Consider the following 56,326-nt stretch of genomic DNA (forward strand, 5'->3'; position numbering starts at 1 on the left):
AACAGCAACTGTCCTCCCGAGCGTGCGAACGGCAGATATCCAAGCTCGTCGAGCACCACCAGGTCGAGCCGCGACAGCTGCGCCGCCAGGGTCCCGCCCTTGCCGATCCGGGTCTCCTCTTCGAGGCGTGTCACCAGGCTGAAGGCCGTCCGGCAGCACTGCTTTGAGTTTCTTACCGGCGATCCAGATCGGCGTGGTTACCGAAAGCCGCTGCCTGTCGACGGATTCTATCCTGCTCTTGGCCTCGTCGTGGAATATCATGAGCGCCAACACCGCGAACGTGTCGGATTCTTCGACGATAAGCCAACGGTTTCCGGGGTACCTCGGGGCGAACAGCGCCGACGATATGATGAGCGCCGCGCCGACTTGCTGCCGAGGCATGGCTACAGTTTAGTCGTTCTCAATGTGGATGAATTCGCGCACGATAGGGCCAAGCGCCTGCTCAGGACCCATCAAGATCAGGCCATTGTCAGCCGCCGCCTTGCAAGTTTTATCGGCTGATTAATGGATATCAAGGCAATGGTGCAAAATGGCTAATGAACCTCGCACCCCACGGCTTGCTGTCTTGATTGACGCAGATAATGCATCCTCCCGGATCGCACCGCGCCTTTTTGAAGAGATTGCCAAGATCGGTGAGGCAAGTGTTCGCCGCATTTACGGCGATTTCTCCGGGACTAGGCTTAAATCATGGGCCGACGTTCTCGCCACGCATGCGATCAAGGCGCACCAGAACTTTGCGTACACCAGCGGCAAGAATGCTTCGGATATCGCTTTGGTCATCGACGCGATGGATCTTTTGCATACCGGTCGGTTCGACGGGTTTTGCCTTGTCTCTTCCGACAGTGATTTTACCGGGCTGGCCTCGCGTATCCGTGAGCAGGGGATCGATGTCTACGGCTTCGGAGAGCAGAAAACTCCCGAGAGCTTCCGGCAAGCCTGTCGCCGTTTCATCTACACCGAGAACCTACTGCCGGAGGCGCAAACGTCAGATGAACTTGGCCGACTGGATACCCGTCCGGCTAGCGTAAAGAAGTCGCCCACTGCTGCCGCACCCTTGATCCGAACTGCCATCTCACAGCTCGATGATGAAGGGGGCTGGGTGCCTCTAGGGCGGGTGGGCCAACGCCTCGCAGCGCTCGCCTCAGACTTTGACCCCCGAACTTATGGTGAAAGCAAGCTGAGCGACCTGGTCGAGAAGGCCGGCGGCTTTGACTCACGCAGAACGGAGACCGGGCATTTGCAAATCCGGGTCTCTCCGTCTGGGAAGACGGGCCAACCTAAACCCCAAAAGGCAACAGCCGGATGAAAGCCCGGCTGCCTCCTTGCGCTAACCAATACCTTTTCTGACGCCTTTGGGGCATGCGACCGATAATGTCGTACATGGGTCATATCAAAGCGCGATGAGCAGAAATATTCGAACAAGCACCACTGATCCGATCCAGATCCCTACACTTCCGGCCGCATCAGGACGCATCGGCATATCCTTCTGTCCAGGAAAACAAGGGCCTGCGCTCGCTGGCTTTACCTGGAAGCGTGATCTTGCGACCGATCTAGACGCGGTGCGTGGGTGGGGGGCTGCCGCTGTCGTCTCTCTGATTGAGAAGCACGAGATGGAGCTGCTGGGGGTCGCAGACCTGGAGACTGCGGTTGCTGCGCGTGGGATGGAATGGTTTCATCTCCCAATCCCCGACGTCACCGCTCCTGGCGAGGAATTCGAGCAACGATGGCACACGGCCGGAGCCCGGCTGCGCAGTCTACTCACCGACGGGAAAAGCGTCTTTATCCATTGCCGGGGAGGGCTGGGCCGAGCCGGCACAGTGGCGGCGAGACTGCTCATCGAACTTGGCCTTGCTGACGCTAGTGGTGCAATCGCTCACGTTCGTGGCGTCAGGCCTGGCGCCATTGAGACGAAGGCACAAGAAGATCACTTGCGAGAGATCGAGCGTATCTATGATTGCTCATATGGCTGTTTGGTTGGACTGGCGGTCGGAGATGCTGTGGGGGCGACGCTCGAGTTCAAGCCGCGCGACAGCTATGCCCACATCACGGACATGGTCGGGGGAGGGCCATTCGGCTTGGATGCCGGGACCTGGACCGATGACACCTCCATGGCCCTTGCGCTGGGAGAAGCTCTGCTCGCCAGCGCGGCCAAGGGCTCGGCGTTTGAGCCGGGAGAAGCACAACGGCGCTTTGTCGATTGGTGGAGGAACGGCGCCTTCAGTCCCACGGGCAGTTGTTTTGATATCGGGATCGCAACCCGGCAGGCCCTTTCTCGGTTCGAGGAAACGGGCGACCCGATTGCCGGCTCGACCGATCCGTACTCAGCAGGCAACGGCTCACTAATGAGGCTCGCGCCAGTCGCGATCTGGGGGATACAGCAAGATCCCGCAGTAGTGACACGAGTAGCCCGCCTACAGAGCATGACCACGCACGCTGCAGATGCGTGCCTCGAGGCCTGTGAAGCGTATGCACTGGTCTTGCGGGCGGCTATCCTAGGTGCCGACTTTGAGGAAGCACTGGCGGTTCCCTCGGGCGAATATGGACCGGAGGTCGGTCCAATCATGGCCGGTAGCTGGCGCGGGAAAGCACGCGATCAGATTGCGAGCAGCGGATTCGTCGCGCACAGCCTCGAAGCAGCGATCTGGTCCGTGGCAAACACGACGAGCTTCGACGACGCAGTGCTGTTGGCAGCCAACCTCGGTGAGGATGCCGACACTACTGCCGCAATTGCCGGGCAGTTGGCTGGCGCAATTTACGGCGCATCGTCGATCCGCCGATCATGGCTAGAAAAGCTGGCATGGCGCGACAAAATTGAGAATCTCGCGCGTAATCTGGCGTTCCCGGCAGTCGCGCTCTCAAACTAACGTCGCGGCCGATACATGGCAGCGATCGGCGGCGTTGCTGTTCGGCCCGCATTGCTGCCCATGGGCACATAATGTGTCATGCTTGATGCCCTATCGGTGAATTAGCGGATAATGCGTCAGGTTCGACCCTTTACAGAAGGCCCCCGGCGGCGGGATCAGACGGCAGGCTTGGCCCAATTACCTACAACGGGATCTTGGTCCCAGAAATACGTGCGGGGTCCAAGCCTGCCTCCTCCGGCTGGAGGAACCGCGGTTTCGATTTGTCTGGATCAAACGAGGCGCCCGTCTTCCACATTGCCATCATGATCACAGCGAGCTTCCTTGCGACGGCAACGCGAGCCTTGAGAAATCCGATCTTTGTTGCCAGCCGGAGGCCCCAAGTACGCAATGAACTTTCGGTTTTGATTGTGCGAAGCAGCACGGTGGCTGCCGTGATTAGGTGCGACCTGGTCAGCTTGTTTCCGTAACGGCTGATCCGGCCGCGGCGCGCGGTGGCGCCGGATTGATACAGATTGGGCGTTAGGCCGAGATAAGGCCCGACATCTTGATTGCTTCTAAAGCGGTACGGGTCTCCGACGGCGCTGTAAAATGACAGCGCTGTAATTGTCCCAACGCCAGGAATCGTCTGAAATCTGGCGCAAACCGGGATGCTGGCGGCCATTGTGCGCATCTTTCGATCCATATCCCAGATATGAGAGCGCAGTTCTTCTCCCATCCTGACCAGGGGATCCAAATCGACGCGGATCGTCACGCCGTTGGTCCTCAAAAGCCTGAGTTGATTCGCGACTTCAGCTGCGAGCGATCCTCGCCCATGCAGGAGCTTGATACTGGCACCGTGCAATCTGAATATGGACTGGAGCAGCGCATCCGTCCTGGCTCGATGCTTTAGCAGGGTTCGACGGATGTTGATCATTATCCGGATGTCCTGGTGCTCCACCGGTTTGATGAAAACATGGGGACCGAAGGACTGCGCCAGTCGGCCAAGCTCAGCGAGACCTTTGGCATCATTCGCATCAGTCTTTTGACGTCGGATCGCCAGGAATTTGCTTGATTTGCGAACGTCGACGACTTGAACGGGAAACCCGAATGAACGGAGATCCCGAACCATTTGAGTGCCGACACCGGCCTCGATCGTAATAGACTGGACAGGCTCAACGCCGAACCGTCGAAGGATATCTCTTATCGGAGCAGCGCGGGTCTCAGTCATTGCCTCGAAGAAAACGTGTCCTTCGACATCGACGAGGCAGACCGCAGTCTCCAAGTGGCCGGCGTCGAGGCCGACCCAGTAGCGCAGGTGCCGTGGCATTGTGCTCCCGTACGACGTTTGTTTCTTTCGCTTGCCCTACTGACCTTGTCGGGGCTGTCCGACTAGGATTCGTCCTCCGGCATGTGATAGTGAGGTAGGAAATCGAAGGAGATGATAGGATGGGGCCGCGGGAGGCGTTGGATGGCCTAATCAGCGAGCGAGGAGAGACCTACGCATCAATTTCGCGCCTCCTCGGGAGAAACTCGGCATACATCCAGCAGTTCATTAAACGAGGTTCTCCAGTCCGCCTTGACCAAAGCGATATAGCGCTGCTGGCATTGCATTTTGACGTGCCCGTAGAGAAGCTCGGTGGAAAGGAGGGGCCGACGGTCGGGCAGCGTTCGATAGTCAAAGTCCCCTTGCTGAACGGGACAGGTAACGATTCACGCTCACAATGGCGGCTGGTTGATGCGGCTTGGCTCGGTCGGCTGTGTGATCAGCCCGCCAGTGTCGCAATCTTGCCAATCGTTGGCGAGGCGATGGAGCCCACCCTCTGCAATGGCGACGAGGTTATGATTAGCCGAGTTCGCTTCCAGGAAAGCGTGCGTGAAGGCCTTTACGCCATCCGTGGGTCTTCTGAAATCTTCGTAAGGCGAATAGCGATCGACCCAACGAAGAACCGTCTGACCGTTCTTACTGACCACCCTGCATATCCGAGCTGGCAGGGCATCCCGCGCAAGGGCGTCGATATTGTCGGCCGGGTGATCTGGATCGGAGCTCGGGTGACCTAGCTGTCATTATGACACCGCGCTGCCTGAGGCTCTAAGCGGCCATCCCAGCGTGCGATGCTGGTGCGGAGCAAGATGGGTAGCAGTCGCGCTGGCTGGGAGGTGAAACGACGACTCGCACAAGCGCAGTCGGACAAAGCGCAGGCCATGAATCTTTCACCGTGAACGCTGATGTGCGGAGGCTGAGCAGCCGCAGTGCCGAATTAGCGCGCTGCTACCTAGAGAGCTACCTAGCACAAAAATGCTCTCAATCGCCCGATCCGGCGACCTTAGTATCTGATTGAAAAGTAGGGGGAAAATGGTGGACGCACTAGGGCTCGAACCTAGGACCCGCTGATTAAGAGTCAGCTGCTCTACCAACTGAGCTATGCGTCCACATGCCGGTTTCGGCATTCTTTGCGGGGCGGGGAAACTCCCTGTCTCGCGAAGAGAGCGCGCCGCTATCATGGGGTTGCGCGCTTGGCAATGCCCTTCGCGAAAATTTTTCTCAATGAAAGCGGCGGGTGCCGGTTTTACTGTCGTTTTCGACCGCCAGGATGATACCGACACAGGTCATGATCGTCAGCATCGACGAGCCGCCATAGGAAAAGAGCGGCAGCGGGATACCGACCACCGGCGCCATGCCCATCACCATCGACAGGTTGATCGCGATGTAGAAGAAGATCGTCATCGTGAGGCCGGCCGCAGTGAGCTGACCGAAGCGGGTACGGGCGCGGAGCGCGACGCGCGTGCCCCAGCGGATCAGCAGGAAGAAGGCGAAGAGCAGGCCGAGCCCGCCGATCAGCCCCCATTCCTCGGCCATCGTTGCGAAGATGAAATCGGTGTGGCCCTCGGGCAGATAGTCGAGGTGGCTCTGCGACCCGTTGAGGAAGCCTTTGCCGCCGATCCCGCCCGATCCGATCGCGATCTTCGACTGGCTGATATGATAGCCGGCGCCGAGCGGATCGCTTTCGGGATCGAGGAAGATCAGCACGCGCTTCTGCTGATAGTCGTGGAGCATCGAGAAGAGTACCGGCAACGCCGCGGCGCCCGCGGCGCCGGCGCTGCCGAACCACCAGAAGGGCAGGCCGGCGACAAACATCACCACCACGCCGCCGATGCAGATCGCGAGCGCGGTGCCGAGGTCGGGCTGGAGCATGACGAGCGCGGCGGGAACGCCGATCGCCGCGAGCGCGGGCCAGAGCGCGGTGAAGGTACGCGTGTTGCCCGGCGGCAGCTGCGCGTAGAAGCGTGCAAGCGCAAGGACGATCGCGACCTTCATCAGTTCTGACGGCTGAAGGTTCATGAAACCGAGGTTGAGCCATCGCTGGCTGCCGCCGCCGACGAACCCCAGCAATTCCACCGCGACGAGCAACAGCAGCACGCCGAGATAGCCGAGATAGGAGAAGTCCTCGAATATCCGGAGCGGCATGCGGCTGATGCCCAGCATGATGGCGAGGAAGACGAGGAAACGCACGCCCTGCTGCCATGCCCAGGGCGACCAGCTGCCGCCCGCCGCCGAATAGAGGACGAGGAGATCGAAGACGACGATCGAGCTCAGCAGCGCGATCAGCTTCCACGGGATGCGCTGGATGGCGGGCGGAACGGGGATCATTGCGCGAGCCCCGGATCGGGCGCTGCAATGCCGGCCTTCCACGCGGCATAGCTGCGGTCCATGCGATCCTTGATCGTGCCGCCCCAGCCGGCCTCGAAGGTTTCGAGCGCCTCCATCCCCTTTTCGCGATCGTAGATGAAAGTGAAGATGTCCTTCGCGACCGGCGCGGCGGCGCGGCTGCCGCCCATGCCGTGCTCGATGATGACCGATATGGCGTAGCGGGGATCGTCGACGGGCGCGAAGCCGATGAACAGGCCGTGGTCGCGAAATTTCCACGTCCCGCCCTTGCCGTTGCCGGTGTTGAGCCCGCGCACCTGCGCGGTGCCGGTCTTGCCCGCCATCGTAATCCCGTCGAGCGGCAGGCGGCTGCGCCCGGCGGTCCCTCCCGGCCCGTTGACCACGAGGTCCATGCCCAGCCGCGCGGTGGCGAGCGCCTCGGCGGAGAAGGGGAGGGGATCGTTCTTGAAGTGCCGGTTGACGAGGCGCGGATAGAGGCTGCGGCCCGAGGCGATGCGCGAGGCCATGACCGCGAGCTGGAGCGGATTCACGCTGACATAGCCTTGGCCGATCACGGCGTTCAGCGAATCCGACGCCGACCAGGGTTGGTGGTATTTCTTCATCTTCCACGCGCTGTCGGGGATCGTCCCGAACCGCTGGTTGCTGCCCGCAAGCTGGAATTCCTCGCCGAGCCCCATCAGGCGTGCGGTCGGTGCGATCGCGTCATAGCCCAGCCGGTCGGCAACCCAGTAGAAATAGCTGTTGCAACTCTTCATGATCGCATGCGGCATGTCGAGGCTGCCGTGCGTGCCGAGGCAGCGGAAGAAACGGTTACCGAGGCGGTAGCCGCCGATGCAGGTGTGGCGCTCGCTGGGATCGATGCCATGGCCGATCGCGGCGATCGCGGCCATCGGCTTCAGCGTCGATCCCGGCGGATAGAGGCCGCGCGTCGCCTTGTTGATCAGCGGCTGGTGATCGTCGGCGCGCAGCCAGCTATATTCCGAATTGCTGATCCCGTCCGAAAAGCTGTTCGGGTCGAAGCTCGGCATCGAAACGAAGGCGAGGATGTCGCCGGTCAGCGTGTCGATGACGATCGCCGCGCCGGATTCGGGGCCCATGCGCCGCGCGGCATATTCCTGCAGGTCGGCATCGATCGTCAGATGGACGGTCTTACCCTGCGTGTCGGGCTGGGTCGACAGTTCGCGCACCACCTTGCCGCGCGCGGTGACTTCGACGCGCTTGGCGCCGGGCTTGCCACGCAGCATGGTCTGGAAATATTTCTCGAGCCCGTCCTTGCCGGTCTTGTAGCCGGGTGTGATGTAAAGCGGGTCCTTGACCTTCTCATATTCCTCGGCGGTCGGTGCGCCGACATAGCCGATCAGATGGCCGACCGCGGCGCCGGTCGGATAGTTGCGTGCAAAGCCGCGCTGCGGCGCGATGCCGGGAAGCTCGGGGAGGTGGACGAGGATCGAGCTATATTCCTGCTCGGTCATGTCCTCGGCGACCGCGACCGGCTGAAAGCCCGATGCGGCTTTCAGGTCGCGCTCGATCCGCTCCATCGCGTCGCCGTCGAGCCGCAGCAGCGTCTTCAATTGCCCGAGCACCAGATCCTTGTTGTGGAGGCGGTCGGGAATGATGTCGACGCGCAGCGAAACGCGGTTGTTGGCGAGCGCCTTGCCGTGGCGGTCGACGATCCACCCGCGGCGCGGCGGAACGAGCGTCAGATTGACGCGATTGCTTTCCGACTGAAGCACATAGCGTTCGTTATCGACGACCGAGATATAGGCCATGCGCGCCGCGAGCGCGCCGAACAACGCTGTCTGCGCGCCGCCGACGACGATCGCGCGGCGGGTGAAGGTGATGCCCCTCCAGGCTTCGGTAATGGGTGGGCTCTTCTTGCCGAACATCGAGCGAATTTATCTGCGTTTCAGGCGGAAATTGTCAAACTTCCCCGTCAAGCGAAGGAAGAGCGGAACGAGGAGGACCGAAACGATGATCTGCGGCGCGACGAGCCCCAGAACACGTCCCGTTGCGGCGTGGGGATGCGTGAGCAGCGCCGCGAGAGCCTGGATGATCGCGACAAGTAAAGCGCCAATCGCCCAGTCGTGAAAAAAACCGCGCCAATAGATGCGCTGCGAGAGATAGGCGATCGCGATGCTGGCGGCGGTCCACAGGAAGACCGCGGTGCCGATCGGCGCACCGCTGAACAGATCGTCCCACAGGCCGAGCGGCAGGCCGATCCACACCGGCCACATCTCGGTCCTGAGCAGTTGCCACGACAGGAAGAAGAGCAAGCCGAGCGGCGGCAGCACCGGCGAGCTTGCGACGAGCGGCAGCATCAGCGGCAGCGCCGAGGCGACCATCACGCTCGCGATCGGCACGACAAGCATCCGCCAGCGCGAGGCCGGCTCGCCGAGGCGGGGTCCCTTCGGGGTCATGGCGCCTTCGGGACTTCGGGGATGGCGCCCGGCGCAGGCTTCAGCAACTGCGCTTCGGCGTCTTCCGGTGTATAAGGACGCAGCACCGACACCGCATCGACCTTTGCCGGGTCGGCGAGCGGGCGGGCGAGCGCGCCGTCATTCTGGCGGCGCACGACGATCGCGACCGGGATGTTGGGCGGATAGAGGCCGCCTGTACCTGAGGTGACGAGGATGTCGCCGGGCTTGAACGGATTGTTCGCGATATTGAGCGTGCGGACGTCGAGGTCGCCGTTGCCGCGGCCATAGGCAAGCGCGGGCAGGCCATCGCGCGCGCGGCGGACGGGGACGATCGTGTCGATGTCGGTGATCAGCAATACCTGCGACACCGATGGTCCCGACCCCAGCACGCGTCCGATCAGCCCGTCGGCACCGCGCACCGGCTGTCCGGCCGCGACGCCGAGATTGCGGCCGATGCTGAGCAGAGCGATGCGCTTGCTGCTCGTCGAGGTCGAGGTGAGGAGATAGCCGTTGGCGATCGCGCTCTTGTCGGTTTCCTGCAGCTTGAGCAGCGCCTTCAACTGGCGATTCTCTTCCTGCAGCGAGCTGGTCGCGACGAGCTGCCGCCGCGTCTCGGCGAGCTCCTTGCGCAGCCGCCGGTTCTGCGACCCCGCGCCGACATAGGCCGACACGGCATCGTCGATGCCGGAGATCGAGCCGATCACCGACCGGGTGGCGCGCGCTACCGGCGCCGTCACCTCCTGGCTGGCGAGGCGAAGCTGGGCGAATCCGACGGGGTCAGCGACCGACAGGATCGCCAGCAGCAAGCCCGCCACCGCCCCGGTCACCGCAATGACATAGGCAGCGAACAGGCTGTACTGAGCCTTTCGGGATTGCCCCGGACGCCGATGTGCCGGGCGGACCATGAGTCAGAAGCCTTCGATCAGGCTTGCTGCAGCACGCCGCGGAAGGCCGGATCTTCCATCGCGCGGCCGGTGCCGATCGCGACGCAGGTCAGCGGGTCCTCGGCGACCGTGACCGGTAGGCCGGTCGCGTCGCGCAGCAACTCGTCGAGCTCGGCGATCAGCGCGCCGCCGCCGGTGAGGACGATGCCCTGGTCGACGATGTCGGCCGCGAGTTCGGGCGCCGTGTTCTCGAGCGCGATGCGCACGCCCTCGACGATCGTGCCGATCGGTTCGGACAGCGCCTCGGCGATCTGCGCCTGGTTGATCGAGATTTCCTTCGGCACGCCGTTGACGAGGTCGCGGCCCTTGATGTGGATCGTCATGCCGACGCCGTCGGCCGGGATGCGCGCGATTCCGAAATCCTTCTTGATCCGCTCGGCGGTCGCTTCGCCGATCAGCAGATTATGGTGTCGGCGGACATAGGAGACGATCGCCTCGTCCATCTTGTCGCCGCCCGCGCGAACCGAGGTTGTGTAGGCGAGGCCGCGGAGCGAGAGCACCGCGACTTCGGTCGTGCCGCCGCCGATATCGACGACCATCGACCCGATCGGTTCGGTCACCGGCATGTCGGCGCCGATCGCGGCCGCCATCGGTTCCTCGATCAGCCACACTTCGCTCGCGCCCGCGTTCGACGCGGCGTCGCGGATCGCGCGGCGTTCGACGCTCGTCGAGCCCGAGGGGACGCAGATCACGATTTCGGGGCTGCGGAAGGCGTTGGGCTTGCCGCCGTGCACCTTGGTGATGAAGTGCTTGATCATCTGCTCGGCGACGTCGATGTCGGCGATGACGCCGTCGCGCAGCGGGCGGATCGCCTCGATGCTGTCGGGGGTCTTGCCCATCATCAGCTTGGCGTCGTCGCCGACCGCCTTCACCCGCTTGATCCCGTTCAGCGTCTCGACCGCGACCACCGAAGGCTCGTTGAGCACGATGCCCTTGCCGCGCACATAGACCACCGTGTTCGCGGTGCCGAGGTCGATCGCCATGTCTTGGGAGTTGAATTTCAGAAACCGGGAAAAGAAGGACATCTACACTGTTTCCTGTCATCGGCGCCGCCGGCCCTGAATGGACCGCCGCCCCTGTCGCAATTATATCCGCGTGCCCGGCCGGCGACAGCTACAATCAGGGGGAGATTCCGGCTCGTCCGTCAGGAGTGGCTGGACAAAATGATGCGGGCTGTGCGGGTGGGTCGCGATTTGCGTCCGACTGCGCTAGGAGAGGCTTTATGTCAATACGCCGCCTGCCGGAAAAGCTCGTAAATCGGATCGCAGCCGGTGAAGTGGTTGAAAGACCCGCCGCGGCGCTGAAAGAACTGGTTGAAAACGCCATCGACGCCGGTGCGACTCGCATTTCGGTGCGAATCGCCGAGGGCGGAATATCGCGGCTGGAGGTCGAGGATGACGGCTGCGGCATGACCGCCGCCGACATGGCGCTCGCGCTCGAACGCCACGCCACGTCGAAGCTGCCCGACGACGCGATCGAGGATGTGACGACGCTGGGCTTCCGCGGCGAGGCGCTGCCCTCGATCGCCAGCGTCGCGCGGCTGACGCTCGAAAGTCGGGTGGCGGGCGGCGACGGGTGGAAGCGCGTCGTCGACAATGGCGCGGTCGCGGCCGAAGGACCGGCGGCGCTTGCGAAGGGCACCCGCGTCCTCGTCGAGGATCTGTTCGCGCGCGTTCCGGCGCGGCGCAAGTTTCTGCGCAGCGGGCGCAGCGAATATGCCGCCTGCCTCGACGTCGTGAAGCGGCTCGCGATGGCGCGGCCCGATATCGCCTTCGCCGTCGAACATGACGGGCGCCGCGTGCTCGACGTGCAGGGCGGGCAGGACCGGCTCGCGCGCGTCGCCGCGCTGACCCAGCGCGAACTCGCCGCGAACAGCATCGGCGTCGATCTCGACCGCGGCGAGGTGCATCTCGGCGGCGTGATCAGCCTGCCGACCTACAACCGCGGCATCGCCGATCATCAATATCTGTTCGTCAACGGCCGCCCGGTGAAAGACCGGCTGCTGGTGGGCGCCTTGCGCGGCGCATACGCCGACCTGCTCGCACGCGACCGCCATCCGGTCGTGGCGCTGTTCCTCGACATTCCGACGAGCGAGGTCGACGTGAACGTCCATCCCGCGAAGACCGAAGTGCGTTTCCGCGACCCGCAGCTCATCCGCGGGATGATCGTGGGGGGGCTCCGCCGGGCGCTCGACGAGCATGGCTTCCGCAGCGTCCAGCGCCCCGCCGAGGCCGCGCTCGCCGCGTGGCAGCAGGAGCCGCTGCGCCCCCCTGAGCCCGCGACCGGCTTCCTCTTCGGCCGCCGGACCGAGCCCGCGGTGCATCTGTTCGGCACCGACGCGCCGCCGCCGGGCGAGGATGTCGCGCGCGTCTATGACCGGCTGGTGCCGTTTGCCTCCGCCGCGCCGATCGCGGGGCGCGCCGAGGTGGCCGAAATCGCACCGCCGCAGGCCGACGAACATCCGCTCGGCATCGCGCGAGGGCAGATCGCGAAGACCTATATCGTCGCCGAAGCCGAGGACGGCCTCGTCATCGTCGATCAGCACGCCGCGCACGAACGCCTCGTGCTCGAACAGCTCCGCCGCGGCATGGGCGGACAGGCGGTGCAGTCACAGGGCTTGCTGCTGCCCGAGGTCGTCGAACTCGACGAGCCCGCGTGCGACCGGCTCGAAGCCGCGTCGCCGCAGCTTGCCGCGCTCGGCGTCGAACTCGAACGCTTCGGCCCCGCCGCGGTGATGGTGCGCGCGACCCCCGCGATGCTCGGGCCGATCGATTGCCACAAGCTCGTTACCGATATCGCCGATGATCTCGCGGGCTACGACGCGGCGCTCGGCCTGTCGGAAAAGCTCGAACTCGTCGCCGCGACGATGGCGTGCCACGGCTCGGTGCGCGCGGGGCGGACGCTGAACGTCGCCGAGATGAACGCGCTGCTTCGCCAGATGGAGGTCACGCCCCACTCGGGGCAGTGCAACCACGGGCGGCCGACGTGGGTGAAGTTGCAGATGGCGGACGTGGAGCGACTGTTCGGCCGTAAATGATGGAGCCAGGCCGCTGGCAATTTGGTCAATTGTCAGCGGTAGCTCGGGTGACCTTGGCTGCGGACCTCGGCGCTCCGCCGGACCCGATATTCGCAAGCGCTACTGTGCCCGGACCACCCTGTATCCCTCAGCCGCCAGCATCGCCGGCACGCCGTCGTCGCCCACCAGATGTCCGGCGCCCACCGCCATCAGCACGGTGCCGGGCCGGTCCATCCGCCGCTTCACCCACGCGGTCCAGCGCCCGTTGCGGTCGGTGATGATCGCCTTGCGCGCCGCAGGAACCTTATCGACGTCCTCGTTCACGACCTTCGCCAGTGCGTCGGCATCGCCGCGCGACCAGGCGGCGGTCATTGCGAGTACGTCGCTTTGGGCATGCGCCGCATTTTCAGCGGCCTGGACGAGCAAAGCGCGCTGGGTCGCGGGGTCGAGCGTCTCGAACAGCATCAGCTGCGTCCGCGCGCTTTCGAGCCCGCTGATCGGCTTGCCGGCCTTTTGAAAGGCGGCGGTCAGCCCCGCCTCGACGCCGTCGGCGGGTGACAGTTCGGCGCGCTGCGCGACGCGCTGGCCCATCTGGACGAGGACCGCCCAGTCGTCGAGCGTGTCGCCGCCGAAGTCGCCATCGCCCTCGATCGCGCGATAGCCCGCGAGCGCCGGCCCCGACAGCCGCGCCTTCATCGCCAGCGGCGCGCTGCGCGGGGCGAGTTCCCGAAATATCTCGCCCGCGGCGGCGAGCTCGCGCGGCGAGAGTTCGAGCATCAGTTCGTCCGCCGCGCCGATCGCATCGGCGACCTTGCCGCGGTCCCAGTCGGTCCCCGCGGGCAGGGCGTGCATCGTGCCCAGCATATAGATATGCGTGTCGGCATCTTCGACCAGCCACATCGCCGGCCGTGCCTCCACCTCCGGCTGCGTCTGGCATGCGGCGAGCAGCAACGGCAGAAGGGCCGCCGCAAGGCGGCGACCCTTCGTTTTGGGAATGGCGGTCCCGGCAGGCGTCACTGGACCCGCGTCACTTTCAGGCCGCGTTCCTTCAGATAGTCCTGGACGCTCTTCTGGCCTGCGAGATGGCCTGCGCCGACCGCGACGAAGACCGTGCCGGGCTTGTCGAGCCGTGCCTTGATCTGGTCGGCCCAGCGCGCGTTGCGGTCCCAGAGCAGGATCTTGGTCAACTCGGGGGTCGCCGACATGCTCTCGTTCATCGTATTGGCGAGATTGACGGTGTCGCCCTTGCTCCACAAGGTCACCATCGTGTCGAGCTGCGGACCCAGCTTGTCGACATCCTTCACCGTGGCATTGAGGAAGGCGATCTGGCCGTCCTCGGGAAGCGCGTCGAAGAAGCCGAGCTGCTCTTCGAGCGTCTCGAAGCCCGAAATCGGCTTGGTCGCTGTCTTGGCGGCGGCGGTGAGCTGCATCTCGGCGCCCTGCGTCGGATCATAGCCGAGCTTGGTCAGCGGCAGGACCGACAGGGTGACCGCGGCGAACCAGGGCTTGAAGGCATCGAATGCGGCGACCGGGACGCCGAGGCTGGTAAGCGCCGCCTGATAGGCCTTGAGCGCGTCGGGATCGAGCTTGGCCGACAGGGTCGTGCCGCTCTTGTCCATCGCGAGCGGCATGGTGACCTTCGCGGCCTCCGCCTGATCCTCGGGCAGCACCATTTCGAGCACCAGCTCGTCCGACTTGTCGAACGCCTTCTTCACGGCGCCGTCGAACCAGCCGAGGCCGGGCTTCAGCACATGCACGGTGCCGAAGAGATAGATGGTCGTGTCGGCGTCCTTGACCGTCCACATGCCGGGCTTCGCGGCGGCCATCGTTGTGGCCGCGGCCTCCGGCTCCTTGGCGAAGACGGTATTGCCGGGCACCAGCGTGCAGGCCGCAAAGGGGATGACCGCGCTGCCGGCAACGAATGTCTTGAACCAGCTTTTCATCGAAAAACACCTTTCAGTCATGGCCTTATGGCCGGATTAAGCAGGGAAGGGGAGGGGAAAGTCAGCGGAATTTGAGCCAGAGATAGACCGCGAGGTTCACGGCCATCGACAGCAGGAACAGCAGCATGGCGTTGGGGCTGGGTGCCAGCGCGGCGCGGTGGAGCACCCACCATACCGGCGTGGTGAAGATGAAGGCATACCATCCCCAGGTACTCGCCCACACCCACGCATGTTCTTCATGATCGTCGATCGAACGATGATAGAAGATCATCGCGATCGCCAGGCCGAGCGACCATGTGATCGCAGCGCCGATTGCGAAACCCGGCGTGAGGGCGCCATTGCTCAGTAACTCGATCGCTGCCCGATCGTGCGGTTGGTCCGCGGTCATCCATCCGCCGATGATGCCGCCGATCACCGCTGCAAAGCCGAGCGAGAACCAGTAGCGCTTCCGGCGCGGCGACATCGGCTGCTTGGCGGTCTTGCCGTCAGTCATGGCCGTTTCCTTCAAAACCATCGTCGAAAATCTCCTCAATCGGCATCTCGAAAAGCCGGGCGAGCTTGAAGGCGAGCGGCAGCGATGGGTCGTATTTGCCCGTTTCGATCGCATTCACTGCCTGCCGCGATACGTCGAGCCGGTCGGCCAGTTCGGCCTGGCTCCAGTTCCGCATCGCCCGAAGCACCTTCAGCCGGTTCTCCATGCATCACCTCTGGTCATCAAAGCATGACATTGTGTCAGCTGTTATTGACTAAATGACATGATTCGTTGACTATGTCAATAACGCTTTCCATTTTGCAATGGAAGGATGACACGGATGTGAGGCGGGCGCGCCATATCGACGCAGCGGTCCTTGACCACGCGGCGCCGCTGCGCCAAGGGCGGCAGAGATTGTTGCACCTGCGAAAGACGGGGAAAAGGTGACCGAAAGGGCGGAAAAGAAAGTCCTCAGCTTTCAGGACATGATCCTGACGCTGCATGCCTATTGGAGCGCGCGCGGCTGTGCGATTCTTCAGCCTTATGACATGCGCGTCGGGGCGGGCACCTTTCACCCCGCGACGACGCTGCGCAGCCTTGGTCCCGAGCCGTGGAACGTCGCCTATGTCCAGCCGAGCCGCCGCCCGACCGACGGCCGCTATGGTGAGAACCCGAACCGGCTCCAGCATTATTACCAGTATCAAGTGATCCTGAAGCCGTCGCCCGCCGACCTGCAGGAGCAGTATCTGGGCAGCCTCGCCGCGATCGGCATCGACCCGCTGCTCCACGATATCCGCTTCGTCGAGGACGATTGGGAATCGCCGACGCTCGGCGCGTGGGGCCTGGGCTGGGAAGTCTGGTGCGACGGGATGGAAGTCACCCAGTTCACTTACTTTCAGCAGATGGGCGGCTTCGACTGCAAGCCCGTCGCGGGCGAGCTCACCTACGGGCTCGAGCGCCTCGCCATGTATATCCAGAACGTCGACAATGTGTACGACCTGCGCTTTTCCGACGCGGTCGGCGACGTTGCGGCGCTGAGCTATGGCGACGTGTATCTGGAAAACGAACGGCAATTCTCGAAATGGAATTTCGAGGTTGCCGACACCGACACGCTATTTGCGGGTTTCAAGGCGGCCGAGGCCGAATGCCAGCGCGCGATCGCGGCGGGCGTGCCGCTCGCGGCCTATGATCAGGCGATCGAGGCGAGCCACCTGTTCAACCTGCTGCAGGCGCGCGGCGTAATCAGTGTGCAGGAACGCGCCAACTACATGGCGCGCGTCCGCGACCTCGCCAAGGGCAGCTGCAAGGCGTGGATCGACAGCCAGTCCGAAAACTGGACCGCAAAATATCCGGGGTGGACGCTGTGACCGACTTTCTTCTCGAACTGCGCAGCGAGGAAATTCCGGCACGGATGCAGGCCGGTGCGCGCGCCGAGCTGGAAAAATTGTTCCGCGCGCAATTGAGCGCTGCCGGGCTAGAAACGGGCGACCTCACCATCTGGTCGACCCCACGCCGCCTCGCGCTGATCGCCAAGGGTTTGCCCGAAGCGACTGCAGCGGTCAGCGAGGAACTCAAGGGCCCGCGCAGCAGCGCGCCGCCGCAGGCACTCGAAGGCTTCCTCCGCAAGACGGGCCTGACTCAGGACCAGCTCGAAGACCGCGACGGCGTGTACTTCGCCGTGATCGACAAGCCTGGCCGCGCGACCGCCGAGGTGCTCGCCGAGGCGATCCCCGCGATCGTCCGCGGCTTTTCGTGGCCCAAGTCGATGCGCTGGGGCAAGGCCAGCGCGAGTAGCGAAAGCCTGCGCTGGGTGCGCCCGCTGTCGGGCATCGTCGCGATCTTCGGCGAAGACTTGGTTGCGTGTGAAGTTAGCGGGATTTCCGCGGGTTTCGTGACGCGCGGCCACCGCTTTCACTGCCCGGGCGAGATTACGATCGGATCGGCGGCCGACTATGCCGAAAAGCTGCGTGCGTGCCACGTCATCGTCGACCATGAGGAGCGGCAGGCGATCGTCCGCGACGGTGCCGCGAAAGCCGCAGCTGACGCCGGGCTGACGCTCGTCGAGGATGAGGGGCTGGTGATCGAGAATGCCGGACTCACCGAATGGCCGGTGCCCTTGCTCGGCCGCTTCGACGAAGTCTTCCTCGAAGTGCCGCCCGAGGTCATCCAGCTCACCGCCCGCGTGAACCAGAAATATTTCGTCGTGAACGGCGCCGACGGCAAGCTCGCCAACGGCTTTGTCTGCACCGCGAACATCGACGCGAAGGACGGCGGCGCGGAGATCGTCGCGGGCAACCGCAAGGTCCTCGCCGCGCGCCTCTCCGATGCGCGCTTTTTCTGGGAACAGGACCAGAAGAAGACGCTCGCGCAGCATGCGGAGAAGCTGGCGAACATTACCTTCCACGAAAAGCTTGGCACCGTCGCCGACAAGGTCGAGCGCGTCGCGAAGCTTGCCGAATGGCTTGCGAGCGAAGGCATCGTCCCGAACTGCGACCCCGCGCTCGCGCGGCAGGCGGCCGAGCTCGCAAAGGCCGACCTCGTCACCGAAATGGTCGGCGAATTCCCCGAGCTACAGGGCCTGATGGGCGGTTATTACGCCCGCGCCGAAGGCCTGCCCGATGCCGTCGCCGACGCGATCCGCGACCATTACAAGCCGGTCGGGCAGGGCGATGACGTCCCGATCGCGCCGGTGACGGTGGCTGTGGCGCTGGCGGATAAGCTGGATACGGTCGTTTGCTTCTTTGCTATCGGGGAAAAGCCAACGGGATCGAAAGATCCGTTTGCCCTGCGGCGCGCGGCTCTTGGTATCCTGCGCACGCTAGAAACTTCCGGTCTTTCGTTGGGTATGGTTGAAGCTATCGAGAAGGCGCATCTGCTGTACATTGAGAGACTTGCGGTCGGCATCAGTTTCTCTGATCTTCCCAAACCAGCTGATGGCAATAAGGGCGGCTTTTCATTTAGATCATCAGCCGATGCCACGGCCATCTACATTGGCGAAAAATTGGTCGTTACGGTTCCGACGCCCGAGGCAGGCACTTTTAAGCGTTACCTTGAGGCTAAGCAAAGCCCTGATGTACTCGAGCTACTCAACTTCTTCGCAGACCGCCTCAAAGTTCAGCAACGCGAAGCCGGTGTCCGTCATGACCTGATCGACGCAGTTTTCGCGCTCGGGGGCGAAGATGATCTTGTTCGCCTGCTCGACCGCGTGAAGGCGCTGCAGGCGTTCATGGCGACCGAGGACGGCACCAATCTGCTCGCGGGCTACAAGCGAGCGGCGAATATCCTGAAGCAGGCGGGCGAGGTGAGCGGTACTGCTGCCGCGGCGGCGCCGACCGACGCCGATGCCGCGTTGCTCGCCGCGCTCGACACCGCCGAACCCGCGGCCTCCGCCGCCGTCACCGAAGAACGCTTCACCGACGCGATGGCGGCGCTCGCCAGCCTGCGCGCGCCGATCGACGCCTTTTTCGAGGGCGTGATGGTCAACGATCCCGACGAAGCGGTGCGCGCCTATCGCCTCGGCCTGCTCGCGCGATTTACCGGCGCGGTGCATGGCGTCGCGGATTTCTCGAAGATCGAGGGCTGACGCGGGCGTTATGTGCCGCAGCTTATAACGAACGAAGTAATTCTGAATCGACCAAACACGATTGCATACCTACCCAGCCGCAACCTCCTCCCCGGGGCAGCAGGAGCATGACATGACGAAGATGGTGCATTTGTTCGGCGGAGCGGCCACGACGGCCGAACGCTCGAAGGAATTGCTCGGCGGTAAAGGTTCGAACCTTGCCGAAATGGCCTCGATCGGCCTGCCGGTGCCCCCGGGCTTTACGATCACCACCGACGTCTGCACCGCCTACTATGCCAATGGCGAGCAATTCCCGGCGGGTCTGGTCGAGGATGTCGCTGCGGGTATCGCGCATATCGAGGAGATCACCGGCAAGCGCTTCGGCGACGCCGCCGATCCTTTGCTCGTCTCGGTGCGTTCGGGCGCGCGCGTGTCGATGCCGGGGATGATGGATACCGTCCTCAACCTCGGGCTCAACGACAAGACGGTCGTCGGCCTGTCCGAAGCTTCGGGCGACCCGCGCTTCGCGTGGGACAGCTATCGCCGCTTCGTCCAGATGTACGCCGACGTGGTGATGGGGCTCGACCATGCCGAGTTCGAGGAAGCGCTGGAGATCGCGAAGGAAGACAAGGGCTTCTACCTCGACACGGAGATGACCGCCGAGGATTGGCAGGCGCTGGTCAAGGAATATCAGGCGATCGTCGAGCGCGAAACCGGCGCGCCGTTCCCGCAGGAACCGAACGACCAGCTGTGGGGCGCCGTCGGCGCGGTCTTCGCGAGCTGGGAAAGCGACCGCGCGAAGGTCTATCGCCGCCTGAATTCGATCCCCGGCGAATGGGGCACCGCGGTCAATGTGCAGGCGATGGTGTTCGGCAATATGGGCGACACCTCGGCGACCGGCGTCGCCTTCACGCGCGATCCTGCCACGGGCGAGCGCGCCTGGTACGGCGAATGGCTGATCAATGCCCAAGGCGAAGATGTTGTTGCGGGCATCCGAACCCCGCAATATTTGACGAAGATCGCGCGCGAAAAGGCGGGCGCCAAGCCGCTGTCGATGGAAGAGGCGATGCCCGAAACCTTCGGCGAGCTCGGCCGCGTCTTCGACACGCTCGAAACGCATTATCGCGACATGCAGGACATCGAGTTCACCGTCGAACGCGGGACGCTCTGGATGCTTCAGACTCGCTCGGGCAAGCGCACCGCCAAAGCGGCGCTGCGCATCGCTGTCGAGATGGCCGCCGAAGGGCTGATCACCGAAGAGGAAGCCGTCGGCCGCGTCGATCCGGGCGCGCTCGACCAGCTTCTCCACCCGACGCTCGACCCGAAGGCGCCGCGCGACGTGCTGACGAAGGGGCTGCCCGCCAGCCCCGGGGCCGCGTCGGGCAAGATCATGTTCGATGCCGACAGCGCCGAAAAGGCCGCCGGCATGGGCGAGGCGGTGATCCTCGTCCGCGTCGAAACGTCGCCCGAGGATATCCACGGCATGCACGCGGCGAAGGGCATTTTGACCGCGCGCGGCGGGATGACCAGCCACGCGGCGGTCGTCGCGCGCGGCATGGGCCGCCCCTGCGTTTCGGGCGCGGGCGGGCTGGCGATCGACGGCAACGCGCGCGTGCTGCGCGTCGCGGGGCGCGAACTGCGCGAAGGCGACATCCTGACCCTCGACGGTTCGACCGGCGAGGTGATGGCGGGCGAGGTTCCGACCCTGCTGCCCGAACTGGTCGGCGATTTCGGCACGCTGATGGGCTGGGCCGACAAGGTCCGCCGCATGAAGGTGCGCACCAACGCCGAAACCCCCGCCGACGCGCAGGTCGCGCGCGATTTCGGTGCCGAGGGCATCGGCCTTTGCCGCACCGAACATATGTTCTTCGATGCCGCGCGCATCACCGCGGTGCGCGAGATGATCCTCGCCGACAGCGAGGACGGCCGCCGCGCCGCGCTCGCCAAGCTGCTGCCCGAACAGCGCGGCGACTTCGCCGAGATCTTCCGCGTAATGGCCGGGCTGCCCGTGACCATTCGCCTGCTCGATCCGCCGCTCCACGAATTCCTGCCGACGCGCGAGGAGGATTTCGCCGATGTTGCCGCCGCCGCGGGCGTCGGGATCGAGGCGCTCAAGGCGCGCGCCAACGAGCTTCACGAATTCAACCCGATGCTCGGCCACCGCGGCTGCCGCCTCGGTGTCACCTATCCCGAAATCTATGAGATGCAGGCGCGCGCGATCTTCGAGGCGGCGTGCGACGTCGCCGCCGAAACCGGCGCCGCGCCGATCCCCGAGGTGATGATCCCGCTGGTCGCGACGCGCCGCGAGTTCGACCTGATGAAGGCGGTCGTCGATGCGCAGGCCAAGGCGGTGTTCGCCGAAAAGGGCCGCGAGATCGCCTATCTCGTCGGCACGATGATCGAACTGCCGCGCGCCGCGCTGATGGCGGGCGAGATCGCCGAAACGGCCGAATTCTTCTCCTTCGGCACCAACGACCTCACCCAAACGACGATCGGCATCAGCCGCGACGATGCGGGCCGCTTCCTGACGCAATATGTCGACAAGGGCATTTTCGTCACCGACCCCTTCGTCAGCCTTGATGTCGAGGGTGTCGGCCAACTCATCGAACTTGCCGCAGCGCGCGGTCGCGGCACGCGGGCGGGCATCAAGCTCGGCATCTGCGGCGAGCATGGCGGCGATGCGCCGAGCATTCATTTCTGCGAGAAAACGGGGCTCGATTACGTCAGCGCCTCGCCTTACCGCGTGCCGATCGCGCGGCTTGCGGCGGCGCAGGCGGCCCTCAGAAAATAATCGCGCAAAGGGGGTTGCGCGACTCCGCGCAGCCCCTTAAAGGCGCGTCTCCACGCACCCGTAGCTCAGCTGGATAGAGCACCAGACTACGAATCTGGGGGTCGGACGTTCGAATCGTTCCGGGTGCGCCATTCCCCTTCTATCGGCGAAAATTCTGGCGCGAGGTCGCGCCCGCGCATAGCTATGCGCTGTTGCATCGCCGCTGCGCGTGCGACATTCCGGCGCCGACCCGGCTGCAACGGACCGGCAAGGGAGAGTCATGAGCGAAGCCATTGTCACGGTCGATATCGGCGGCACCCACGCGCGCTTCGCGATTGCGGATGTCGAGGCGGGGCGGGTCGTCTCGCTCGGCCCCGAAACGACGCTCCACACGAAAGATCATGCGAGCTTCCAGACCGCCTGGCAGGAATTCGAGCGTCAGCAGGGCGGGGCGCTGCCGCGCGCGGTCGCGATCGCGATCGCCGGCCCGACGCGCGGCGAGATCATCCGATTCACCAACAATCCCTGGATCATCCGTCCGGCGCTGATCGGCGAGAAGCTGAATGTCGATCGCTATGCGCTCGTCAATGATTTCGAGGCGGTGGGACACGCGGTGGCGCAGGCCGAGGCGCGCTATTTCGAGCGGCTGACCGGACCCGACGCGCCGCTTCCCGCGAAGGGCACGATCAGCGTCATCGGCCCCGGCACCGGGCTCGGGGTCGCGCATGTCTGGCGCGACGACACCGGCTATCGCGTCCAGGCGACCGAGGGCGGGCATATCGACTTTGCGCCGCTCGACAGCATTGAGGATGCGATCCTCGCCCGCCTGAGAAAGCGCCACCGCCGCGTGTCGATCGAGCGTATCGTGTCGGGCCCCGGGATCGTCGATATTTACGAAACATTGGCGAGCATGGAGGGACGCGCGATCACGCCGCAGGGCGACCGCACCATCTGGACGGCGGCGATGAGCGGCGAGGATGCGCTGGCCGCTGCCGCCGCCGATCGTTTCTGCCTGTCGCTCGGCAGCGTCGCGGGCGACCTTGCGCTCGCGCAGGGGGCGAGCGGCGTCGTGATCGCGGGCGGCCTTGGCCTCCGCATCCGCGACCAGCTCGTCCGTTCGGGCTTTCCTGAGCGTTTCGTCGCCAAGGGCCGGTTCGAGAATTTCATGGCGGCGCTGCCCGTCAAGCTGATCACCCATCCCCAGCCGGGATTGTTCGGCGCGGCCGCGGCCTTCGCGCGCCAGCGCGGCTGAAATTCCGCTGGCGCACGCCGACGAAAATCGGCAGCAAGGGGGCATGTCCTCGCGCCCCGTCCTCGGTATTATCGCCTGCAACCGCACGGTCGGGAGCGAGGTCGCGCAGGTGGTGATCAACCGCTATGCGACCGCTGCAATGCGACACGCCGATTGCGCGGCGCTGATCATCCCGTCGCTTCCCGATTATATGAAGGCGAGCGAGGTCGCGGGGCGGCTCGACGGCGTGCTGCTGACCGGCACCCCCTCCAATGTCGAGCCGGCGCGCTATGGCGACCCGGCGGCGGGGGAGGGGCCGTTCGATCCCGACCGCGACTGCATGATGCTTGAATTGGTCGAAGCGGTGATTGAGGCGCAGCGGCCCTTGTTCGGTATCTGCCGCGGCTTTCAGGAAATCAACGTCGCGCTGGGCGGGACGCTGCGGCGCGACACGTCGGCGAACGAGCATCTGCTGCATCACCATGCCGCCGGCGGCGTGGCGTTCGATGCGATGTTCGACCATCATCACAAGGTCGATCTGGTCGAGGGCGGGCTGCTCGCGGAGGCCTATGAAGTACCATCGCTCGACGTGAACTCGGTGCATTATCAGGGCATCGGCCAGCTTGCCGACGGGCTGATTGTCGAGGCGCGGGCACCCGATGGGCTCGTCGAGGCGTACAGCGCGCGTCCGAACGGCGCGCCCTTGCTTGCAGTGCAATGGCATCCCGAATGGGCGGCGGACGATCATGAGCAGAGCCAGACCTATTTCCGCCTGCTCGGGCGGGCCCTGCGGGGCGCGTTATGAACCGCTGCGTTACCCGCTATAACCGCTACCTCGCACGGCTCGGATTTTCGCCCTGACCGGAAAGCCAGCTTCTCGTCTCCGTTCGTGTCGAGCGAAGTCGAGATACCCATCGTCGTGGCGCAGGGTCGAGGGACATCTCCACCGCGCCCGATGCGAACGGACTTCTGGATCAGGAACAAATATATGCCCCGCAATCATGACATCGCCGAACTGCGCCGCCTCGACATCGCGCACCATCTGCCCGCGCAGGCCGACTGGGCCGAGATCGAAAGGCTAGGCGGCAGCCGCATCATCACCCATGCCGAGGGCGCGTACATCACCGATGGCGACGGCCACCGCATCCTCGACGGCATGGCGGGCCTCTGGTGCGTCAACGTCGGCTATGGCCGCGAGGAGTTGGTCGAGGCGGCGGCGGCGCAGATGCGCGAGCTGCCCTTCTACAACACTTTCTTCAAGACCGCGACGCCGCCGACGGTGACGCTCGCGGCAAAGGTCGCCGAACTCACGGGCCAGCGCCTGCCGCATATTTTCTTCAATGCGTCGGGCAGCGAGGCGAACGATACCGTCTTTCGCATGGTGCGCCACTATTGGAAACTGAAGGGCGAGCCGAAGCGCACGGTCTTCATCAGCCGCTGGAACGCCTATCATGGATCGACCGTCGCTGGCGTCTCGCTCGGCGGGATGAAAGCCATGCACGCGCAGGGCGACCTGCCGATCCCCGGTGTCGAACATGTCCGCCAGCCGTATTTCTATGGCGAAGGGCAGGGGATGAGCGAGGAGGATTTCTGCAACGCCTGCGTGAAGGCGATCGAGGACAGGATCCTCGAGGTCGGTCCCGAAAATTGCGCCGCCTTCATCGGCGAGCCGGTGCAGGGCGCGGGCGGCGTGATCATCCCGCCGAAGGGCTATTGGCCGAAGGTCGAGGCGGTCGTCCGCAAATATGGCCTGCTGCTGGTGTCCGACGAGGTGATTTGCGGCTTCGGGCGTACCGGCAAGATGTGGGGGCACGAGACGATGGGCTTTACCCCCGACCTGATGCCGATGGCGAAAGGGCTGTCGTCGGGTTACCTCCCGATATCCGCCACCGCGGTCGCTAGCCATGTCGTCGATGTGCTGAAGACCGGCGGCGATTTCGTCCATGGCTTCACTTACTCGGGGCATCCGGTCTGCGCCGCCGTGGCGCTCAAGAATATCGAGATCATCGAACGTGAGGGACTCGTCGAACGCACCGGCAGCGTCACTGGCCCGCATCTGGCGAAGGCGCTCGCGACGCTGAACGATCACCCGCTCGTCGGGGAAACGCGCTCGATCGGCCTGCTCGGCGCGCTTGAGATCGTCGCCGACAAGGAAAGCCGCGCGCGCTTTGGTGGCGCCGAAGGAACGGCGGGACCGCTGGCGCGTGACGCCTGCATCGCGAACGGGCTGATGGTGCGCGGCATCCGCGACACGCTGGTCATGTGCCCGCCGCTGATCATCACGACCGAACAAATCGACGAGATGGTTGCCATCATCCGCAAATCTCTCGATGAGATCGAACCCAGACTCCGCGCACTCTAAAGAGGAAAGTTCAAACCTTTATGCCATCCGGCCTTTTTGCCCTGCTCGACGACGTTGCCACCATCGCCAAGGTCGCAGCTTCGAGCATCGACGATATCGGTGCCGCGGCGTCGAAGGCCGGGGCCAAGGCGGCGGGGGTCGTGGTCGACGATACCGCGGTGACGCCGCGCTATGTGACCGGCTTTACCCCCGACCGCGAACTGCCGATCATCTGGCGGATCACCAAGGGATCGCTGTTCAACAAGCTGGTGCTGATCCTGCCGGCGCTGCTGCTGCTCTCGACCTTCCTGCCGTGGGCGATCACGCCGCTCCTGATGGTTGGCGGCGCCTATCTCTGCTTCGAGGGCGCCGAGAAGGTCATCCATTCGCTCCAGGAGGACAAGACGAGCCTCGCCGAGGATGCCGAGATCGTCGCCGACAAGAATCACGAAGAGACGATGGTGAAGGGCGCGGTGCGTACCGATTTCATCCTGTCGGCGGAGATCATGGTGATCGCGCTGAACGAAGTGCTCGACGAGCATCTGGTGATGCGCGGCGCGACGCTCGCGCTCGTCGCGGTCATCATCACCGTCGCGGTCTATGGCGTCGTCGGGCTGATCGTTAAGATGGACGACATCGGCCTTCACATGGCGAAGGAAGGCAATAAGGCGCGCCGCGCGGTCGGGCGCGGTTTGGTCGATTTCATGCCGAAGCTGCTCGCCGCGCTCGCGACGATCGGCACCGCGGCGATGCTGTGGGTCGGCGGTCAGATCGTGCTGCACGGGCTTCACGAATATCATATCGGCGGCATTGCCGAAGCGCTGGAAGCGCTGGCGCATTCCGTCGCGGGAGGCCTGCCGCTTGAAGGGCTTTGGACCTGGCTGATCAAGGCCGCCGGCGACGGCATCTTCGGGCTGTTGCTGGGCGGGGTGATCGTCGGGGTTTTGCACGTCCTGCCGGGCAAGAAAGCGGCGCATTGACCTTTTGATCTCACTGGGAGCCTCAAAAAAGCCTCGCATACGTACATATGATTCGTGTCTTTTGTGGCTTTAAGGCGACAAAGGATACGTATGGGCGCGTCGGAAATGTCTCCTTTGTCGCTTTAAGCCCTGCGGCTTCAGGCGAACGACATCGAATGCCATGCGACGGAGAGAAAGAGCCGAAGATCGGGCTCGCACATTAAAATAATGTAGGAAAGTTTTTTCGGGATGGGCGTCAGCCCAGCAACACGACGGGGCTGTCCGCGCGCCAGTGCATGCTGACCTTGTCGTCCCAGGTGAAATCCTCCTGGTCGTGGCGCGACAGGTTCGGACGGGAGACGCGCAGACGGGCGCCCGATTCGAGCTCGATCTCGAACAGGGTGATGTCGCCGAGATAGCTCATGCCCTTGATGACCCCGCGTGCGAAATTATGGCCGTCGGGGGCGTCCTGTGCCGCTGCGCGCACGGCTTTTCCTTCGCCTGGAACGTGGAGATAGATTTTCTCGGGCCGCAGTGCGATCCAGACATCTGCGCCGTGCGGGCCGGTGACGCCATGATTGAGATAGACCTTGCCGAGTCCCGGGCAGTCGACCGCGGCCTTGTCGGGTTCGTCGAGGATCAGCTTGCCCTCGAAGATATTTACCGACCCGACGAAATCGGCAACGAAGCGATTGGCCGGATATTCGTAAAGGTCGGATGGAGTGGCGAGCTGCGCGACCTCGCCCTTGTTGATCACGCCGATACGGCACGCCATCGACAGCGCTTCGTCCTGATCGTGGGTAACGGTGACGAAGGTGATGCCGACCTTTTCCTGCAATTCCGAAAGCTCGAACTGCATCTGCGCGCGCAGCTTGGCATCCAGTGCCGACAGCGGTTCGTCGAGCAGCAGCACCTTCGGCCGCATGACGAGGCTGCGCGCGAGCGCGACGCGCTGGCGCTGGCCGCCCGACATCTGGTCGGGCATGCGGCTCTCGAACCCGCCGAGCTTGACGAGATCGAGCGCCTCGGCAACGCGGTCGCGAGTCTCACCGCCCTTCACGCCGGCGATCTTCAGGCCGTAGGCGACATTGTCGGCAACGCTCATGTGCGGGAAGACGGCATAGCTCTGGAACACCATGTTCACCGGCCGCCTGTTCGGCGGGATGCCCGCCATATCCTGCCCGTCGATCAGGATGCTGCCCTCCGTCGGCAGTTCGAAGCCCGCGATCATGCGGAGCAAGGTCGTCTTGCCGCAGCCCGACGGACCGAGCAGCACGAAGAATTCCCCCGCGAGAATGTCGAGGCTGACATTATCGACCGCCGCGACCTTGCCGAAGCGTTTGGTGACATTCCGAATCTGGATGATCGGTTGTTTGGCGTCGGTCATGATCAGTGGGTTTCCGCGATGGCCTTCACGCCCTGAAGCTTCAGCGCGATGGCGGTCAGGACGATGGTCAGGATGATGAGGATGGTCGAGGCCGCATTGACCTCCGGCGTCACCGAGAAGCGGAGCATCGAATAGACCTTCACCGGGAAGGTCACGGTGTCGGGGCCGCTGGTGAAATAGGTGATGACGAAATCGTCGAGGCTGAGCGTGAAGGAGAGCAGCGCGCCCGCGACGAGCGCCGGGCGCATGTGCGGGATCAGCACGTCGCGGAACATCTGCCACTCGCCCGCGCCGAGGTCCTTTGCGGCCTCCTCCTGCTCGCGGTTGAAGCTTGCGAGGCGCGATCGCACGACCATGGTGACGAAGGGGAAGCAGAAGGTGATGTGCGCGATGGTGATCGCGCCCAGATTAAGCGGCCAGACGAGATCGGTCGGCCAGTGGAGCCCTTTGGCGAAGAAGATCAGGAAAGCGACGCCCATGCAGATTTCGGGAACGATGATCGGTAGCGAGATCGTTCCATCGACCGCGCCCTTGAACGGGAAACGGAAGCGCCAGAGCATCACCGCGGCAATGGCGCCGAGAATCAGACTGAAGATCGTCGCGAGCGCGGCGATGGTCAGCGAATTGATCAGCGCTTCGATCAGCGAGTCGTTGTTCAGTGCCTTGTCGTAATATTTGAGCGTGAAGCCGCGCCAGACGACGTTGCGCTTGCTGTCGTTGAAGCTGAAGATCATCAGCACGATGAGCGGCGCATAAAGGAAGACCATGACCGTGCCGACCCAGAGCCGCATCCACAGGGTGCGGCTATATTCGAGCGGCGCTACGGGCGAGCGGGAGAAAAGTGCCATCAGCCGGCCTCCGGCACTTTCCGGCGCAGCGATTGCAGCGCGATCAGGATGAACATCGCATAGATGAGGATGAAGGACAGCGCCGATCCGAAAGGCCAGTCGTTCGCCTTCTTGAACTGCCGTTCGATGACGTTCGCGATCATCTGGCTGTCGGTCCCACCCATCAGGTCGGGGGTGAGATAGGCGCCGAGCGCCGGGATCAATGTGATCATCACCCCCGCGACGATCCCCGGCGCGGCGAGCGGCACGACGATCCGCATGATCGTGCGGAAATGGCCGGCGCCGAGATCGAGGCTCGCCTCGATCAGGCTGCGGTCGAGCCGGTCGAGCGCCGCGTAGAGGGGGAGAACCATGAAGGGCAGGTGGACATAGACGAGCCCGAAGACGACCGCGAAATTGTTGAAGAGGAGTTGCACCGGCTCCCATGTCGGCAGTGGCTGGAGCCCGGCCAGCGTCTTCACCCAACTCGCGCCGCCCCACAGCATCCCGAGTCCCTTGTTGGCATAGCCCTGCTGCCCGAGCAGGATCATCAGCGCATAGGTGCGGACGAGGAGGTTGGTCCAGAAAGGCAGCATGATGCCGAGGAGCAGCCAGGGCCGCCATTTGTCGCTGGCGAAGGTGATCGCCATCGCGACGGGAAAGCCGACGATCAGGCAGATCAGGGTGACGAGCGCGGCGACCGCGAAGCTCTTGCCGAAGATACTGAGGTAGAGCCACTCGGTCGCGCGCTTGTAATTGTCGAGCGTGCCCGAAATGCGGATGTCGTTGAGTCCGGCATTGTGGCCGAAACTATAGGCCCAGACGATCGCCATCGGGACGACGAAAAACGCGATCGTCCAGAGCAGGGTCGGCAGCGACACCGCCGCGAACACCCTTTTGTTGGCTTTCCAGTCCTGCTCGGCCATCCCCCCGATGCCTCCAGACTATAATGTGTTTGCGATATTACACTCCGTCATTGCGAGCGAAGCGAAGCAATCCAGGGTGATTTGCACCCGCTCTGGATTGCCGCGGGCCTTCGGCCCCCGCAATGACGAGGCGCAATGACGAAGCTGTTGAACGCGCCCACGGCTTACGCCGCCCGCACCTTGGTGAAGGCTTCCTCGTAAAGCGGTTGCAGCTTTTCGTTGAACTTCGCATATTCGCAGCGCGCGAGGACGTCGGCGGGCGGATAAATGACGGGATTGTTCTTGTAGCTGTCGGGCATCAGCGCCTTCGCCGCGGCATTGGGGGTCGGGAAGAGGATCGTCTCGGTGATCTTCTTGTCGACCTCGGCATCGAGCATATAGTTGATGAAGGCGTGTGCGTTCTTCGGGTGCGGAGCCCCCTTCGGGATGCACAAGGTGTCCGAATTGAACTGGCTGCCTTCCTTGGGCACGACGAAATCGAGGTCGTCGTCCTCGGTCATCACCTGCGCGATGTCGCCATTATATTCGAGGACGACGTCGCAGTCGCCCTTCATCAGCAGATCCTGCCCGTCGTCCTCGTGGAATTTCTTCACATAGGGCTTTTGCTTGATCATCATCGCCGAGATCGTCTCGATATCGGCGGGGGTCAGCGCGTTGACCGACTTGCCGAGATATTTGCCGTAGAGACGGTACATGTCGCCGGCCTCGGACAGCCAGGCGATGCGGTCCTTATATTCGTCGCTGTCGAACAGCACCTTCCAGCTGTCGGGCTTCGTCTTCACCTTCGACTTGCGATAGCCGATGCCGAGCACCAGCCAGGTATAGGGCATCGAGAATTTGCGGCCCGGGTCGTAATCGACGTTGATGAAGCTCGGGTCGATATTCTTGATGTTCGGAATCTGTGCATGGTCGAGCGGCTGGAGCATGTCGGCGCGGATCATGCGCTCGACGAAATCGTTCGACGGGACGATCACGTCATAGCCGGGATTGCCCGCCTTGAACTTCGCGAACAGCGTGTCGTTGCTGTCGAACAGGTCCATCGTGACCTCGACGCCGGTCGCGCTCTTGAAATCGTCGAGCGTCGTCTCGCCGATATAGGTGTCCCAGTTGTAGAAGTTGAGCTTGGCTTCCTCGCCGTTCGCGAGCTTCTTGCCTTCGCCCTTGCCGCACGCCGCGAGGCCGCCGAAGCTGATCCCGACCGCGGCGACGCCCATGGCCTGAAGCAACGAACGACGGCCCCGGCTTTGCCCGAGAAACTCTTTCAGATCCATGGCCGGCCTCCCTGTTTGTTTCGCGAAGCTGACTCAATAATCGCGGCTTGGAAAGAGGCTTTTTTGCGCTGCAGCAGAAATCTTTGGAAGATAGTTGCTTCGTTTCAGGCGTTCCGCAGATACCAGTCGTAATCGAGGGTCGGGACGACGCTGAAATAATTGTCCTGCTCGACGCGCTTGACGATGCTGAACATGTCGACGAAGCGGGTGCCGAGGTAGTCGCGCATCAACTGCGAATTGTGGAAGCGATCGACCGCGGCGAACCAGTTCGACGGCGGCTTGTCGTCGCCCGAAGCGTCGCGATCATAGCCATTGCCGACCACCGCGGCGCCCGGATCGGTCTTGGATGCCATGCCGTGATGCATCCCCGCCAAGACGGCGGCGACCGCGAGATAGGGGTTCGCATCGGCGCCGCAGGCGCGATGCTCGACATGGCGGCTCGCGGGCGGCCCGGCCGGGATGCGAAAGGAAACGGTGCGGTTGTTGACGCCCCACGTTGGCGCGACCGGGGCGTAGCTGTTCGCCTTGAAGCGGCGATAGCTGTTCGCATGCGGCGCAAAGAGCGCGAAGCCGTCGCCGACGCTGGCGATCATGCCGCCGATCGCGTGGCGCAGCGCGGGCGTCCCTTCGGGATCGTCGCTCGCGAAGATGTTGGCGCCTGCCGTGTCGTCGACCGACACATGGATATGCATCCCGCTGCCCGCCTGATCGGCGAAGGGTTTCGCCATGAAGGTCGCCTCCAGCCCGTGCGCCTGCGCGATCGCCTTTACGAGGCGCTTGTACATGATCGCATCGTCGCAGGCGCGCAGGGCGTCCGGCTTGTGGCGCAGCGTCAGCTCGAACTGGCCCGGCGCGAATTCGGAGATCGCGCTTTCGAGCGGCAGGCCCTGCGCATCGGCCGCGGCATAAAGCGCGTCGAAGAAGGGCCGGAAATCGTCGAGCTCGCGCAGGCCATAGACCTCGACATTGCGCGGCGTGTCGCGGCTGTAGGCGGGCCGGGCGGGGCGGATGCGCCCATCGCGCGCGCGGCGCGGATCGACGAGATAGAATTCGAGTTCGACCGCGAGCACCGGGGTCAGGCCGTCGGCCGCGAAGCGATCGAGAACGCGCCCGAGGACATGGCGCGGGTCGAGGTCGTGCGGGGTGCCGTCGAGCTCGTAGAAGCTGGTCAGGAACTGCGCGGTCTGCTCGCCGCCCCACGGGGTACGGACGAGGGTGCCGGGAACGGGCTTCATCGAGCGGTCGGCGTCGCCATCCTCCCACACGAGGCCGGTCTCGACCGTATCCTGCCCCGTGATATCGACGACAGTGATCGAGCCGGGGAACATGCGGCCGCTGTCATAGACCGCGAGCACCTCGTGCCGGCGCAGCCGCTTGCCCCGCGGAACGCCGCCCATGTCGGTGTAGATCATCTCGATCGAATCGACGTCGGGATTGGCCTTGAAAAAGGCCTCCGCCTCCGACCGCGGGGCGATCACGCCCGATGATTTCGACATTATGTTTCGCTCCTTACCCCAATCGGTCGCGCAGCGCATACCAGAGCAATCCGAGCGTGGCGAGCGGTCGGCGCAGCCATTTCCCGCCGGGGAAGGGCTGCGACGGCAGGCTGGCGAGAATGTCGAACCGCTCGGCGGTTCCCGCCATCGCCTCGGCGATCAACTCGCCTGCGAGCGTCGTCACCAGCGCGCCATGCCCCGAAAAGCCGTGCGCGAAAAAGACGTTCCCGCGCCGCCCGATATGCGGCAGCCGGTTCCGTGTCACCGCGACCGCGCCGCCCCAGCCATAGTCGATCTTCGCATTAGCGATCTGCGGAAAGACCTCCGCCATGAACGGCCGCACGAAGGCCGCGATGTCGCGCGGCGGCGTTTGCGAATAGCGCTCGCCGCCGCCGAAGATCAGGCGCTTGTCGGCCGAGAGGCGGAAATAGTTGAGCACGAACCGGCTGTCGGCGACCGCGGCGTTGCTGGGCAGCAGTTCATCGGCGTTCGCGAGCGGTTCGGTCGCGATATTATAGTTCATGATCGGCACCGTGTAGCGGCCGAGATCGGGTTCAAGATCGCCGATCCAGCTATCGGTCGCATCGATCACATAGCGGGCGCCGATGATTGTTCGTTCGGTGATGAGTTCGATAGGGTCGCAACAGGATCGATCGATTACATGTACCCGATCATTTTCCCGAATGCGGACGCCCGCTGCCTCCGCGGCTTTTGCCAGGCCGACGGCATAGTTCAGCGGATGAAAATGCCCGCCTTGCGGATCGTAAATGCCGCCGTGGTATAATGGGCTCGCGATATGCGCGGGCATGTCAGCCTTTTCGACAGTTTGGCTGTCATAACCGAACCGTCTCGCCAGACAGTCCGCTTCTTGCTGCATCGCGTCAAAATCCTTGGGCGTCCATGCCGCCTCCAGATGTCCGGCCTTCAGGTCGCAGGCGATGCCGTATTTTGCGATTCTCGCCTTCACCCGGTTGTCGCGCCAGCAGAGGTCGAACAGCGCATCGGCGCGCTCGCTGCCGAATTCCGCTTCCAGTTCCGAAGCCGACCAGCGCAGGCCGGGTATCAATTGCCCGCCGTTGCGTCCCGATGCTCCGAAACCGATTCGTTCGGCTTCGACGAGAATGACCGAAAAACCCCGCTCTGCACAGGCGAGCGCCGCGCTGAGTCCCGTAAAGCCGCCGCCGATGACCGCAACATCGCAACGGTCGTCGCCCTGGTCGGGGCGCGGGTGCCATGCGTGCGCGGTCGCCGCATAATAGCTATGGCTCAGCGGATCGGTCATGGCCGTAGGCGGATCAAACCCGCATCAGCAGATGTTCGCGTTCCCAGCTCGACACCACCGATTGATAGTTGAACAGCTCATAGTCCTTTACCGCGAAGAAGATTTCAAAGAAATCGTCGCCGAGCAGATTGCGGACCTTCTTGCACGAGGCGAAGCGGTCGAGCGCTGCCTCCAGCGTGCGCGGCAGGGTCCGCGCGCGGTTGTATGCGCTGCCGGTGATCGGTTTCGGCGGCACCATGCGGTCGACCATCCCGATATAGCCGCAGACGAGCGACGCCGCGATCGCCAGATAGGGATTGCTGTCGGCACCCGGCAGGCGGTTCTCGACGCGGCGGTTGTGGCGGTCCGACACCGGCACGCGGAACCCGCACGAGCGATTGTCGACGCCCCATTGCACGTTGATCGGCGCCGCGCTGTCGGGGCGCATCCGGCGGAAGCTGTTCACATTGGGCGCCCACATCGGCGAGATTTGCGGCATGAAGCGGATGAGGCCGGCGACATAGGAACGGAAGGCCGCGCTGTCGCGCCCGTTCGCGGTCGCGAAAAGATTGCGCCCGGTCTCGGCATCGACAATCGACTGATGGATGTGCATCGCGCTGCCCGGCTGGCCCGCCATCGGGTTCGCCATGAAAGTCGCATAGACATCGTGCTGCTTCGCGACGTTGCGAACGACGCGCTTGAATAGAAAGACCTCGTCGGCGAGGCGCAGCGGGTCGCCGTGGATGAAATTCACCTCGAGCTGCGCCGCGCCCATTTCGTGGATCATCGTGTCGATATCGAGCCCCATCAGCTCGCAATCGTCATAGATATGATCGATGATGTCCTCATATTCGTTCATCGCCTCCAGCCCGTATGGCTGACTCGCGGTCTCGCTGCGTCCCGACTGGCCGACGGGGGGCGTCAGGGGGAAATCGGGGTCGGCGTTCTGCGAGACGAGATAGAATTCGACCTCGGGCGCGATGATCGGCTTCCAGCCCTTGTCGGCATAGAGGGCGAGCACCCTCTTCAGGATCGTGCGTGGTGCGATGTCCACCTCGGTCCCGTCGCCGTTATACGCATCGGCGATCACGAAGGCGGTCGGCGAGGTGAAGCCCGGCGCGACGCAAATCGTGTCGGGGTCGGCGAGCAATATCTTGTCGGGGTCCTTGTCCCAGATGTCGTCGATATCCTCCGGATAATGACCGTCGATGGTGCAGATGAAGACGCTGCCCGGAATGCGCAGCGACTTGTCCTTGACCGAGGAGAGGAACTTCCTGGCGGGCAGAACCTTGCCGCGCTGGACCCCGTTGATGTCGGGGACGATACATTCGACTTCGTCGATCTTGTGGTCGCTGATCCATTGTTCCAGATTGACTGACATGCGCCCCCGATTGGGCCGAGAAGCCGACCCGGTTGTGGATGCGCGCAGCCTATCGCGAAGTCGGACGGAGCGCCAGAGGGCGGGTTTTGGGCATTGCCAGAGCAGCCGCCTGGCGTCAGATTAAGCATCGTCATTGCGACCCCGGCGAGAGCCAGGGGAAGCAATCCCGAGCGGTTCGCGCACGCCCTGGATTGCCGCGCCGCCTTCGGCTCCTCGCAATGACGATGTTTGGGAAGAGGAGCATCGCGGTGAAGGGTGACAATGACGTTCTGGCTTCCTTCTGGATGCCCTTTACCGCCAACCGCGCGTACAAGGCGAACCCGCGCCAACTCGTGTCGGCGAGCGGGATGCACTATCAGTCGGCCGACGGGCGCACGATCCTTGACGGCACCGCGGGCCTCTGGTGCTGCAATGCCGGGCATTGCCGGCCCGAGATCGCCGAGGCGATCGCAAAGGCCGCGACGACGCTCGATTTCGCGCCGACCTTTCAACTCGGTCACCCGCTGCCATTCGAGCTCGCGCAGCGGGTCGCGGCGCTGATGCCTGCGGGGCTCGACCGCATTTTCTTCACCAACAGCGGGTCGGAGTCGGTCGATACCGCGCTCAAGATCGCGCTCGCCGTCCAGCGCGCGAAGGGGCAGGGGACGCGCACCCGGCTGATCGGGCGCGAGCGCGGTTATCATGGCGTCGGCTTCGGCGGGATCAGCGTCGGCGGGATCGTCGGCAATCGCCGCACGTGGCAGGGGCTGCCGGGCACCGATCATCTTCGGCACACGCACGACCTCGCGCGCAACGCTTTCACGCGCGGTTTTCCGCAGTATGGCGCCGAACTCGCCGACGATCTTCAGCGCCTCGTCGATCTGCACGGAGCCGAGACGATTGCGGCGGTGATCGTCGAGCCGATGGCGGGCTCGACGGGCGTCCTCATTCCGCCGGTCGGCTATCTCCAGCGGCTACGCGAGATTTGCGACCGGCACGGCATCCTCCTGATCTTCGACGAGGTGATCACCGCCTTCGGGCGCGTCGGCGCTGCGACTGCGGCGGAGGCGTGGGGCGTCACCCCCGACATCATCACCATGGCGAAGGGGCTCACCAACGCCGCGGTGCCGATGGGCGCGGTCGCGGTGAAGCGCGAACTGCACGACGCGGTGATCGAGAGCGTTGCCGGCGGGATCGAGCTGGCGCACGGCTATACTTATTCCGGCCATCCGCTCGCGAGCGCGGCGGGGCTCGCGACGCTCGACCTCTATGCGCGCGAGGGGCTGTTCGAGCGCGCGAACGAACTGGCCGCTTATTGGGAGGATGCGGCCTTCAGCCTGAAAGGCCGGAGGCACATCATCGACATCCGCACGACCGGACTCGTCGCGGGCATCGAGCTCGAACCGCGCCCCGGCGCGCCGACGGCGCGCGCAATGGAATTGTTCCACGCCTGTTTCGACAACGGTCTGCTCGTCCGCGCGACCGGCGACATCATCGCGCTGTCGCCGCCGCTGATCGTCGAAAAGGGCGAGATCGACGAGATGTTCGGAAAGATCGGCGACCTGCTGAACACGATCGGCTGATACCGCCGCAGATTTGCCACGGCCTGCGGAATGAAAGGATCGGCTGTGCCGGAACGGGACAAGCCTGATATGGTCAATGCGGGCGAAATGCAGTAGGGGGCCGAAACGCCGGAACAGGCGAATCCCCCATTGAAACAGGTTTTTACCGTGCCCTTTGCCTTTCGTTACCTCGCCCCGGCGGTCGTCGCGGCGTCGCTCGCGGCCTTGCCCGCTCTTGCCCAGTCGGCATCGCCGGTCACCGGCATCGATGCGCTCAAGGAATGGAATCTCGTCGTCCTCGGCAATCTCGAATCCTCGTCCGAGGTCGAGGGACGAACGTTCGTCGGCGGGAACCTCACGGGCAATTCGTCCAATTACAACATTCGCGGCGGCGCGCCCTCGGCCAACGGCCAAGCTGGGCTGACCGTCGTCGGCGATGTCACCGGCGGGCACAAGAATCTCAACAACGGATCGGGCGCCGTTGTTGGCGGCAATGTCAGCAGCGGTTTCAATCTCAACGGCGCACCCCAGACGGTGAAGGTCGGCGGGACGATCAGCAACACCAACGTCAACCAGAACACCGTCGTCTCGAACCTCGGCGCCACGGACCCTGCCTTCACGGTTCAGCTCCAGCAGCAGAAGACCCGGCTCGCCGACAGCATGGGCAGCCTGTCGTTCGCGATGGGCACGCTCGCGACGAACAGCCAGTTCAGCGTCCAAGGCAATCGCGGCGTCTTCACCGCGCAGCCCGATGCGAAGGGGATGGCGGTGTTCAACATCACCGCCGCCGACCTCGACAAGATCGGCGAGATCCAGTTCAACCTGAACGGCGCCGACACCGCGATCGTCAATGTCAGCGGGCGCTCGATCACCCTCAACGACAATTTCCTCGGCGGCACGAACAATCTTGGCGAGCATGTGATCTGGAATTTCCCCGATGCCGAGGATTTGAAGCTCACGACCGCGTGGGGCGGGTCGGTGCTTGCGCCGCTCGCCGATGCCGAGACGCGCAATTACATCCAGGGATCGGGCGTGTTCGGCAGCCTCAAGCAGAATGGCGAGATGCACGTCGGCACCTATGCGGGCCATTATTCGCCGCCGCCGGCGGGCGGTTCCTCGTCGGGCGGATCGTCCGGCGGGTCGAGTTCGGGCGGCGATCCCGTTCCGGTGCCCGAACCGGGCATGGTCGGCCTGTTCGGGCTGAGCGTCGCGGGGCTGATCTATCTGCGCCGTCGCCGCGCGAGGCGCGACGGCGAGTAGGGGCTCAGGCCTCGCCGCTTAGCGGGAAGGTCACCGACACGCGGGTGCCCTTGCCCAGCTCGCTTGCGATGTCGAGCTGCCCCTGGTGGCGCTCGCTGATGTGCTTGACGATCGCGAGGCCGAGCCCGGTGCCGCCGACCGATCGGCTGCGCGCTTCGTCGACGCGGTAGAAGCGCTCGGTCAGGCGCGGCAGATGGTCGGGGGCGATGCCGTCGCCCTCGTCGGTCACCGACAGACGCACGCGCTTGCCCTCGCGTGCCAGTTCGACCGTGACCGGGGTGCCGGGTCGGCCGTATTTCATCGCGTTCGAGATGATGTTGTGCGCGAGCTGAGCGAGCTGCGCCTCGTCCCCCAGCATTGGCTGGCGGGCGTCGTCGATTCGCGTGACGACGTCCCTTGGGCGGGCCTGTTCGCTGTCGCGGAGCTGGCCGACGGTGCTCCGCACGATCGCGGCGAGATCGACCGGCGTCGTCGGACGCCGGAAACGGTCGGCCTCGACGCGCGAAATCGACAGGAGGTCGATGACGAGTTGCTGCATCCGCCGGGCTTCGCGCTCGATGATCGACAGGAAGCGGTGGCGGGTCGGCGGGTCGGCGTCGCCGTTCATGTCCTGCAGCGTTTCGACATAGCCGAGGATCGCCGCCAGCGGCGTGCGAAGCTCGTGGCTCGCGTTGGCGACGAAATCGGACCGCATCCGGTCGGCCGCGTCGATCGCCGAGCGGTCGGACAGAAAGATGATCCGGTCGCCGCCGGATAAGGCCGCGATGCGCATCGTCCAATGCTGGCCGGGGCGCGGAAAGTCGACGAGGTTGAGCGTTTCGGCCGGCCCGTCGCCGTGCGCCTGCGACAGCCATTCGGTCGCGGCGGGGTGACGGATCGCGGTGCGGATGTCGGCGCCGACGATATGGCGGCCGAGCAGGCGGACCGCGGCGTCATTGGCGATCGTCACGATCTTGTCGGCGGTGCCGATCAGCGGCTCCTTTTCCTGATCGACCCATTGTGCGAAATCGGGATGGCGGAGCAGCGAGATCCGGGCCGGTTCGGGGGGAGGCGAATGGTCAGCGATGACGGCCGGCGCGGCGGGGGCGATCGCAGTATAAACGGTCACGGCCCCGATGCCCCCCGCCAGGGCCAGAATCGCGATCGATAGCGCGTCCCCACCCGCGAGTGAGGCGAATATGATCGCCACGACGATCAGCGTCAGCGCGACGGCAAGACTCGACAGGCGATCGAACATCCCGGTGCGCCTCGCACGAAGCGGAGCTTCGTGGCAAGGCCGTTCGCGGCGGTTACGCTTTTCCGCGGCGGTGTCTCAAAGCGGGATGGCGCGGCGAGACGGAACGGTCTTCGCTTTTCCTCACCGCCTCATTGGGTTATGCGCGAGGTCATGGAAAACAGCGACATTCCGCCCGAAAGCACCCTGTCTGGCGACGAGGCCGTTCCCTCGCGGCGCAAGATGCTGGCGCTCGGCGCGGCCGGCGTCTCTGCGGCGCTGACGATCCGTCCCGCCTTCGCGCAGACCGCGGTCTCGGTGATGAACTGCCAGATTCCCGTGCCGGGGCCGTCGGGCGCCGGAAAATATATCGATGCGTCGGGCAAGCTGGTGCCTGCGGGGACCAAGGGCGCCTTTCCGGGCTCGCCGCGCCCCTTCACCGGCGAAGAGGTCAAGCGCGCGTTCCGCGGCCAGACGCTGCCGGGCGCGACCTACAACCAGTCGCAGGCCTATCTGCAATATATCCGGCGCTTGCAGGCGGGGCAGAGCGGCTTTACCTGTTTCGCTTCCATCCAGATGCCGCGCTGACCATCGCTTCCCTGTCTGCGATGGCGGCGCGGTCGCATCGCAGACAAAAGGGATTGATGTGAAACTTGCTTCGCTCAAGCATGGCCGCGACGGACGGCTTGTCGTCGTTTCTGACGACCTCGCCTGGTATGCCGACGCCGGCCAGATCGCGCCGACGCTGCAGGCGGCGCTCGACGATTGGGCCGAAGCGGCACCGCGGCTCGCCGCGCTCGCCGAGGACCTCAATCACGACGCGATTCCGAAAGAGCGGTTTCACGAGCATGAGGCAGCCTCGCCGTTGCCGCGCGCCTATCAATGGGCCGACGGTAGCGCCTATGTGAACCATGTCGCGCTGGTGCGGCAGGCGCGCGGTGCGGAAATGCCCGACAGTTTCTGGCACGACCCGCTGATGTATCAGGGCGGCAGCGATGCCTTTCTGGCGCCGCGCGACCCGATTCCGCTCGGCGATCCGGCGTGGGGTTGCGACATGGAGGCCGAGGTGGTCGTCGTGACCGGCGACGTGCCAGCGGGGATCGATGCGGTCGCGGCGCGCGAGTACGTCCTGCTCGTCGGGCTGACCAACGACGTGTCGCTGCGCGGGCTGATCCCGCCCGAACTCGCCAAGGGCTTCGGTTTTTTCCAGTCGAAACCGTCGAGCGCGATGTCGCCGGTGTTCGTGACCCCGGAGGCGCTCGGCGCGCGCTGGCAGGACGGCAAGCTGCACGGGACGCTGTGCGTCGATCTCAACGGCCAGCCGCTCGGCCGCGCCGATGCCGGTATCGACATGACCTTCGATTTCGGTCAGCTGATCGCGCACGCCGCGAAGACGCGCAATCTGGGCGCGGGGACGATCATCGGGTCGGGTACGGTCTCGAACCGCGACGCGGACGGCGGGCCGGGCAAACCGATCGGCGAGGGCGGGCTGGGCTATAGCTGCCTTGCCGAAGTCCGCACCGTCGAAACCATCCTGCAGGGGGAGGCGAAGACCCCGTTCATGCAGAAGGGCGACACGGTCCGCATCTGGATGGACGACGATCGCCACCACAGCATCTTCGGCGCGATCGAGCAGACGGTGGGATGAAACGAAAAAGGGGCGGGAAAATCCCGCCCCTTTGCATCGGGCCGGACTGGCCTTTGCGTCAGCCCATGACGCCGCCTAGCGCATCCTTGAGCGAACAGGCCGCCGGGCCGAGAATGACGATGAACAGCACCGGCAGAATGAAAAGGATCAGCGGCACCGTCATGATGGCGGGAAGGCGCGCGGCCTTTTCCTCGGCGCGCATCATGCGTTCGTTGCGGAACTCGGCTGACAGGACGCGAAGCGCGCTGGCGAGCGGCGTACCATATTTCTCGGTCTGGATCATCGTCGTGACGACGCCCTTCACCGATTCGAGATTGACGCGGTAAGCGAGATTCTCGAACGCTTGGCGGCGTTCGGTCAGAAAGCCGAGTTCGATCGAGGTCAGCGCGAATTCTTCGCCAAGCTCGGGATAAGCGCGGCCCAATTCCCGCGATACGCGCGAGAAGGCGGCATCGACGGTCAGCCCGGCCTCGGCACAGATGACGAGCAGATCGAGCGCGTCGGGAAGGCCCTTGCGGATCGCGTCGGTGCGCTTCTGCCGCTTGTTATCGACGAACAGGTCGGGCGCCTTATAGCCGAGAAGCAGCGCGGCCATGGTGAAGCCGGCGCGCTTGAACGGCGTCATGTCGGGCCACATATCCAGCCAATAGATCAGGATGAAGGCGGTCGCGCCGAACAGGATCGGCAGCACGAGGCGGCCGAAAATGACGGTGACCGCCAGATCCTTGGACCGGATGCCGGCCTGGGCCAGCTTTTGCTGGACTTCCTTGATCTGAGCTTCCTGCAGGACCTGCAGGCGGCCGAGGAAGGTCCGCATCTTGTCGGCGGTCTGGTTCTTGCGGACCAGCTTCGCCCGGCGCTTCGCGGTCGAAGCGGTGATGCCCGCCTTCAGCTGTTCGCGGCGATCGTTCAGCGCCTTGACGCGCTTCGCCATCGGATTGCGGACGGTCAGCGCGCCATAGATGGCGAAGAGTACCGCGCCGACGCCGACTGCCGCCAGCATCGTCGCGGCCCAGACGACATCGACGCCCATCAGCGTCGGGCCCTGCTGCGCTCCCGAAAAGGCGGAAAGAAGAAGATTGCTGTTCATCGTCCGCCCTCAGATCTCGAAACTGATCATTTTTTTCATGATGAACGCACCGATGCTCATCCAGACGAGTCCGCCGAGGCCGGTGATCATCAGACGCTGCTCTGAAAAGAAACCCGCAAGATATTCGGGGTTCATGGACCAAACGATGCCGAACACGAAGAAAGGCAGGGCGCCGACGATATAGGCGGACGCCTTGGCTTCCGACGACATCGCCTTGATCTTCAGCTTCATCTGGGCGCGCTTGCGGAGCACATCCGACAGATTCGCGAGTGTTTCGGCGAGATTGCCACCCGTTTCGCGCTGGATCGCAATGGTGATGCAAAAGAATTGGAATTCAGCCGTGTCGAGCATTTCGGCCGATTCCTGGAGCGCCGCCTCCATCGTGTTACCGATGCGGATGCGTTCGACGACGGCCCTGAATTCCTCGCCGACCGGTCCCGGCAGTTCGTGGCTGACGACCTGGAAGGTTTCGGTGACCGGAAGGCCCGATTTCAAACCGCGAACGAGCAGGTCGATCGCGTCCGGAAAGCGGCTGGTGAATGCGTTGACCCTTTTCTTGATGAGCCGCCCGACAAGCATGTGCGGCAGGCCAATCCCGACCATCAGGCCCGCCATCACCGCGAGCAGGAAAGGCGTGCGCAAGACGAGCAGCCCGCCGGCCGCCGCGACGAATACGCCCATGCACCAGAACATATATTGGGTGATGTGCCAGTTCTTGCCGGTGCGGCGCAGACGCTTTTCCATCAGCTCGCGGCGCGGCATCAGGTTGGAGAGGGTGGTCCCCGTTTGTCCGCCGACTGCCTGGACCGTCTTTCGCATCTGCGCGGCGACGACGGCTTCGGTCGATGCGGCGTGCCGGTCGCGAACCGACGCCAGGCGGCGGCTCTTGGCCTTGCCCGCCGAGGGGCCGGCAAAAGCGAGGACGAGCATCGCAAGCGCCACGACAGCGGCGGCGATGGTCAGAATCATGGGCAGATCGAGGTTCATGATGGCCCTTTATCGGCTTCCAGCTTCAGGGTGTGCGGCGATCCGGCGTTCCGGAGTGCCGCGGTGCCCTTATTTTGCGCCCTTTTTCGCGACCAGCGTCCCAAGACCGCCGAGCTTGCCGAGCAGCGAGCCGCCGTTCGGTTTCGCCTTTGCGACGGCTGCGTCCTCGGCGCTTTCGTCGGCGCCATCGACGATGGTCCGCATCAGGCTCGTCCACGGCTGCGACGCCTTGGTTCCCTTGCACAGTTCGGCATAGGATTTGCCGAGTTTCGCGGCCTGGCTGACCAGTTTGGGATCGAACGGAATGACGATGTCGATCGGACGCTCGATCGACGATTCGAAGTCCTTGCGTGAAAGTTCGCCGATCGCGGTCTGAAACTTGTTCGCAACAAGAACCACGCGCGCGCCCGGAACATTCTGCTTGAACCAGGACAGCAGACGGATCGTGTCGCGCGCGCCCGCCAGGGTTACATCGCTGACGAGCAGGATCGTGCCGGCTTCCTGCACCAGGTGCGGGAAAGGGATCAGGACATGGCGCGGGATGTCGACAATCGTCATCTCGAAGGCATTGCGCAGTTCCTCTTCCAGCTGGAAGAAGGCCGAACCATCGGTCATCACCGGCTGATGGATCGGCGCTTCGGCCGACAGCAGGCTGAGCTTGTCCGATGCGCGGACCATCGCGCGCTCGATGAACAGGCCATCGATGCGGCTGGGATTGTCGATCGCGTCGATCAGGCCGCGCCCCGGCTCGAGGTCGAGCGTGAGCGCGCCGGTCCCGAAATGCACGTCGAGATCGAGCAGCGCGGTCTGGCGATCGCCCTGTTCGCTCATCACCCACGCCAGCGAGGTCGATACGAGCGACGCGCCGACACCGCCGCGCACGCCGACGACCGCCATCATGTGATGCGGCTTGTCGTCGTGGATGTCGGCATGCTTCGGCGCCGACAGCATGGCCTGCGCCATGGTGAAGCTTTCGCGGACCTGGTCGAGCGACAGCGGCTTCAGCAGATAATCCTGGATGCCGCTCGACAGAAGGTCGCGGTACAGACGCACGTCGTTCACCTGACCCGCCGCGATCACCACGGTGCCGGGCTCGCAGACTTCGGCCAGTGCGTTGATGTCGTTGATCGGATCTCCCGATTCCGACATGTCGACGAACAGGATGTTCGGGCTCGCCGACACCGAGAGCGACTGGACGGCGTTGCGAAGGCCGCCCTTGTTGCACTTCTCGATCGGCCAGCCCATGTCGGCCGATGCGACGCGGATCAGCTCCAGCGTGTCGTCGTCACAGACGAAGGCATTGAAGGGATCACGCAGCCCGGCTGCTTTGAAAGGAGCGTTCACTTGCCGCCTCCGCTGTTGCTGGTTGCCGTATCCTTGAGTTCGCCGGCGCCCGTCTGGGGCTTTTCGCGATAGGTCTTGATGGCCCGCGTTGCCGAGTTCGGATCGTTGACCGTTGCCCGGTTGCCCTTGATCAGGTCGTTGGGATCCGCGACCATCGCGGCAAGATTGCTGTTCGTCGCGCAGCCGTAGTTGGACGAGGTCGCATTGTTGAAATTGATCGACGACTTGCTCGACCAGTCCGGACAGCCTGGCACCTGGGCCGACGCGCGGGTCACAACCACGCGAACATATCCCGAAGGAATCGCGCCCGTCGTGACCGGAACATCCTGGCTCAGCAGCAGGCCGCGGCGTTCGACCAGCGTGCGGATCGTCGATTGCGCTTCGCCCGCGCCATAGACCGACGGATCCTCGATCGCGACCCGGTCGCCATAGCGAACGCCCATCGCGTCGAGCCATCCCTGCAGACGGCCCTGCTCGCTGGGGGCGAGGTCGCCGCTGCCGACCGCGACGTCGAACTGATAGATGGTGTTGCGGACGACCGGCTGGTGGACCGAGTCCAGGCTTCGGTTGCTGTTGGCGGTCCCCGTACAGCCCGCCAGCGATGTTGCCAGGGCGAGGGCGGTCCAAGTTGCGATTGTCTTCATCACTCTGCTCCCCAAAACCACCACGTCACTTCTTGTTCAGGCTGAAGCCGGGTGCGGCTTCGCCGCCGCCGCCGCGCGTGCGATCGGCATCCCCGACCGTCGTGTCGAGCGACGGCTTCGGCCGTTCGCCGCCGGTTACGCCGTCGCTGGTCTGGTTCGTCAGCAGGCGAGCGAGGTCGTTGGCATCCCGATAGGCATCGGTCGGCAGCTTGATCTCGTTCGCCGAAACCGGCTGGACCAGATATGGCGTGACGACGATGACAAGCTCGGTCTCGCCGCGGCGGAAGCTGTCCGACTTGAACAGCGTGCCGAGGATCGGCACGTCGCCAAGCCCGGGCATCTTGTCGATCGCGCCGATCGAGCGGTTGTTCATCAGGCCGGCGATCATGAAGCTTTCGCCCGAGCCCAGCTCGACCGTCGTCTCCGCGCGGCGGATCGTCAGCGCCGGGATCTGGAACCCCTGCATTTCGATCGCGCCTTCGGTCGACAGTTCCGACACTTCGGGCCGCACGCGCAGGCTGATGCGGCCGTTCGACAGCACCGTCGGCGTATAGGCCAGGCTGACACCATATTTGCGATATTCGATCGTCGTGCCCGCGAAATTGCCGGGGATCGGGATCGGGAATTCGCCGCCCGCGAGGAAATCGGCGGTTTCACCCGAAATTGCGGTCAGGTTCGGCTGCGCCAGCGTCGCCACGAGCCCCGAACGTTCGCCCATGTCGAGCGAAGCCATCAGGTCGAGGCCGAACAGGCGGCCTGCGCCGGCAAGGCTGCGGGTGCCCGACGGAGTGGTGAACTGGTAGCTGGTGCCCAGATACTGGCTGTTGATCGGCTGGCCGGTAACCGGGTTATAGGGTCGCGGGACCGAGCTGCCCGGGAAAACGGCGGTAGGCGCCTGAATGTCGGAGATCGTGCCGGGCGTGCGACCGCCGAACACACCGCCGAGAAATCCGTTTCCGAGCGGGCCGTCGCGGTCGCGGGTCAGCAGGTTGCCGCTGATTTCCTTGACAAGCGAGCGGTTCACCTCGGCGATGCGGACCTGCAGGTTGACCTGCAGCGGCGTCGCGGTGCGGAGGCGCGAGAGCACCTTGGTCTGTTCGCCGACGAACGCCTGTACCAGCCGTTCGGCTTCGGCCGCGTCGTCGGGCGACGCCACGGTGCCGGTGAGGAGGACGAAGCCGTTCATCGTGTTCGAGTTGATCTTCGCATCGGGCATCGCCAGCGTCAGCATCTGGTCGATCGTCTCGATATTGTTGCCGACGCGGGCGACGGTCGAATAGACCACCCGGCCGCTGGCGTCGGTCGCGTAGATGCTCGTTTCGCCCGGCGTCTTGCCGAAGACATAGAGCTGGCGGCCCGAGCGGACCTGGACGTCGGCGACCTTGTCGTCGGCGACGAAGACGTCGGTCATCGGCGCCGACAGGCTCACCAGGCGGCCGCGGCCGACCGACAGGTCGATGCTGCTGCTGGCATTCTGCGTCGCCTGAGCCGAAGCCTGCTGCGCCGGGGCCGACACGAGGGTCGCCGCGACGAGGCCGATGGCCAGGGTGCGGGCGAGCGCGGCCGCCTTGAAGTGGAGTTTGCTGGTCATCTTACTTACCCCCAACCGGAACTTCGGTCATCTTGTCGCCGCGCGTCACGCGGACCACCGGGCCCTGCACGACAGGTGCTCCCATCCGCGCGGGCGATCCGCCGCCGGCATAAGCCTGCTGCGGCTGCGGTTGCTGCCGCGGAGCCGACACGCGGCCGCTCACGGGTATCCAGAAGCGCGAAACGTCGCCGCCCGTCGTTGCCGAACCCTTGCTCGCGGTCGGCCGCGCGGCGGCTTCGGCCAGCATCTTCTTTTCGGCTGCGGTGCCGCCGCCAGCGGGAACATTGACTGCACCCGACGCGATCGCGGCTTCCAGGTCGCCGCTGCTGTCCGCGAGCGGACGAAGCGAGAGCGACAGCTTGCCCATGTCCTGCGCAACGGCGATCTTTTCCGCGATCTCCGGCGTCGCCTCGAGCGTCACGGTTCCGAAGGTGCGGACCGGCGTCTTGCCGGTTTCGTCTTCGGCGTCGTAGCGCTGGTCGGTCGCGAGCACGCGGACGTTGCGGACGATCGTTTCGGCGGTGTAGAGTTCGTCGTCGGGATAGGCACTGCCTTCCTTGACCGAAATCTTCTGCGCCAGAACCACATCGACGCGGTCGCCCGGAAAGACGAAGCCGGCGACGCCCTGTTCCTGCGACACGCGTACCGTTACGGCGCGCATGCCCGGGCCGAGCGCCGCGGCGAGGAAGCCGCGGTCGTCGGGATGGACGAGCGCGCCCTGCGTCAGCGGCTGGCCCGCGGTGATCGGATAGCGCACGACCGTACCGACCAGATTCTGGACGTCGGTCTTGTCCTTCAGGAAATAGGCCTTTTCGACCAATTCCTTCGGCCAGGGCTGAAAGCGGAAGCTGTCCGGGCCGATGATGGTCCCCGATGGCAGCTGCCGGGTTGCGACAAGGATCATCGGGCCGTTGATGTCCGGCGCAGCCGCTGCGCGAGCGGCCGGTGCCGACGAACCGCGCATCATCTGGTTGACCCCGAACGCCGCGCCGATGGCGATCACCAGCGCGCCGACGATCAGCATTATTTTTCGCGTATCCACGATTTTCGCCTCCTAACGCCAGCCAGAGGTGGTGGCGCTTGCCCTCAACTCGATGCGATAAACTGAAAGTGGTTAAGATATTGTTGGTGAAGCGCCCAAAGCCCCGCAATTGCGATCGCGACCCCATAGGGAACCTCTATCGCCTTGTCGGAAGGGCGGATTTTCGACCGGACCAGCATCACGGCGGACAGGATTCCGCCCCCGATCGCCATGATTGTCAGCGCCGGAACGATCAGCGGCAGCGGAATCCATAACATTACCGCGCCGATCATCTTCACATCGCCGCCGCCCATCGCGCCGATCGCGAAGAGGCCGGCGAAGAGCAGGAAGACCGCGAAAGCGGCGCCGAACTGCAGCGGAATATCGGGCCAGATCGACCATCCCGCGGCGAACCAGAAAGGGATCGCGAGCAGCGCCATCGCGGCATTGAGTCCGTTGGAGATGGTGCGCGACCTGAGGTCGCTAACCGCCGCGGCGATCATCAGCACGCCGAGCAGGGCCATCAGGCCAAGGGAGACAAAGCCGCTTTGCATCGGCTTTCCTCTACGCAATATGGCTTACCAAAGAGTAACCATCTTCGCCGTGCAGCGGGTTGCATTCCCGCGTGCAGCCGATATGCGGCGGCGCATGACCCACCTGCCGCCATCCTCTACCGACGTGCTGATCGTCGGCGCGGGTATCGCAGGCGCCAGCCTGGCCGCCGCGCTGGCTCCCTATCGCCGGGTGCTGCTGGTCGAGGCCGAGGATGCGCCCGGCTATCATGCGACGGGACGGTCGGCGGCCTTCTGGCACGAAACCTATGGCGGGGCTGGGGTGCAGCCGCTGTCGGTCGCCTCCTTCGCGATGCTGAACGATCCGCCGCGCTTATTTTCGGATCGCGGGTTCCTGTCGCCGCGCACGGCGCTCAATCTCGCGCGGCGCGAGGATGCGGCGGCGGTGGATGCGTTCACTGCGCGTTTTGCGGCGCAGGGCGTCCCCGTCGAGCGGATGGCGGGCGCCGCGATTGAGCGCCTCGTTCCGGGCCTTCGGCCCGAGTGGAGCGAGGCCGCTTATGAGCCTGCGTGCAGCGACATCGACGTCGGCGCGCTGCACGCCGCCTATCTGCGCGCGGCGGCGCGCGGCGGTGCGGTACTCGCGACGCGCGCCCGGCTCGACGGTGCGCGGCGGACGGGTGCGGGGTGGGAGGTCCGGCTGGGCACCTCGGTGGTCCACGCCGACGCCATCGTCAACGCGGCGGGCGCCTGGGCGGATCGCGTCGCCGAAGCCTGCAGCGCCGCGCCGATCGGTATCAGGCCCTATCGCCGGACGGTGGCGCAGGTGCGGCTGGGCGTACCCATTCCCGCCAGCCTTCCGCTGGTCGTCCATCTCGGCGGCGATTTCTATTTCAAGGGCACGGGCGAGGGACGTATCTGGCTGAGCCCGCACGACGAGACGCCCTCTGAACCGTGCGACGCGGCGCCTGAGGAACTCGATGTCGCGCTCGCGATCGACCGCCTGCAGCAGGTCGTCGACTGGCCGGTCGCCGCGGTCGAGCGCAAATGGGCGGGGCTGAGAAGCTTCGCCCCTGATCGCCTGCCGGTGTTCGGCGCCGATCCGCATGCCGCCGGCTTTTACTGGTGCGCGGGGCAGGGCGGTTTCGGAATTCAAACCTCGCCCGCGATCGCAGGACTGCTCGCGGCGGAACTCGGCGCGCCTGCGCCGGACCGGGTGATCGCGGCGGTTGATGCTGCGCCCTTTGCGCCCTCGCGTTTCTTTTGATCGTCTAGCGGCTTGCGCGGCGAAACGGGCGGATTACCATGAGCTTGGCCGCGCCATCCCCGGCGCGGCCTGACCTTGTGGAGGATGGCATGGCCCATTATTTCGAGATCAAGAAGAACAAGAAGGGCGAATTTGTCGCCTATTTCAAATATAATAGCGAAACGATCTTCTGGACCGAGGGCTATAGCAGCAAGGCTTCCGCCAAGAACGCCATCGAGTCGATCAAGAAAAATGGTCCTCCGGCCGAAACGCGCGAAGCCGAATGACGAATGAAGCGCGGGCGTTCAGCGCGCCCGCGCAACCTCCAGCGCCGCGTCGCTCGCGAGCTTGTCGGCCAGTTCATTGTCGCGGTGCCCGGCATGGCCCTTGACCCACAGCCATTCGATCGTGTGCCGTTTCGCCTCGGCGATCAGGCGCTGCCACAGATCGGCGTTGGCGACCGGCTTTTTCGCGGCGGTCTTCCAGCCGTTCCTCTGCCAGCCGTGGACCCATTTGGTGATGCCGTCACGGACATAGACGCTGTCGGTCGACAGTTCGACGTTGCACGACCGTTTCAGCGCCGCAAGCGCCTCGATCGCCGCCAGCAGTTCCATGCGGTTGTTCGTCGTGTCGGGCTCGCCGCCCGAAAGCGTTTTCACGACATCGCCCCAGCGCAGCACCGCGCCCCAGCCTCCGGGTCCGGGGTTGCCCTTGCACGCGCCGTCGGTGACGACGATCACCGTCCGTCCCTCGCTCATGCGGTCGTGAACAGGCTTGCAGCGTCGGCGGCCTGATAGCGGCGCAGGCGGTTGAGGAAGGGCGCCGGGTCCTTGCGCGTGACGAGCGCGTCGGCGGGGGTATGTACCCAGTCGTGGGCGCGGGTCAGCAGGAAGCGCAGCGAGGCGCCGCGCGCGAGCAGCGGCAGCGCGGCGATTTCCTCGGGCAGCAGCGCTATTTCGCGGGCATAGCCGCGCATCAGCGCATGGGCGCGGTCGGCATCGCAGCGGCTGCCATCGGTCGAAAAGGCCCAGGAGGCATGGGTGACCGCGACATCATAGGCGCGATAGTCGGTCGCCGCGAAATAGAAATCGATCAATCCCGTCACCGTTTCGCCGAGCATCAGCACATTGTCGGGAAAAAGGTCGGCATGGATGACATGCGCGGGAAGATCGGCGGGCCAGTTCGCGTCGAGGAAGGCCAGTTCCGCATCGACGGCCGCCTGCAAGCCGGGAATCACCGTATCGAGGTCGCCCGCCGCTTCGGCCACGCCGCGCCAGTAGCGACGCCCCATGCTGTTCTCACGCGCGCCGCTGAAATCGGCGACGGCGCGGTGCATTGTGCCGAGCGCCGCCCCGGCAGCTTGGCACTGGCCCGCCGTGGGCTTGGTCAGCGAGATGCCGGGCAGGAACTGGATGATGCAGGCGGCGCGGCCCGCGATCTGCTGGATGGCGGTGCCGTCGCGGTCGCGGATCATCGCGGGAACCGGGCAGCCCCTGGCCGCGAGGTGGCCGAGCAGATCGACGAAGAAAGGAAGGTCGCCCACCTGAACGCGCTTTTCGTAGAGCGTCAGGATGAAGCGGCCGCCGGTCGTTTCGAGCAGGAAATTGCTGTTCTCGACCCCCTCGGCGATCCCCTTGCACGAGATCACCGTTCCGATGTCGTAGCGGGCGACGAGCCCGGCGAGGTCGTCGGGATCGACGTGCGTGTAAACGGCCATTACGCGTTCGCCGGATCGAGCCCGCGCGGGAGCTTGAAGACCATATTTTCCTCGGCGGTTACGACGACATCCTCGACGATGCGCCGGTGCGCCGCGACTGCATCGATCACTTCGCGGACGAGCGTTTCGGGCGCGCTCGCGCCCGCGGTGACGCCGAGCGTGCCGATGTCGGCCAGCCAGGCGGGATCGATGTCGCTGCCGCGCTGGACGAGATGCGCGGGGGTACCAAGCCGCTCGGCGACCTCGACAAGGCGCAGGCTGTTCGAGCTGTTCGGCGCGCCGATCACGATCATCCGGTCGCAGCCGCCGGCGATCGCCTTCACCGCATCCTGCCGGTTCGAGGTCGCATAGCAGATATCCTCGCCGCGCGGGCCCGCGATCGACGGGAAGCGATGCTGCAGCGCGGCGACAATATCGCGCGTGTCGTCGACCGACAGCGTCGTCTGGGTCAGGAAAGACAGCATGTCCGGGTCGGCGGGCGCGAGCCCTGTGACATCGTCGACCGATTCGACCAAGGTCATCGCGCCTTCGGGCAACTGGCCGAGCGTCCCGATCACCTCGGGATGGCCGGCATGGCCGATGAAGATGATGTGCCGCCCGCCCTCATGCGCGCGTTCGGCCTGGCGATGAACCTTCGACACCAGCGGGCAGGTCGCGTCGATATAGTCGAGCCCGCGCGCCTCGGCCTTGGCGGGGACCGCCTTGGGCACACCGTGCGCGCTGAACACGACCGGAACGCCGTCGGGAACCTGATCGAGCGATTCGACGAAAATCGCGCCCTTGGCCTTCAGCGATTCCACGACATAGCGGTTGTGGACGATTTCGTGGCGGACATAGACCGGCGCGCCGAAACGGACGAGCGCCAGCTCGACGATGCGGATCGCGCGGTCGACCCCGGCGCAAAAGCCGCGCGGCGCCGCGATCAAAACCCTCAGTTCCGGGGCTTGTTCCGTGCTTTCGCCGCCTTCGGGGCGCGCCAGGACATGGGGTGCGTTCATGATGCGCGCGCTCTAGCGCAGCACGGCCTGTCGGGTAAAGCGGCTTCGTCCTGTTGCGCCTCGTTCATCGCACCGATAAGAAGCGGCGCGCATGGAGCTTCGAACAATCGGTTCGTCGAGCCTGCCCGAGATTTGGAAAGCCCGGTTTCTATGATGTTCATGCCCTCTTCGCCCCGAAAGATCATCGCCGTGCTGTGCGGAACCGCGGCCATGGCGACGGCGGCCGGCTGCGCGAAGGACAATGACATCGACGTGTCGGGCGGCGGCGCGGGCATCACCGCGACGCGTAGCACCTGCCCCGCGGTCGCGGTTCCGGCCTATACCGGGGATATCACCCTTTTTGACCCCGCGGCGAGCCGCGATGCGCGCGCGATCGACGTGGTGGCGACAATCACCAACCTCACGCCGCAGTGCAACGATCAGGGCGAAAAAGTCTATCAGCTCGCCGATTTCGACGTGATGGCGACCCGCCGCGACGCCGGGCCTGCGCGCACGGTGACCTTGCCCTATTTCTCGACCGTCGTGCAGGGCGGCACCGCCGTCGTCGCGAAGCGGATCGGCCAGGTGACGGTGAGCTTTGCCGAAGGGCAGGTGCGCGGCACCGGGCACGGCCAGGCGTCGGCCTATGTCGACCGCGCGGCGGCGACGTTGCCCGCCGACATTCAGGAGCGCATCACGCGCCGCCGCAAGGCGGGCGAGGAAGATGCCGCGATCGACCCGCTGAGCGTTCCCGAGGTCCGCGCCGCGGTGCAGCGCGCGAGCTTCGAACTGCTCGTCGGTTTCCAGCTCACGCAGGACCAGCTCGAATATAACGTCCGACGATAGGACGGGCGGCGGCGCAGTCGCGCCGTTCGCTTTCGCTTGTGCCCTGCCGCGCTGAGGCAGGGCTTTTCGCGTGCCTCTGGCTGGATTAGGGCGCTCGCGATAGTTCCATATAGACGGATTGTTCCGTCAAACTGAGGATAGGCCCGCCGTGACCCTGTTCAGCCGTTTCTCCGATCATATCGACACCGCGCTCGATGCGCTCGTCGCCCGTGATGCGCTTCCCGCCGGGCTCGACCGTAGCCCGATCAGCGTCGAGCCGCCGCGCGATCCGTCGCACGGCGATGTCGCGACCAACGCCGCGATGGTGCTCGCCAAGCCCGCGGGGACCAATCCGCGCGCGCTCGCCGAGCTGCTCGTCGCCGAACTCGGCGCGCTCGACGAGGTGACCGAGGCGAGCGTCGCGGGGCCGGGCTTCATCAATCTGCGGCTCGCCGATGATAGCTGGCGCGACGAACTGGCGCTGATCCACGCCGAGGGCGGCGATTACGGCCGCTCGGCGATGGGCAAGGGGCTGCGCGTCAATGTCGAATATGTCTCGGCCAACCCGACCGGCCCGATGCACGTCGGCCATTGCCGCGGCGCGGTCGTCGGCGACGCGCTCGCCGCGCTGCTCGAATATGCGGGGCACAAGGTCATCCGCGAATATTATGTCAACGACGCGGGCGCGCAGGTCGACGTGCTCGCGCGCTCGGTGCACGTGCGCTACCGCGAGGCGCTGGGCGAGGAGATCGGCGCGATCCCCGAGGGGCTCTATCCCGGCGATTATCTGAAGCCCGTCGCCGAGAAGCTCGCGGCCGAATATGGCGACCTTTATGTCGGCGCGCCCGAGAGCGCGTGGCTCGGCCTGTTCCGTGCCGAGGCGGTCAGCGCGATGATGGACATGATCCGCGCCGACCTCGCCAAGCTCGGCATCCACCACGACCTCTTCTCGTCGGAAGCCGAATTGCAGGCCGAGGGCAAGCCCGCCGCCGCCGAAAAGTGGCTGCGCGACCATGGCCTCGTCTATGATGGTCAGCTCGAGGCACCCAAAGGCGAGACTCCCGAGGATTGGGAGCCGGTCGAGTTGCCGCTGTTCCGCTCGACCGAATTCGGTGACGATCAGGACCGTCCGATCAAGAAGTCGGACGGCAGCTGGACCTATTTCGGGGCCGACCTTGCTTATCATTTCCAGAAAAGCCGGGACGCCGACGAACTCATTGACATCTGGGGCGCCGACCATGCGGGCACCGTCAAGCGGATCAAGGCGGCGGTCGCGGCGCTGACCGGTGGCAAGACGCGGTTCGACGTCAAGCTGGTCCAGATGGTCCGGCTGCTCAAGAATGGCGAGCCGTTCAAGATGTCGAAGCGCGCGGGCAATTTCGTCACGCTCGCCGACATCGTCGACGAGGTCGGCAAGGATGCGGTGCGCTTCACGATGCTGACGCGCAAGGCCGACGCGCAGATGGACTTTGACTTCGCCAAGGTCGTCGAGGCGTCGCGCGACAATCCGGTCTTCTATGTCCAATATGCCCATGCGCGGATCGCGTCGCTGAAGCGCAAGCTCGCCGAGGCAGGCGTCGATGCGGCGGCTCCCGATACCGCACGGCTCGACGACTATGAGCTCGGGCTGGTCAAGCTGCTCGCGCAATTCCCGCGGATCGTCGAGGCTGCGGCGTCGGCGCGCGAGCCGCATCGCATCGCTTTCTTCCTCGGCGAGGTCGCTGCGGCGTTCCACGCGTGGTGGAACATGGGTAACGATCGCCCCGAGGCGCGTGTCATTTTGGCAAACGATCCCGAACTGACCGCGACGCGGCTTTATTTGGCCGACGGAATCGGGCAGGTTATCCGAAACGGGCTCCACCTGATGGGAGTGGAAGCCCTTGAGGAGATGAGCTGATGGCGGGGAATGACGCGGATCAGGACGGCGCTGGCCGGAATGAAGGGGGCCAGAACGACGGCGGCCAGAACGATGGCGGTTTGGGGCTGGAAGGCGAGGACCGGCTGCCCTGGCTCGAAGCCGCCGACGATTATGACGAGGATGGCGAGGTTTCGCCCGTCCGCCTGCTGGTGATGGTGCTCGGCGGCCTGCTGCTGATCGGCGCCGTGCTGGGCGGCCTCTGGTGGCTCCAGAACGGCGGTGCGCGCGGGCAAGGCGAACTTATCGCAGCGCAGAAAGGCAATTATAAGGTCGCCCCGAAGAGCGATGGCGCGAAGACGTTCGAGGGCGAGGGCGATGCGAGCTTCGCCGCGACCGAGGGCGCCGCGCCCGGTGGTAAGGTCGATCCGACGCGGATGCCCGAGGAGCCGGCGGTGACGCCGGCTGAGCGTGAAGCCGCCGCCAAGGCCGAAAAAGCCAAGGCGGATGGCGAGAAAGCGGCAGCGGCGAAGGCCGAAGCCGCGCGCATCGCGGCGGCCGACAAAGGCAAGCCCAAGCCGGCTGCGATGTCGGTCAAGACGGCCGAAGCCGGCGCGAAAGACGCTGCACCGGCGGGCGGAACGGGGATGATCCAGCTTGGAGCGTTCAGCAGCGAAGCCGCGGCGAGCAGCGCCTGGACGAACCTGTCGAAGCGCTTTCCCTATCTCGCGAGCCTCGGCAAGTCGGTGTCGCCCGCGAAGGCCGGCGACAAGACCGTCTATCGCTTGCGCGCCTCGGCGGGATCGGCCGCCAATGCCGCATCGCTGTGCGGAAAATTGCGCGTTGCGGGTGAAAATTGCGTCGTCGTCCGCTGATTCGGCCCGTTTGGCCGCACCGGACATTGGTTCGCCTCTTTCGCCGTGCCATGTTGGGTCCGAGGGGGCGCCGGCCTATGGAGGTTGACGCACGATGATACCCGCGATTTTCGGGCTTTCGGGCCTGACCCTGACCGATGACGAGCGCGCCTTTTTTCGCGACAGCGAGCCTGCGGGCTATATTCTCTTCGGTCGCAATATCGAGAACCGCGAGCAGTTGCGGCGTTTGACCGACGATCTGCGCAGCCTCGACGGGCGCACTAACCTGCCGATCCTGATCGATCAGGAAGGCGGCCGGGTCGCGCGGATGAAGGCGCCCGAATGGCCCGATTTCCCGAGTGGCGCGGCGTTCGATGCGCTCTATGAGCGCGCGCCCGCGAGCGCGATCGAGGCGGCGCGGCTCAACGCGATGGCGCTGGCGTCGATGCTTTCGGAAGTCGGGATCACCGTCGATTGCTTGCCGCTGCTCGACGTGCGCCAACCGGGCGCCAGCGACGTGATCGGCGACCGCGCGCTCGGCAGCGAGCCGATGCGCGTCGCCGCGCTCGGCCGCGCGATCCTGAGCGGGCTGCAAGATGGCGGCGTCGTCGGCGTCGTCAAGCATATCCCCGGCCATGGCCGCGCGATGCTGGACACGCACGAGGCGCTGCCGACGGTCACCGCCTCGGATCATGATCTGCAAAGCGATCTCGCCCCCTTCGCGGCGCTCCGCGACGCGGCGATGGCGATGACCTGCCATGTCATTTTCGACGTATGGGATGCCGAGCGCCCTGCGACGCTGTCGCCGGTGGTGATCGACAGCATCATCCGCCAGCGCGTCGGGTTCCACGGCCTGCTGATGACCGACGACCTCGACATGAAGGCACTGTCGGGCGATGTTCCGTCGCGCGCCGCCGATGCGATCGCCGCCGGGTGCGACATCGCGCTCAATTGCTGGGCAAAGATGGACGACATGATCGGGATCGCCAAGGCGCTCGATCCGATCAGCACGCTCTCTCTCGCACGGCTCGAAGGCGCGATGGACCGCATCGTCGGCGACTCCGATCCGCGGCAGTTTGCGGTGCTCGTCGATCAGCGCGACGCTCTGCTGGCGCTGACCTGATGGAAGAGCTGCCGCTCGCCTTCGACCTGGCTCCGGCGGCGGCAGAGCGCGAGGATGCGTTGCAGCTCAATCTCGACAGCTGGGAGGGGCCGCTCGACCTGCTGCTGACGCTCGCGCGCAGCCAGAAGGTCGATCTCCGGCAGATCTCGATCCTCCAACTCGTC

50 protein-coding genes, 2 tRNA genes and 1 pseudogene (1 of these 53 cut by a window edge) are annotated in these 56,326 nt (G+C 64.8%); 23 read left to right on the top strand and 30 right to left on the bottom strand.

Annotated features, from left to right (window positions below):
- Window positions 1-137, bottom strand: a pseudogene (locus ACE3SL_RS02850) (ATP-binding protein); the annotation flags it as partial.
- Between the two features lie 392 nt (window positions 138-529).
- Between ACE3SL_RS02850 and ACE3SL_RS02855 the strand changes: the two are divergent.
- Both ACE3SL_RS02855 and ACE3SL_RS02860 read left to right on the top strand, forming a co-directional pair.
- Entirely contained in the window at window positions 530-1,306 is a 777-nt protein-coding gene (locus tag ACE3SL_RS02855; protein WP_374524253.1) for an NYN domain-containing protein, read from the top strand.
- Between the two features lie 94 nt (window positions 1,307-1,400).
- Window positions 1,401-2,864 (top strand): ADP-ribosylglycohydrolase family protein, encoded by a 1,464-nt coding sequence (locus ACE3SL_RS02860; protein WP_230187334.1) that lies wholly within the window; start codon window positions 1,401-1,403, stop codon window positions 2,862-2,864.
- Between the two features lie 181 nt (window positions 2,865-3,045).
- Here the strand turns inward: ACE3SL_RS02860 and ACE3SL_RS02865 are convergent, their stop codons facing one another.
- Window positions 3,046-4,170 (bottom strand): IS110 family transposase, encoded by a 1,125-nt coding sequence (locus ACE3SL_RS02865; RefSeq protein WP_374524254.1) that lies wholly within the window; start codon window positions 4,168-4,170, stop codon window positions 3,046-3,048.
- A gap of 119 nt (window positions 4,171-4,289) precedes the next feature.
- Here ACE3SL_RS02865 and ACE3SL_RS02870 point away from each other — a divergent pair, with 119 nt between their 5' ends.
- Entirely contained in the window at window positions 4,290-4,901 is a 612-nt protein-coding gene (locus ACE3SL_RS02870; RefSeq protein ID WP_374524255.1) for a helix-turn-helix transcriptional regulator, read from the top strand.
- 296 nt (window positions 4,902-5,197) lie between these two features.
- Here the strand turns inward: ACE3SL_RS02870 and ACE3SL_RS02875 are convergent.
- The 6 genes from ACE3SL_RS02875 to ACE3SL_RS02900 all read right to left on the bottom strand — a co-directional run bounded on the left by ACE3SL_RS02875 (window position 5,198) and on the right by ACE3SL_RS02900 (window position 10,896).
- Window positions 5,198-5,273, bottom strand: a tRNA-Lys gene (locus ACE3SL_RS02875).
- 112 nt (window positions 5,274-5,385) lie between these two features.
- The gene (gene rodA / locus ACE3SL_RS02880) at window positions 5,386-6,492 is read right to left on the bottom strand and encodes a rod shape-determining protein RodA (RefSeq protein ID WP_374524256.1); all 1,107 of its coding nucleotides are present in this window, start codon (window positions 6,490-6,492) and stop codon (window positions 5,386-5,388) included.
- The gene (mrdA, locus tag ACE3SL_RS02885; protein WP_374524257.1) at window positions 6,489-8,396 is read right to left on the bottom strand and encodes a penicillin-binding protein 2; all 1,908 of its coding nucleotides are present in this window, start codon (window positions 8,394-8,396) and stop codon (window positions 6,489-6,491) included. The genes rodA and mrdA overlap by 4 nt, the downstream gene beginning before the upstream one ends.
- Before the next feature lie 9 nt (window positions 8,397-8,405).
- Complete coding sequence (mreD, locus tag ACE3SL_RS02890; RefSeq protein WP_374524258.1) at window positions 8,406-8,927, bottom strand: rod shape-determining protein MreD; 522 nt, start codon at window positions 8,925-8,927, stop codon at window positions 8,406-8,408.
- Window positions 8,924-9,832 (bottom strand): rod shape-determining protein MreC, encoded by a 909-nt coding sequence (gene mreC / locus ACE3SL_RS02895; RefSeq protein ID WP_374524259.1) that lies wholly within the window; start codon window positions 9,830-9,832, stop codon window positions 8,924-8,926. The genes mreD and mreC overlap by 4 nt, the downstream gene beginning before the upstream one ends.
- A 17-nt stretch (window positions 9,833-9,849) precedes the next feature.
- Window positions 9,850-10,896, bottom strand: a complete 1,047-nt coding sequence (locus ACE3SL_RS02900) for a rod shape-determining protein (RefSeq protein WP_215354009.1) — start codon at window positions 10,894-10,896, stop codon at window positions 9,850-9,852.
- Window positions 10,897-11,093: 197 nt separating this feature from the next.
- On the opposite strand from ACE3SL_RS02900, the gene mutL reads away from it, so the two are divergent.
- Window positions 11,094-12,908 carry a DNA mismatch repair endonuclease MutL gene (gene mutL / locus ACE3SL_RS02905; RefSeq protein WP_374524260.1) on the top strand — a complete coding sequence of 605 codons (1,815 nt, stop codon included), beginning with the start codon at window positions 11,094-11,096 and terminating at the stop codon, window positions 12,906-12,908.
- A gap of 99 nt (window positions 12,909-13,007) precedes the next feature.
- On the opposite strand, the gene ACE3SL_RS02910 is transcribed toward mutL, so the two are convergent.
- The 4 genes from ACE3SL_RS02910 to ACE3SL_RS02925 form a co-directional block, all read right to left on the bottom strand.
- Window positions 13,008-13,904: a TraB/GumN family protein gene (locus ACE3SL_RS02910; protein ID WP_374524261.1), complete on the bottom strand. Its 897-nt coding sequence runs from the start codon at window positions 13,902-13,904 to the stop codon at window positions 13,008-13,010.
- The gene (locus tag ACE3SL_RS02915; RefSeq protein ID WP_374524262.1) at window positions 13,901-14,830 is read right to left on the bottom strand and encodes a TraB/GumN family protein; all 930 of its coding nucleotides are present in this window, start codon (window positions 14,828-14,830) and stop codon (window positions 13,901-13,903) included. Before ACE3SL_RS02915 ends, ACE3SL_RS02910 begins: the two co-directional genes overlap by 4 nt.
- A gap of 61 nt (window positions 14,831-14,891) precedes the next feature.
- Window positions 14,892-15,323, bottom strand: coding sequence for a hypothetical protein (locus tag ACE3SL_RS02920; protein ID WP_374524263.1), 432 nt, complete (start codon window positions 15,321-15,323; stop codon window positions 14,892-14,894).
- The gene (locus ACE3SL_RS02925) at window positions 15,316-15,528 is read right to left on the bottom strand and encodes a helix-turn-helix transcriptional regulator (protein ID WP_374524264.1); all 213 of its coding nucleotides are present in this window, start codon (window positions 15,526-15,528) and stop codon (window positions 15,316-15,318) included. Before ACE3SL_RS02925 ends, ACE3SL_RS02920 begins: the two co-directional genes overlap by 8 nt.
- A 259-nt stretch (window positions 15,529-15,787) precedes the next feature.
- On the opposite strand from ACE3SL_RS02925, the gene ACE3SL_RS02930 reads away from it, so the two are divergent.
- From ACE3SL_RS02930 to ACE3SL_RS02965, 8 genes are all read left to right on the top strand, one after another.
- Complete coding sequence (locus tag ACE3SL_RS02930) at window positions 15,788-16,669, top strand: glycine--tRNA ligase subunit alpha (RefSeq protein WP_374524319.1); 882 nt, start codon at window positions 15,788-15,790, stop codon at window positions 16,667-16,669.
- Window positions 16,666-18,885 carry a glycine--tRNA ligase subunit beta gene (gene glyS / locus ACE3SL_RS02935; RefSeq protein WP_374524265.1) on the top strand — a complete coding sequence of 740 codons (2,220 nt, stop codon included), beginning with the start codon at window positions 16,666-16,668 and terminating at the stop codon, window positions 18,883-18,885. The genes ACE3SL_RS02930 and glyS overlap by 4 nt, the downstream gene beginning before the upstream one ends.
- A 112-nt stretch (window positions 18,886-18,997) precedes the next feature.
- Complete coding sequence (gene ppdK / locus ACE3SL_RS02940; protein ID WP_374524266.1) at window positions 18,998-21,655, top strand: pyruvate, phosphate dikinase; 2,658 nt, start codon at window positions 18,998-19,000, stop codon at window positions 21,653-21,655.
- Between the two features lie 54 nt (window positions 21,656-21,709).
- A tRNA-Arg gene (locus ACE3SL_RS02945) sits at window positions 21,710-21,786 on the top strand.
- 128 nt (window positions 21,787-21,914) lie between these two features.
- Window positions 21,915-22,886: an ROK family protein gene (locus ACE3SL_RS02950; protein WP_374524267.1), complete on the top strand. Its 972-nt coding sequence runs from the start codon at window positions 21,915-21,917 to the stop codon at window positions 22,884-22,886.
- A 43-nt stretch (window positions 22,887-22,929) separates the two neighbouring features.
- Window positions 22,930-23,670 (top strand): gamma-glutamyl-gamma-aminobutyrate hydrolase family protein, encoded by a 741-nt coding sequence (locus ACE3SL_RS02955; RefSeq protein ID WP_374524268.1) that lies wholly within the window; start codon window positions 22,930-22,932, stop codon window positions 23,668-23,670.
- 183 nt (window positions 23,671-23,853) lie between these two features.
- The gene (locus ACE3SL_RS02960) at window positions 23,854-25,227 is read left to right on the top strand and encodes an aspartate aminotransferase family protein (RefSeq protein WP_374524269.1); all 1,374 of its coding nucleotides are present in this window, start codon (window positions 23,854-23,856) and stop codon (window positions 25,225-25,227) included.
- A gap of 20 nt (window positions 25,228-25,247) precedes the next feature.
- Entirely contained in the window at window positions 25,248-26,186 is a 939-nt protein-coding gene (locus ACE3SL_RS02965) for a DUF808 domain-containing protein (RefSeq protein ID WP_374524270.1), read from the top strand.
- Between the two features lie 235 nt (window positions 26,187-26,421).
- Here the strand turns inward: ACE3SL_RS02965 and ACE3SL_RS02970 are convergent, their stop codons facing one another.
- The 7 genes from ACE3SL_RS02970 to ACE3SL_RS03000 all read right to left on the bottom strand — a co-directional run bounded on the left by ACE3SL_RS02970 (window position 26,422) and on the right by ACE3SL_RS03000 (window position 34,714).
- Window positions 26,422-27,552 carry an ABC transporter ATP-binding protein gene (locus ACE3SL_RS02970; protein WP_374524271.1) on the bottom strand — a complete coding sequence of 377 codons (1,131 nt, stop codon included), beginning with the start codon at window positions 27,550-27,552 and terminating at the stop codon, window positions 26,422-26,424.
- Between the two features lie 2 nt (window positions 27,553-27,554).
- Window positions 27,555-28,400, bottom strand: a complete 846-nt coding sequence (locus ACE3SL_RS02975; protein WP_374524272.1) for an ABC transporter permease — start codon at window positions 28,398-28,400, stop codon at window positions 27,555-27,557.
- Entirely contained in the window at window positions 28,400-29,305 is a 906-nt protein-coding gene (locus ACE3SL_RS02980) for an ABC transporter permease (protein WP_374524273.1), read from the bottom strand. The genes ACE3SL_RS02975 and ACE3SL_RS02980 overlap by 1 nt, the downstream gene beginning before the upstream one ends.
- Before the next feature lie 164 nt (window positions 29,306-29,469).
- Window positions 29,470-30,576 (bottom strand): PotD/PotF family extracellular solute-binding protein, encoded by a 1,107-nt coding sequence (locus ACE3SL_RS02985; RefSeq protein WP_374524274.1) that lies wholly within the window; start codon window positions 30,574-30,576, stop codon window positions 29,470-29,472.
- A gap of 104 nt (window positions 30,577-30,680) precedes the next feature.
- Window positions 30,681-32,072, bottom strand: a complete 1,392-nt coding sequence (locus ACE3SL_RS02990; protein ID WP_374524275.1) for a glutamine synthetase family protein — start codon at window positions 32,070-32,072, stop codon at window positions 30,681-30,683.
- 13 nt (window positions 32,073-32,085) lie between these two features.
- Window positions 32,086-33,354: an NAD(P)/FAD-dependent oxidoreductase gene (locus ACE3SL_RS02995; RefSeq protein WP_374524276.1), complete on the bottom strand. Its 1,269-nt coding sequence runs from the start codon at window positions 33,352-33,354 to the stop codon at window positions 32,086-32,088.
- Window positions 33,355-33,367: 13 nt separating this feature from the next.
- On the bottom strand, window positions 33,368-34,714 hold the full coding sequence (locus ACE3SL_RS03000; RefSeq protein ID WP_374524277.1) for a glutamine synthetase family protein: 1,347 nt from the start codon (window positions 34,712-34,714) through the stop codon (window positions 33,368-33,370).
- A gap of 224 nt (window positions 34,715-34,938) precedes the next feature.
- Between ACE3SL_RS03000 and ACE3SL_RS03005 the strand changes: the two genes are divergently transcribed.
- Complete coding sequence (locus ACE3SL_RS03005) at window positions 34,939-36,276, top strand: aspartate aminotransferase family protein (protein WP_374524320.1); 1,338 nt, start codon at window positions 34,939-34,941, stop codon at window positions 36,274-36,276.
- Window positions 36,277-36,405: 129 nt separating this feature from the next.
- Window positions 36,406-37,515 (top strand): choice-of-anchor A family protein, encoded by a 1,110-nt coding sequence (locus ACE3SL_RS03010; protein ID WP_374524278.1) that lies wholly within the window; start codon window positions 36,406-36,408, stop codon window positions 37,513-37,515.
- 4 nt (window positions 37,516-37,519) lie between these two features.
- Here ACE3SL_RS03010 and ACE3SL_RS03015 read toward each other — a convergent pair whose 3' ends face one another.
- Window positions 37,520-38,752 (bottom strand): ATP-binding protein, encoded by a 1,233-nt coding sequence (locus ACE3SL_RS03015; protein ID WP_374524279.1) that lies wholly within the window; start codon window positions 38,750-38,752, stop codon window positions 37,520-37,522.
- Window positions 38,753-38,902: 150 nt separating this feature from the next.
- On the opposite strand from ACE3SL_RS03015, the gene ACE3SL_RS03020 reads away from it, so the two are divergent.
- On the top strand, window positions 38,903-39,316 hold the full coding sequence (locus ACE3SL_RS03020) for a hypothetical protein (RefSeq protein WP_374524280.1): 414 nt from the start codon (window positions 38,903-38,905) through the stop codon (window positions 39,314-39,316).
- A gap of 58 nt (window positions 39,317-39,374) precedes the next feature.
- The gene (locus tag ACE3SL_RS03025; protein ID WP_374524281.1) at window positions 39,375-40,376 is read left to right on the top strand and encodes a fumarylacetoacetate hydrolase family protein; all 1,002 of its coding nucleotides are present in this window, start codon (window positions 39,375-39,377) and stop codon (window positions 40,374-40,376) included.
- Between the two features lie 58 nt (window positions 40,377-40,434).
- Here ACE3SL_RS03025 and ACE3SL_RS03030 read toward each other — a convergent pair whose 3' ends face one another.
- The 7 genes from ACE3SL_RS03030 to ACE3SL_RS03060 form a co-directional block, all read right to left on the bottom strand.
- The gene (locus tag ACE3SL_RS03030) at window positions 40,435-41,466 is read right to left on the bottom strand and encodes a type II secretion system F family protein (protein WP_374524282.1); all 1,032 of its coding nucleotides are present in this window, start codon (window positions 41,464-41,466) and stop codon (window positions 40,435-40,437) included.
- Window positions 41,467-41,475: 9 nt separating this feature from the next.
- Complete coding sequence (locus ACE3SL_RS03035) at window positions 41,476-42,453, bottom strand: type II secretion system F family protein (RefSeq protein WP_374524283.1); 978 nt, start codon at window positions 42,451-42,453, stop codon at window positions 41,476-41,478.
- Between the two features lie 69 nt (window positions 42,454-42,522).
- Window positions 42,523-43,797, bottom strand: coding sequence for a CpaE family protein (locus ACE3SL_RS03040; RefSeq protein ID WP_374524284.1), 1,275 nt, complete (start codon window positions 43,795-43,797; stop codon window positions 42,523-42,525).
- On the bottom strand, window positions 43,794-44,441 hold the full coding sequence (locus ACE3SL_RS03045; protein ID WP_374524285.1) for a CpaD family pilus assembly protein: 648 nt from the start codon (window positions 44,439-44,441) through the stop codon (window positions 43,794-43,796). The genes ACE3SL_RS03040 and ACE3SL_RS03045 overlap by 4 nt, the downstream gene beginning before the upstream one ends.
- A 25-nt stretch (window positions 44,442-44,466) precedes the next feature.
- Window positions 44,467-46,032 (bottom strand): type II and III secretion system protein family protein, encoded by a 1,566-nt coding sequence (locus ACE3SL_RS03050; protein ID WP_374524286.1) that lies wholly within the window; start codon window positions 46,030-46,032, stop codon window positions 44,467-44,469.
- A 1-nt stretch (window position 46,033) separates the two neighbouring features.
- Window positions 46,034-47,074: a Flp pilus assembly protein CpaB gene (gene cpaB / locus ACE3SL_RS03055; RefSeq protein WP_374524287.1), complete on the bottom strand. Its 1,041-nt coding sequence runs from the start codon at window positions 47,072-47,074 to the stop codon at window positions 46,034-46,036.
- 44 nt (window positions 47,075-47,118) lie between these two features.
- The gene (locus ACE3SL_RS03060) at window positions 47,119-47,577 is read right to left on the bottom strand and encodes a prepilin peptidase (protein ID WP_374524288.1); all 459 of its coding nucleotides are present in this window, start codon (window positions 47,575-47,577) and stop codon (window positions 47,119-47,121) included.
- 124 nt (window positions 47,578-47,701) lie between these two features.
- Here ACE3SL_RS03060 and ACE3SL_RS03065 point away from each other — a divergent pair, with 124 nt between their 5' ends.
- Window positions 47,702-48,832: an NAD(P)/FAD-dependent oxidoreductase gene (locus ACE3SL_RS03065; RefSeq protein WP_374524289.1), complete on the top strand. Its 1,131-nt coding sequence runs from the start codon at window positions 47,702-47,704 to the stop codon at window positions 48,830-48,832.
- 89 nt (window positions 48,833-48,921) lie between these two features.
- On the top strand, window positions 48,922-49,098 hold the full coding sequence (locus tag ACE3SL_RS03070; RefSeq protein WP_374524290.1) for a YegP family protein: 177 nt from the start codon (window positions 48,922-48,924) through the stop codon (window positions 49,096-49,098).
- Window positions 49,099-49,116: 18 nt separating this feature from the next.
- On the opposite strand, the gene rnhA is transcribed toward ACE3SL_RS03070, so the two are convergent.
- Genes rnhA through ispH form a run of 3 tightly spaced genes read right to left on the bottom strand, consistent with a single transcriptional unit; the run spans window position 49,117 to window position 51,526 of the window.
- Window positions 49,117-49,569 (bottom strand): ribonuclease HI, encoded by a 453-nt coding sequence (gene rnhA / locus ACE3SL_RS03075; protein ID WP_374524291.1) that lies wholly within the window; start codon window positions 49,567-49,569, stop codon window positions 49,117-49,119.
- Complete coding sequence (gene thrB, locus ACE3SL_RS03080) at window positions 49,566-50,528, bottom strand: homoserine kinase (protein ID WP_374524292.1); 963 nt, start codon at window positions 50,526-50,528, stop codon at window positions 49,566-49,568. The genes rnhA and thrB overlap by 4 nt, the downstream gene beginning before the upstream one ends.
- Window positions 50,528-51,526 (bottom strand): 4-hydroxy-3-methylbut-2-enyl diphosphate reductase, encoded by a 999-nt coding sequence (gene ispH / locus ACE3SL_RS03085; RefSeq protein WP_374524293.1) that lies wholly within the window; start codon window positions 51,524-51,526, stop codon window positions 50,528-50,530. The genes thrB and ispH overlap by 1 nt, the downstream gene beginning before the upstream one ends.
- Before the next feature lie 159 nt (window positions 51,527-51,685).
- Between ispH and ACE3SL_RS03090 the strand changes: the two genes are divergently transcribed.
- From ACE3SL_RS03090 to ACE3SL_RS03110, 5 genes are all read left to right on the top strand, one after another.
- Window positions 51,686-52,351 (top strand): hypothetical protein, encoded by a 666-nt coding sequence (locus ACE3SL_RS03090; RefSeq protein WP_374524294.1) that lies wholly within the window; start codon window positions 51,686-51,688, stop codon window positions 52,349-52,351.
- Window positions 52,352-52,499: 148 nt separating this feature from the next.
- The gene (gene argS / locus ACE3SL_RS03095) at window positions 52,500-54,227 is read left to right on the top strand and encodes an arginine--tRNA ligase (protein WP_374524295.1); all 1,728 of its coding nucleotides are present in this window, start codon (window positions 52,500-52,502) and stop codon (window positions 54,225-54,227) included.
- On the top strand, window positions 54,227-55,060 hold the full coding sequence (locus tag ACE3SL_RS03100; RefSeq protein WP_374524296.1) for an SPOR domain-containing protein: 834 nt from the start codon (window positions 54,227-54,229) through the stop codon (window positions 55,058-55,060). The genes argS and ACE3SL_RS03100 overlap by 1 nt, the downstream gene beginning before the upstream one ends.
- Before the next feature lie 94 nt (window positions 55,061-55,154).
- Window positions 55,155-56,162: a beta-N-acetylhexosaminidase gene (gene nagZ / locus ACE3SL_RS03105; RefSeq protein WP_374524297.1), complete on the top strand. Its 1,008-nt coding sequence runs from the start codon at window positions 55,155-55,157 to the stop codon at window positions 56,160-56,162.
- Window positions 56,162-56,326 carry the 5' portion of a ScpA family protein gene (locus tag ACE3SL_RS03110; RefSeq protein ID WP_374524298.1) on the top strand. Its footprint extends 606 nt past the window's final position, so the window shows 165 of its 771 coding nt (coding positions 1-165); the start codon lies at window positions 56,162-56,164; the stop codon falls past the right edge of the window. Before nagZ ends, ACE3SL_RS03110 begins: the two co-directional genes overlap by 1 nt.

The sequence above is a fragment of the Sphingopyxis sp. genome (assembly GCF_041916015.1).
Classification (GTDB): domain Bacteria; phylum Pseudomonadota; class Alphaproteobacteria; order Sphingomonadales; family Sphingomonadaceae; genus Sphingopyxis.

Excerpts from the sequence above, each read along its gene's own strand:
- ACE3SL_RS03005 (WP_374524320.1), top strand. The coding sequence starts at position 34,939 with ATGTTTGGGAAGAGGAGCATCGCGGTGAAGGGTGACAATGACGTTCTG.
- thrB (WP_374524292.1), bottom strand. The coding sequence starts at position 50,528 with ATGGCCGTTTACACGCACGTCGATCCCGACGACCTCGCCGGGCTCGTC.
- ACE3SL_RS02960 (WP_374524269.1), top strand. The coding sequence starts at position 23,854 with ATGCCCCGCAATCATGACATCGCCGAACTGCGCCGCCTCGACATCGCG.
- ACE3SL_RS03045 (WP_374524285.1), bottom strand. The coding sequence starts at position 44,441 with ATGAAGACAATCGCAACTTGGACCGCCCTCGCCCTGGCAACATCGCTG.
- ACE3SL_RS02870 (WP_374524255.1), top strand. The coding sequence starts at position 4,290 with ATGGGGCCGCGGGAGGCGTTGGATGGCCTAATCAGCGAGCGAGGAGAG.
- rodA (WP_374524256.1), bottom strand. The coding sequence starts at position 6,492 with ATGATCCCCGTTCCGCCCGCCATCCAGCGCATCCCGTGGAAGCTGATC.
- rnhA (WP_374524291.1), bottom strand. The coding sequence starts at position 49,569 with ATGAGCGAGGGACGGACGGTGATCGTCGTCACCGACGGCGCGTGCAAG.
- ACE3SL_RS03090 (WP_374524294.1), top strand. The coding sequence starts at position 51,686 with ATGCCCTCTTCGCCCCGAAAGATCATCGCCGTGCTGTGCGGAACCGCG.
- ACE3SL_RS02970 (WP_374524271.1), bottom strand. The coding sequence starts at position 27,552 with ATGACCGACGCCAAACAACCGATCATCCAGATTCGGAATGTCACCAAA.
- ACE3SL_RS03070 (WP_374524290.1), top strand. The coding sequence starts at position 48,922 with ATGGCCCATTATTTCGAGATCAAGAAGAACAAGAAGGGCGAATTTGTC.
- ACE3SL_RS02925 (WP_374524264.1), bottom strand. The coding sequence starts at position 15,528 with ATGGAGAACCGGCTGAAGGTGCTTCGGGCGATGCGGAACTGGAGCCAG.
- ACE3SL_RS02955 (WP_374524268.1), top strand. The coding sequence starts at position 22,930 with ATGTCCTCGCGCCCCGTCCTCGGTATTATCGCCTGCAACCGCACGGTC.
- ACE3SL_RS03000 (WP_374524277.1), bottom strand. The coding sequence starts at position 34,714 with ATGTCAGTCAATCTGGAACAATGGATCAGCGACCACAAGATCGACGAA.
- ACE3SL_RS02900 (WP_215354009.1), bottom strand. The coding sequence starts at position 10,896 with ATGTCCTTCTTTTCCCGGTTTCTGAAATTCAACTCCCAAGACATGGCG.
- ACE3SL_RS02930 (WP_374524319.1), top strand. The coding sequence starts at position 15,788 with ATGATCCTGACGCTGCATGCCTATTGGAGCGCGCGCGGCTGTGCGATT.
- ispH (WP_374524293.1), bottom strand. The coding sequence starts at position 51,526 with ATGAACGCACCCCATGTCCTGGCGCGCCCCGAAGGCGGCGAAAGCACG.
- ACE3SL_RS02990 (WP_374524275.1), bottom strand. The coding sequence starts at position 32,072 with ATGTCGAAATCATCGGGCGTGATCGCCCCGCGGTCGGAGGCGGAGGCC.
- ACE3SL_RS03035 (WP_374524283.1), bottom strand. The coding sequence starts at position 42,453 with ATGAACCTCGATCTGCCCATGATTCTGACCATCGCCGCCGCTGTCGTG.
- ACE3SL_RS02995 (WP_374524276.1), bottom strand. The coding sequence starts at position 33,354 with ATGACCGATCCGCTGAGCCATAGCTATTATGCGGCGACCGCGCACGCA.
- ACE3SL_RS03100 (WP_374524296.1), top strand. The coding sequence starts at position 54,227 with ATGGCGGGGAATGACGCGGATCAGGACGGCGCTGGCCGGAATGAAGGG.
- ACE3SL_RS02860 (WP_230187334.1), top strand. The coding sequence starts at position 1,401 with ATGAGCAGAAATATTCGAACAAGCACCACTGATCCGATCCAGATCCCT.
- ACE3SL_RS03030 (WP_374524282.1), bottom strand. The coding sequence starts at position 41,466 with ATGAACAGCAATCTTCTTCTTTCCGCCTTTTCGGGAGCGCAGCAGGGC.
- ACE3SL_RS03020 (WP_374524280.1), top strand. The coding sequence starts at position 38,903 with ATGGAAAACAGCGACATTCCGCCCGAAAGCACCCTGTCTGGCGACGAG.
- ACE3SL_RS02920 (WP_374524263.1), bottom strand. The coding sequence starts at position 15,323 with ATGACTGACGGCAAGACCGCCAAGCAGCCGATGTCGCCGCGCCGGAAG.
- ACE3SL_RS02985 (WP_374524274.1), bottom strand. The coding sequence starts at position 30,576 with ATGGATCTGAAAGAGTTTCTCGGGCAAAGCCGGGGCCGTCGTTCGTTG.
- ACE3SL_RS02950 (WP_374524267.1), top strand. The coding sequence starts at position 21,915 with ATGAGCGAAGCCATTGTCACGGTCGATATCGGCGGCACCCACGCGCGC.
- ACE3SL_RS02975 (WP_374524272.1), bottom strand. The coding sequence starts at position 28,400 with ATGGCACTTTTCTCCCGCTCGCCCGTAGCGCCGCTCGAATATAGCCGC.
- ACE3SL_RS02855 (WP_374524253.1), top strand. The coding sequence starts at position 530 with ATGGCTAATGAACCTCGCACCCCACGGCTTGCTGTCTTGATTGACGCA.
- ACE3SL_RS02980 (WP_374524273.1), bottom strand. The coding sequence starts at position 29,305 with ATGGCCGAGCAGGACTGGAAAGCCAACAAAAGGGTGTTCGCGGCGGTG.
- ppdK (WP_374524266.1), top strand. The coding sequence starts at position 18,998 with ATGACGAAGATGGTGCATTTGTTCGGCGGAGCGGCCACGACGGCCGAA.
- ACE3SL_RS02965 (WP_374524270.1), top strand. The coding sequence starts at position 25,248 with ATGCCATCCGGCCTTTTTGCCCTGCTCGACGACGTTGCCACCATCGCC.
- ACE3SL_RS03050 (WP_374524286.1), bottom strand. The coding sequence starts at position 46,032 with ATGACCAGCAAACTCCACTTCAAGGCGGCCGCGCTCGCCCGCACCCTG.
- ACE3SL_RS02915 (WP_374524262.1), bottom strand. The coding sequence starts at position 14,830 with ATGAAAAGCTGGTTCAAGACATTCGTTGCCGGCAGCGCGGTCATCCCC.
- mreC (WP_374524259.1), bottom strand. The coding sequence starts at position 9,832 with ATGGTCCGCCCGGCACATCGGCGTCCGGGGCAATCCCGAAAGGCTCAG.
- ACE3SL_RS03065 (WP_374524289.1), top strand. The coding sequence starts at position 47,702 with ATGACCCACCTGCCGCCATCCTCTACCGACGTGCTGATCGTCGGCGCG.
- mutL (WP_374524260.1), top strand. The coding sequence starts at position 11,094 with ATGTCAATACGCCGCCTGCCGGAAAAGCTCGTAAATCGGATCGCAGCC.
- ACE3SL_RS03060 (WP_374524288.1), bottom strand. The coding sequence starts at position 47,577 with ATGGCCCTGCTCGGCGTGCTGATGATCGCCGCGGCGGTTAGCGACCTC.
- ACE3SL_RS02865 (WP_374524254.1), bottom strand. The coding sequence starts at position 4,170 with ATGCCACGGCACCTGCGCTACTGGGTCGGCCTCGACGCCGGCCACTTG.
- mrdA (WP_374524257.1), bottom strand. The coding sequence starts at position 8,396 with ATGTTCGGCAAGAAGAGCCCACCCATTACCGAAGCCTGGAGGGGCATC.
- ACE3SL_RS03015 (WP_374524279.1), bottom strand. The coding sequence starts at position 38,752 with ATGTTCGATCGCCTGTCGAGTCTTGCCGTCGCGCTGACGCTGATCGTC.
- mreD (WP_374524258.1), bottom strand. The coding sequence starts at position 8,927 with ATGACCCCGAAGGGACCCCGCCTCGGCGAGCCGGCCTCGCGCTGGCGG.
- nagZ (WP_374524297.1), top strand. The coding sequence starts at position 55,155 with ATGATACCCGCGATTTTCGGGCTTTCGGGCCTGACCCTGACCGATGAC.